At 63.2% G+C, this 56,158-nt stretch carries 50 protein-coding genes, 3 tRNA genes and 1 pseudogene (2 of these 54 only partly in view); 19 read left to right on the top strand and 35 right to left on the bottom strand.

Going from position 1 to position 56,158, the window contains the following annotated elements; all coding sequences use genetic code 11:
* Window positions 1-2,603, top strand: the 3' portion of a protein-coding gene (acnB, locus tag RAC97_RS11095) for a bifunctional aconitate hydratase 2/2-methylisocitrate dehydratase (protein WP_375100831.1). 7 nt of this gene lie to the left of the window's left edge; 2,603 of the gene's 2,610 nt are visible here — the last part of the coding sequence; its start codon lies beyond the left edge, outside the window; the stop codon is at window positions 2,601-2,603.
* 80 nt (window positions 2,604-2,683) lie between these two features.
* On the opposite strand, the gene prpF is transcribed toward acnB, so the two are convergent.
* The 5 genes from prpF to RAC97_RS11070 form a co-directional block, all read right to left on the bottom strand.
* The gene (prpF, locus tag RAC97_RS11090; protein WP_375100808.1) at window positions 2,684-3,874 is read right to left on the bottom strand and encodes a 2-methylaconitate cis-trans isomerase PrpF; all 1,191 of its coding nucleotides are present in this window, start codon (window positions 3,872-3,874) and stop codon (window positions 2,684-2,686) included.
* A gap of 133 nt (window positions 3,875-4,007) precedes the next feature.
* Window positions 4,008-6,596 (bottom strand): Fe/S-dependent 2-methylisocitrate dehydratase AcnD, encoded by a 2,589-nt coding sequence (gene acnD, locus RAC97_RS11085; RefSeq protein WP_375100807.1) that lies wholly within the window; start codon window positions 6,594-6,596, stop codon window positions 4,008-4,010.
* A 75-nt stretch (window positions 6,597-6,671) separates the two neighbouring features.
* A complete protein-coding gene (prpC, locus tag RAC97_RS11080; protein WP_375100806.1) occupies window positions 6,672-7,799 on the bottom strand; it encodes a 2-methylcitrate synthase in 1,128 nt (375 codons plus the stop codon).
* A gap of 72 nt (window positions 7,800-7,871) precedes the next feature.
* Window positions 7,872-8,762 (bottom strand): methylisocitrate lyase, encoded by an 891-nt coding sequence (prpB, locus tag RAC97_RS11075; protein ID WP_375100805.1) that lies wholly within the window; start codon window positions 8,760-8,762, stop codon window positions 7,872-7,874.
* Window positions 8,759-9,475: a GntR family transcriptional regulator gene (locus RAC97_RS11070; protein ID WP_375100804.1), complete on the bottom strand. Its 717-nt coding sequence runs from the start codon at window positions 9,473-9,475 to the stop codon at window positions 8,759-8,761. Before RAC97_RS11070 ends, prpB begins: the two co-directional genes overlap by 4 nt.
* Before the next feature lie 275 nt (window positions 9,476-9,750).
* Between RAC97_RS11070 and RAC97_RS11065 the strand changes: the two genes are divergently transcribed.
* The 5 genes from RAC97_RS11065 to RAC97_RS11045 all read left to right on the top strand — a co-directional run bounded on the left by RAC97_RS11065 (window position 9,751) and on the right by RAC97_RS11045 (window position 15,102).
* On the top strand, window positions 9,751-10,287 hold the full coding sequence (locus tag RAC97_RS11065) for an ATP-dependent zinc protease (protein ID WP_375100803.1): 537 nt from the start codon (window positions 9,751-9,753) through the stop codon (window positions 10,285-10,287).
* A gap of 5 nt (window positions 10,288-10,292) precedes the next feature.
* Window positions 10,293-11,828, top strand: a complete 1,536-nt coding sequence (locus RAC97_RS11060) for an inactive transglutaminase family protein (RefSeq protein WP_375100802.1) — start codon at window positions 10,293-10,295, stop codon at window positions 11,826-11,828.
* Window positions 11,828-12,808 (top strand): alpha-L-glutamate ligase-like protein, encoded by a 981-nt coding sequence (locus RAC97_RS11055; RefSeq protein WP_375100801.1) that lies wholly within the window; start codon window positions 11,828-11,830, stop codon window positions 12,806-12,808. Before RAC97_RS11060 ends, RAC97_RS11055 begins: the two co-directional genes overlap by 1 nt.
* 123 nt (window positions 12,809-12,931) lie before the next feature.
* A complete protein-coding gene (pabB, locus tag RAC97_RS11050; protein WP_375100800.1) occupies window positions 12,932-14,275 on the top strand; it encodes an aminodeoxychorismate synthase component I in 1,344 nt (447 codons plus the stop codon).
* Between the two features lie 92 nt (window positions 14,276-14,367).
* On the top strand, window positions 14,368-15,102 hold the full coding sequence (locus RAC97_RS11045; RefSeq protein ID WP_375100799.1) for a phosphoadenylyl-sulfate reductase: 735 nt from the start codon (window positions 14,368-14,370) through the stop codon (window positions 15,100-15,102).
* A 53-nt stretch (window positions 15,103-15,155) separates the two neighbouring features.
* On the opposite strand, the gene cysB is transcribed toward RAC97_RS11045, so the two are convergent.
* The 3 genes from cysB to RAC97_RS11030 form a co-directional block, all read right to left on the bottom strand.
* A complete protein-coding gene (cysB, locus tag RAC97_RS11040; protein ID WP_375100798.1) occupies window positions 15,156-16,130 on the bottom strand; it encodes an HTH-type transcriptional regulator CysB in 975 nt (324 codons plus the stop codon).
* A 127-nt stretch (window positions 16,131-16,257) separates the two neighbouring features.
* The gene (locus tag RAC97_RS11035) at window positions 16,258-16,755 is read right to left on the bottom strand and encodes a universal stress protein (protein ID WP_375100797.1); all 498 of its coding nucleotides are present in this window, start codon (window positions 16,753-16,755) and stop codon (window positions 16,258-16,260) included.
* A 110-nt stretch (window positions 16,756-16,865) separates the two neighbouring features.
* Window positions 16,866-17,810, bottom strand: a complete 945-nt coding sequence (locus RAC97_RS11030) for a putative 2-dehydropantoate 2-reductase (RefSeq protein WP_375100796.1) — start codon at window positions 17,808-17,810, stop codon at window positions 16,866-16,868.
* A gap of 239 nt (window positions 17,811-18,049) precedes the next feature.
* Here RAC97_RS11030 and RAC97_RS11025 point away from each other — a divergent pair, with 239 nt between their 5' ends.
* Entirely contained in the window at window positions 18,050-19,126 is a 1,077-nt protein-coding gene (locus tag RAC97_RS11025) for a 3-deoxy-7-phosphoheptulonate synthase (RefSeq protein ID WP_375100795.1), read from the top strand.
* Between the two features lie 56 nt (window positions 19,127-19,182).
* Here the strand turns inward: RAC97_RS11025 and RAC97_RS11020 are convergent, their stop codons facing one another.
* On the bottom strand, window positions 19,183-19,464 hold the full coding sequence (locus RAC97_RS11020; RefSeq protein ID WP_375100794.1) for a GNAT family N-acetyltransferase: 282 nt from the start codon (window positions 19,462-19,464) through the stop codon (window positions 19,183-19,185).
* A gap of 508 nt (window positions 19,465-19,972) precedes the next feature.
* Here RAC97_RS11020 and oprI point away from each other — a divergent pair.
* Window positions 19,973-20,224, top strand: coding sequence for an outer membrane lipoprotei OprI (gene oprI / locus RAC97_RS11015; RefSeq protein WP_003259780.1), 252 nt, complete (start codon window positions 19,973-19,975; stop codon window positions 20,222-20,224).
* A gap of 123 nt (window positions 20,225-20,347) precedes the next feature.
* Here oprI and RAC97_RS11010 read toward each other — a convergent pair whose 3' ends face one another.
* From RAC97_RS11010 to RAC97_RS11000, 3 genes are all read right to left on the bottom strand, one after another.
* Window positions 20,348-21,325, bottom strand: coding sequence for a L,D-transpeptidase family protein (locus tag RAC97_RS11010; protein WP_375100793.1), 978 nt, complete (start codon window positions 21,323-21,325; stop codon window positions 20,348-20,350).
* Between the two features lie 108 nt (window positions 21,326-21,433).
* Window positions 21,434-21,715, bottom strand: a complete 282-nt coding sequence (locus RAC97_RS11005) for a hypothetical protein (RefSeq protein ID WP_375100792.1) — start codon at window positions 21,713-21,715, stop codon at window positions 21,434-21,436.
* Between the two features lie 57 nt (window positions 21,716-21,772).
* Window positions 21,773-22,378, bottom strand: a complete 606-nt coding sequence (locus RAC97_RS11000) for an arylesterase (RefSeq protein ID WP_375100791.1) — start codon at window positions 22,376-22,378, stop codon at window positions 21,773-21,775.
* Between the two features lie 10 nt (window positions 22,379-22,388).
* Here RAC97_RS11000 and RAC97_RS10995 point away from each other — a divergent pair, with 10 nt between their 5' ends.
* On the top strand, window positions 22,389-23,072 hold the full coding sequence (locus tag RAC97_RS10995; protein ID WP_375100790.1) for an ABC transporter ATP-binding protein: 684 nt from the start codon (window positions 22,389-22,391) through the stop codon (window positions 23,070-23,072).
* On the top strand, window positions 23,072-25,579 hold the full coding sequence (locus RAC97_RS10990) for an ABC transporter permease (protein WP_375100789.1): 2,508 nt from the start codon (window positions 23,072-23,074) through the stop codon (window positions 25,577-25,579). Before RAC97_RS10995 ends, RAC97_RS10990 begins: the two co-directional genes overlap by 1 nt.
* Here the strand turns inward: RAC97_RS10990 and greB are convergent.
* The 4 genes from greB to RAC97_RS10970 all read right to left on the bottom strand — a co-directional run bounded on the left by greB (window position 25,576) and on the right by RAC97_RS10970 (window position 28,603).
* Complete coding sequence (gene greB / locus RAC97_RS10985; protein ID WP_375100788.1) at window positions 25,576-26,049, bottom strand: transcription elongation factor GreB; 474 nt, start codon at window positions 26,047-26,049, stop codon at window positions 25,576-25,578. The genes RAC97_RS10990 and greB overlap by 4 nt on opposite strands.
* A gap of 90 nt (window positions 26,050-26,139) precedes the next feature.
* Complete coding sequence (locus tag RAC97_RS10980) at window positions 26,140-26,448, bottom strand: hypothetical protein (RefSeq protein ID WP_375100787.1); 309 nt, start codon at window positions 26,446-26,448, stop codon at window positions 26,140-26,142.
* A gap of 211 nt (window positions 26,449-26,659) precedes the next feature.
* On the bottom strand, window positions 26,660-27,094 hold the full coding sequence (locus tag RAC97_RS10975; protein ID WP_375100786.1) for a DoxX family protein: 435 nt from the start codon (window positions 27,092-27,094) through the stop codon (window positions 26,660-26,662).
* A 108-nt stretch (window positions 27,095-27,202) separates the two neighbouring features.
* The gene (locus RAC97_RS10970) at window positions 27,203-28,603 is read right to left on the bottom strand and encodes a transglycosylase SLT domain-containing protein (protein WP_375100785.1); all 1,401 of its coding nucleotides are present in this window, start codon (window positions 28,601-28,603) and stop codon (window positions 27,203-27,205) included.
* 171 nt (window positions 28,604-28,774) lie between these two features.
* Between RAC97_RS10970 and RAC97_RS10965 the strand changes: the two genes are divergently transcribed.
* The 3 genes and pseudogenes from RAC97_RS10965 to RAC97_RS10955 all read left to right on the top strand — a co-directional run.
* Window positions 28,775-29,572, top strand: coding sequence for a TatD family hydrolase (locus tag RAC97_RS10965; protein WP_375100784.1), 798 nt, complete (start codon window positions 28,775-28,777; stop codon window positions 29,570-29,572).
* A 94-nt stretch (window positions 29,573-29,666) separates the two neighbouring features.
* The gene (locus tag RAC97_RS10960; protein WP_375100783.1) at window positions 29,667-31,145 is read left to right on the top strand and encodes a methyl-accepting chemotaxis protein; all 1,479 of its coding nucleotides are present in this window, start codon (window positions 29,667-29,669) and stop codon (window positions 31,143-31,145) included.
* Window positions 31,146-31,220: 75 nt separating this feature from the next.
* Window positions 31,221-31,433: pseudogene (locus RAC97_RS10955) on the top strand (terminase); the annotation flags it as partial.
* Between the two features lie 6 nt (window positions 31,434-31,439).
* Here the strand turns inward: RAC97_RS10955 and RAC97_RS10950 are convergent.
* From RAC97_RS10950 to RAC97_RS10940, 3 genes are all read right to left on the bottom strand, one after another.
* Window positions 31,440-32,237 carry an acyl-CoA thioesterase gene (locus tag RAC97_RS10950; protein WP_375100782.1) on the bottom strand — a complete coding sequence of 266 codons (798 nt, stop codon included), beginning with the start codon at window positions 32,235-32,237 and terminating at the stop codon, window positions 31,440-31,442.
* 87 nt (window positions 32,238-32,324) lie between these two features.
* Entirely contained in the window at window positions 32,325-33,092 is a 768-nt protein-coding gene (locus tag RAC97_RS10945; RefSeq protein WP_375100781.1) for a CHAD domain-containing protein, read from the bottom strand.
* A gap of 14 nt (window positions 33,093-33,106) precedes the next feature.
* Window positions 33,107-33,385, bottom strand: coding sequence for a hypothetical protein (locus tag RAC97_RS10940; protein ID WP_375100780.1), 279 nt, complete (start codon window positions 33,383-33,385; stop codon window positions 33,107-33,109).
* Between the two features lie 155 nt (window positions 33,386-33,540).
* Between RAC97_RS10940 and RAC97_RS10935 the strand changes: the two genes are divergently transcribed.
* Window positions 33,541-34,569, top strand: coding sequence for a patatin-like phospholipase family protein (locus RAC97_RS10935; RefSeq protein WP_375100779.1), 1,029 nt, complete (start codon window positions 33,541-33,543; stop codon window positions 34,567-34,569).
* Between the two features lie 60 nt (window positions 34,570-34,629).
* Here the strand turns inward: RAC97_RS10935 and RAC97_RS10930 are convergent, their stop codons facing one another.
* The 10 genes from RAC97_RS10930 to RAC97_RS10885 form a co-directional block, all read right to left on the bottom strand.
* Window positions 34,630-36,501: a SurA N-terminal domain-containing protein gene (locus RAC97_RS10930; protein WP_375100778.1), complete on the bottom strand. Its 1,872-nt coding sequence runs from the start codon at window positions 36,499-36,501 to the stop codon at window positions 34,630-34,632.
* A 183-nt stretch (window positions 36,502-36,684) separates the two neighbouring features.
* Complete coding sequence (gene hupB / locus RAC97_RS10925; protein ID WP_054883552.1) at window positions 36,685-36,957, bottom strand: nucleoid-associated protein HU-beta; 273 nt, start codon at window positions 36,955-36,957, stop codon at window positions 36,685-36,687.
* A 155-nt stretch (window positions 36,958-37,112) separates the two neighbouring features.
* Window positions 37,113-39,509 (bottom strand): endopeptidase La, encoded by a 2,397-nt coding sequence (lon, locus tag RAC97_RS10920; protein ID WP_375100777.1) that lies wholly within the window; start codon window positions 39,507-39,509, stop codon window positions 37,113-37,115.
* Window positions 39,510-39,662: 153 nt separating this feature from the next.
* Window positions 39,663-40,946 carry an ATP-dependent Clp protease ATP-binding subunit ClpX gene (gene clpX, locus RAC97_RS10915; RefSeq protein WP_375100776.1) on the bottom strand — a complete coding sequence of 428 codons (1,284 nt, stop codon included), beginning with the start codon at window positions 40,944-40,946 and terminating at the stop codon, window positions 39,663-39,665.
* Window positions 40,947-41,054: 108 nt separating this feature from the next.
* Window positions 41,055-41,696: an ATP-dependent Clp endopeptidase proteolytic subunit ClpP gene (clpP, locus tag RAC97_RS10910; RefSeq protein WP_375100775.1), complete on the bottom strand. Its 642-nt coding sequence runs from the start codon at window positions 41,694-41,696 to the stop codon at window positions 41,055-41,057.
* 91 nt (window positions 41,697-41,787) lie between these two features.
* Window positions 41,788-43,101, bottom strand: coding sequence for a trigger factor (tig, locus tag RAC97_RS10905; RefSeq protein WP_375100774.1), 1,314 nt, complete (start codon window positions 43,099-43,101; stop codon window positions 41,788-41,790).
* A 245-nt stretch (window positions 43,102-43,346) separates the two neighbouring features.
* A complete protein-coding gene (locus RAC97_RS10900) occupies window positions 43,347-43,646 on the bottom strand; it encodes a DUF6388 family protein (RefSeq protein ID WP_375100773.1) in 300 nt (99 codons plus the stop codon).
* Between the two features lie 210 nt (window positions 43,647-43,856).
* Window positions 43,857-43,941, bottom strand: a tRNA-Leu gene (locus RAC97_RS10895).
* A gap of 56 nt (window positions 43,942-43,997) precedes the next feature.
* A tRNA-His gene (locus RAC97_RS10890) sits at window positions 43,998-44,073 on the bottom strand.
* A gap of 50 nt (window positions 44,074-44,123) precedes the next feature.
* A tRNA-Arg gene (locus tag RAC97_RS10885) sits at window positions 44,124-44,200 on the bottom strand.
* Window positions 44,201-44,488: 288 nt separating this feature from the next.
* Between RAC97_RS10885 and folD the strand changes: the two genes are divergently transcribed.
* A complete protein-coding gene (gene folD / locus RAC97_RS10880) occupies window positions 44,489-45,343 on the top strand; it encodes a bifunctional methylenetetrahydrofolate dehydrogenase/methenyltetrahydrofolate cyclohydrolase FolD (RefSeq protein WP_375100772.1) in 855 nt (284 codons plus the stop codon).
* Window positions 45,344-45,433: 90 nt separating this feature from the next.
* Here folD and RAC97_RS10875 read toward each other — a convergent pair whose 3' ends face one another.
* The 6 genes from RAC97_RS10875 to RAC97_RS10850 are packed head-to-tail and all read right to left on the bottom strand — an operon-like array spanning window position 45,434 to window position 51,350.
* Complete coding sequence (locus tag RAC97_RS10875; protein ID WP_375100771.1) at window positions 45,434-47,173, bottom strand: ABC transporter substrate-binding protein; 1,740 nt, start codon at window positions 47,171-47,173, stop codon at window positions 45,434-45,436.
* Between the two features lie 36 nt (window positions 47,174-47,209).
* Complete coding sequence (locus RAC97_RS10870) at window positions 47,210-47,482, bottom strand: DUF2160 domain-containing protein (protein ID WP_375100770.1); 273 nt, start codon at window positions 47,480-47,482, stop codon at window positions 47,210-47,212.
* A gap of 12 nt (window positions 47,483-47,494) precedes the next feature.
* Window positions 47,495-48,295: a carbohydrate ABC transporter permease gene (locus RAC97_RS10865; protein WP_375100769.1), complete on the bottom strand. Its 801-nt coding sequence runs from the start codon at window positions 48,293-48,295 to the stop codon at window positions 47,495-47,497.
* A 3-nt stretch (window positions 48,296-48,298) separates the two neighbouring features.
* Window positions 48,299-49,162 carry a carbohydrate ABC transporter permease gene (locus tag RAC97_RS10860; protein WP_375100768.1) on the bottom strand — a complete coding sequence of 288 codons (864 nt, stop codon included), beginning with the start codon at window positions 49,160-49,162 and terminating at the stop codon, window positions 48,299-48,301.
* Complete coding sequence (locus RAC97_RS10855; RefSeq protein ID WP_375100767.1) at window positions 49,159-50,256, bottom strand: ABC transporter ATP-binding protein; 1,098 nt, start codon at window positions 50,254-50,256, stop codon at window positions 49,159-49,161. Before RAC97_RS10855 ends, RAC97_RS10860 begins: the two co-directional genes overlap by 4 nt.
* The gene (locus RAC97_RS10850) at window positions 50,256-51,350 is read right to left on the bottom strand and encodes an ABC transporter ATP-binding protein (protein ID WP_375100766.1); all 1,095 of its coding nucleotides are present in this window, start codon (window positions 51,348-51,350) and stop codon (window positions 50,256-50,258) included. Before RAC97_RS10850 ends, RAC97_RS10855 begins: the two co-directional genes overlap by 1 nt.
* 233 nt (window positions 51,351-51,583) lie before the next feature.
* On the opposite strand from RAC97_RS10850, the gene RAC97_RS10845 reads away from it, so the two are divergent.
* The 4 genes from RAC97_RS10845 to RAC97_RS10830 all read left to right on the top strand — a co-directional run.
* Window positions 51,584-53,347: a sigma-54-dependent Fis family transcriptional regulator gene (locus RAC97_RS10845; protein ID WP_375100765.1), complete on the top strand. Its 1,764-nt coding sequence runs from the start codon at window positions 51,584-51,586 to the stop codon at window positions 53,345-53,347.
* 398 nt (window positions 53,348-53,745) lie between these two features.
* Window positions 53,746-55,056: a C4-dicarboxylate transporter DctA gene (locus RAC97_RS10840; protein WP_375100764.1), complete on the top strand. Its 1,311-nt coding sequence runs from the start codon at window positions 53,746-53,748 to the stop codon at window positions 55,054-55,056.
* Window positions 55,057-55,108: 52 nt separating this feature from the next.
* Window positions 55,109-55,813 carry a FadR/GntR family transcriptional regulator gene (locus RAC97_RS10835; RefSeq protein ID WP_375100763.1) on the top strand — a complete coding sequence of 235 codons (705 nt, stop codon included), beginning with the start codon at window positions 55,109-55,111 and terminating at the stop codon, window positions 55,811-55,813.
* 16 nt (window positions 55,814-55,829) lie between these two features.
* Window positions 55,830-56,158, top strand: the 5' end (the start) of a protein-coding gene (locus tag RAC97_RS10830) for a GntR family transcriptional regulator (RefSeq protein WP_375100762.1). The gene runs 361 nt beyond the window's last position; the window shows 329 of its 690 coding nt (coding positions 1-329); its start codon is at window positions 55,830-55,832; its stop codon lies beyond the right edge, outside the window.

The raw sequence follows: 56,158 nt of genomic DNA, 5'->3' as shown, positions 1-56,158 counted from the left end.
AAGCCTACCGCAAACACATCGAAGAGCGTGCCGCTCTGGGTATCGTGCCCCAGCCGCTGAACGCCGAACAAACCGCAGGCCTGGTCGAGCTGCTGAAAAACCCGCCGGCCGGCGAAGAAGCCTTCCTCGTAGACCTGATCACCAACCGCGTTCCGCCGGGAGTCGACGAAGCCGCCTACGTCAAGGCTGCCTTCCTCTCTGCCGTCGCCAAGGGCGAAGCCAAGTCCCCACTGATCGACCGCAAGCGCGCCACCGAGCTGCTGGGCACCATGCAGGGCGGCTACAACATCGAGACCCTGGTCGCGCTGCTGGACGACGCCGAGCTCGGCGCCGTCGCGGCCGACCAGCTCAAGCACACCCTGCTGATGTTCGATGCCTTCCATGACGTGGCCGAGAAAGCCAAGGCCGGCAACGTCCACGCCAAGGCCGTGCTGGAGTCCTGGGCGGCCGGCGAGTGGTTCACCGCCCGCCCTGCCATCGCCGAGAAATACACCCTGACCGTGTTCAAGGTGCCTGGCGAAACCAACACCGACGACCTGTCCCCTGCCCCGGATGCCTGGTCGCGCCCTGACATCCCGCTGCACGCACTGGCCATGCTGAAGATGGCCCGCGACGGCATCGAGCCTTCGCAGCCTGGTTCGGTCGGCCCGCTGGCACAGATCGAAGCGGTCAAGGCCAAGGGCCACCCAGTCGCCTACGTCGGTGACGTGGTCGGTACCGGTTCCTCGCGTAAATCCGCCACCAACTCGGTGCTGTGGTTCTTTGGCGACGACATTCCGTATGTGCCGAACAAGCGCGCCGGTGGCTTCTGCTTCGGCACCAAGATCGCCCCGATCTTCTACAACACCATGGAAGACGCCGGCGCCCTGCCGATCGAATTCGACTGCACCAACCTGGCCATGGGCGACGTCATCGACGTCTACCCGTTCAAAGGCGAAGTGCGCCGCAACGGCAGCGACGAGCTGGTCACCAACTTCGAGCTGAAGACCGAAGTATTGCTGGACGAAGTCCGCGCTGGCGGACGTATCCCGCTGATCGTCGGCCGTGGCCTGACCGAAAAAGCCCGCGCCGAACTGGGCCTGGGTGCTTCGGACCTGTTCAAGAAGCCAGAGCAGCCTGCCGACACCGGCAAGGGCTTCACCCTGGCGCAGAAGATGGTTGGCCGTGCTTGCGGCCTGCCAGAAGGCCAAGGCGTTCGCCCAGGTGCCTACTGCGAGCCGAAGATGACCACCGTCGGCTCCCAGGACACCACCGGCCCGATGACCCGTGACGAGCTGAAAGACCTGGCCTGCCTGGGCTTCTCCGCCGACCTGGTCATGCAGTCGTTCTGCCACACCGCGGCTTATCCGAAGCCGATCGACGTCAACACCCACCACACCCTGCCGGATTTCATCCGCACCCGTGGCGGCGTGTCCCTGCGCCCAGGCGACGGCATCATCCACAGCTGGCTGAACCGCATGCTGCTGCCTGACACCGTCGGCACCGGCGGCGACTCGCACACCCGCTTCCCGATCGGCATCTCGTTCCCGGCCGGCTCCGGTCTGGTCGCCTTCGCCGCTGCCACCGGCGTCATGCCGCTGGACATGCCGGAGTCGGTACTGGTGCGTTTCAAGGGCAAGCTGCAACCGGGCATCACCCTGCGTGACCTGGTCCATGCCATCCCTTACTACGCCATCCAGCAAGGCCTGCTGACCGTCGAGAAGAAGGGCAAGAAGAACGCCTTCTCCGGCCGCATCCTGGAAATCGAAGGCCTGAACGACCTGACCGTCGAGCAAGCCTTCGAGCTGTCCGACGCCTCGGCCGAGCGCTCTGCCGCTGGCTGCACCATCAAGCTGCCGGAAAAGGCCATTGCCGAATACCTGCAGTCGAACATCACCCTGCTGCGCTGGATGATCAGCGAAGGCTACGGCGATGCGCGCACCATGGAGCGCCGCGCCCAGGCGATGGAAGCCTGGCTGGCCAACCCTCAGCTGCTGTCGGCCGACGCCGATGCCGAATACGCCGAAATCATCGAAATCGACCTGGCCGACGTCAAGGAGCCTGTGCTCTGCGCGCCGAACGACCCGGACGATGCCCGCCTGCTGTCCTCGGTACAGGGCGAGAAGATCGATGAAGTGTTCATCGGCTCGTGCATGACCAACATCGGTCACTTCCGCGCCGCCGGCAAGCTGCTGGACAAGGTCAAGGGCGGTATCCCGACCCGTCTGTGGCTGGCCCCGCCAACCAAGATGGACGCCCACCAGCTGACCGAAGAAGGCTACTACGGCATCTACGGCAAGGCCGGTGCGCGCATGGAGATGCCAGGCTGCTCGCTGTGCATGGGTAACCAGGCACGTGTGCAGACCGGTTCGACCGTGGTTTCCACCTCCACCCGCAACTTCCCGAACCGCCTGGGCGATGCCACCAACGTGTACCTGGCCTCGGCCGAGCTCGCTGCTGTGGCTTCGATCATCGGCAAGCTGCCGACCGTCGAGGAGTACATGGAGTACGCGAAGAACATCGACAGCATGGCTGCCGACGTCTACCGCTACCTGAGCTTCGACCAGATCGCCGAGTTCCGCGAAGCGGCAGCCAACGCCAAGATCCCGGTGGTCCAGGCGTAAGCTGAGTCGTAGGCAGTAAATGAAAAGCCCCGGTAGCGATACCGGGGCTTTTTTGTCGCCTTCGCGAACAGGCCGGGTGACTAGAAACAATCCCCTGGCACCCTCACCCACCCTTCCATCAGTACCCTGGCGCTACGGCTCATGATCGCCTTGGTGACGGTCCATTCGCCATTCACCTGACGCGCCTCGGCCCCGACCCGCAAGGTGCCGGACGGGTGCCCGAACCGCACCGCGCTACGCTCGCCACCACCGGCCGCCAGGTTTACCAACGTGCCGGGAATAGCCGCCGCCGTACCGATCGCCACCGCTGCCGTGCCCATCATCGCGTGATGCAGCTTGCCCATGGACAGCGCTCGCACCAACAGATCGATATCCGCCGCCGCCACCGCCTTGCCACTGGACGCAACATAGGCCGAAGGCGGCGCGACGAAAGCGACCTTCGGCGTGTGCTGACGCCTGGCAGCATCGTCGACCTGTTCGATCAGCCCCATGCGCACCGCGCCATAGGCGCGAATGGTCTCGAAACGTGCCAGCGCTTCGACGTCGCCATTGATCGCGTCCTGCAGTTCGGTACCGGTGTAGCCGATGTCGGCAGCGTTGATGAAGATGGTCGGGATGCCGGCGTTGATCATCGTGGCCTTGAAAGTGCCCACACCCGGTACCTCCAGGTCGTCGACCAGGTTGCCGGTGGGGAACATCGCCCCGCCACCGTCGCCCTCGTCGGCAGCCGGATCGACAAACTCCAACTGCACCTCTGCCGCCGGGAAGGTCACCCCGTCCAGTTCGAAATCGCCCGTTTCCTGCACCTCGCCACCGGTGATCGGCACATGGGCGACGATGGTCTTGCCGATGTTGGCCTGCCAGATACGCACGGTGGCGATGCCGTCCTGCGGGATACGCGCCGGATCGACCAGGCCGCTGGCGATGGCGAACGAGCCGACCGCAGCCGACAGGTTGCCACAGTTGCCGCTCCAGTCGACGAAGGCCTTGTCGATCGACACCTGGCCGAACAGGTAGTCGACGTCATGCCCTGGCCGCGTGCTGGCCGCAAGAATCACGGTCTTGCTGGTGCTGGAGGTAGCACCGCCCATGCCGTCGATCTGCTTGGCGTAGGGGTCGGGGCTACCGATTACGCGCAACAGCAAGGCATCGCGTGCCGGGCCGGGTTGCCGAGCGCGCTCGGGGAGGTCCTGCAGGCGGAAGAACACGCCCTTGCTGGTGCCACCACGGATGTAGGTGGCGGGGATTCTTATCTGGGGAACATGGCTCATGGCTCGGTCCTGTGTGACACCGATCTGTGTAGGAGCGGGCTTGCCCGCGGATGTGTCAGCACGGACACCTGAGCAATCTTGTCGATCGCTTTCGCGGGCAAGCCCGCTCCTACAGGGTCCGCGCCGTTTCCAGCTAGGCAGTCGCCTCGAGGAAGTCCTGGGCGAAGCGCTGCAGCACCCCGCCCGCCTCGTAGATCGAAACCTCTTCGGCAGTGTCCAGGCGGCAGGTCACCGGCACCTCGACACGCTCGCCATTGCGCCGCGTCACCACCAGCGTCAAGGTCGCCCGTGGCGTGCGCGCGCCCACCACGTCGTAGGTTTCGCTGCCATCCAGGCCCAGGGTCAGGCGCGTGGTGCCCGGCTTGAACTCCAGCGGCAGCACGCCCATGCCGATCAGGTTGGTACGGTGGATTCGCTCGAAGCCTTCGGCGACGATCGCCTCGACCCCTGCCAGGCGCACTCCCTTGGCTGCCCAGTCGCGGGACGACCCCTGCCCATAGTCGGCGCCGGCCACGATGATCAGCGGCTGCTTACGCTGCATGTAGGTCTCGATCGCCTCCCACATGCGCGTCACCTTGCCTTCCGGCTCGATGCGCGCGAGCGACCCCTGCTTCACGCTGCCATCGTCCTTGCGCACCATCTCGTTGAACAGCTTGGGGTTGGCGAAGGTGGCGCGCTGCGCGGTCAGGTGATCGCCGCGGTGGGTGGCGTATGAATTGAAGTCTTCTTCCGGCAGGCCCATCTTCGCCAGGTACTCGCCAGCGGCGCTGTCGAGCATGATGGCGTTGGACGGCGACAGGTGGTCGGTGGTGATGTTGTCCGGCAGCACTGCCAGCGGACGCATGCCGCGCAGGGTGCGCTCGCCGGCCAGGGCGCCTTCCCAGTAGGGTGGACGCCGGATGTAGGTACTCATGGGACGCCATTCGTACAGCGGCGCTACCTTCGGCCCGGTGTGCTCCTCGATGGCGAACATCGGAATGTACACCTGGCGGAATTGCTCGGGCTTGACCGAGGCACGCACCACCGCATCGATCTCTTCGTCGCTCGGCCAGATGTCCTTGAGGCGGATTTCCCTGCCCTCGACCACACCCAGCACATCCTTCTCGATATCGAAGCGAATGGTGCCTGCGATGGCATAGGCCACGACCAGCGGCGGCGAGGCCAGAAAGGCCTGCTTGGCATAGGGGTGGATGCGTCCGTCGAAGTTGCGGTTGCCCGAAAGCACGGCGGTGGCGTACAGGTCGCGGTCGATGATTTCCTGCTGGATCACCGGGTCCAGCGCGCCAGACATGCCATTGCAGGTGGTGCAGGCAAAGGCGACGATCCCAAAGCCCAGCTGTTCCAGCTCCTGCTCCAGCCCCGCTTCCTTGAGGTACAACTGCACGGCCTTGGAGCCAGGCGCCAGGGACGACTTGACCCATGGCTTGCGCACCAGCCCCAGGCGGTTGGCGTTTCGTGCGATCAAGCCAGCAGCGATCACGTTGCGCGGGTTGCTGGTGTTGGTGCAACTGGTAATGGCGGCGATGATGACCGCGCCGTCGGGCATTTGTCCCGGCACCTCTTCCCAGGCTCCGGCGATGCCCTTGGCCGCCAGGTCGCTGGTGGCCACACGGGCGTGGGGGTTGGAGGGGCCGGCCATGTTGCGCACCACGCTCGACAGGTCGAAGCTCAGGGTGCGTTCGTATTCGGCCTGGGCCAGGCTGTCAGCCCAAAGGCCGGCTGTCTTGGCGTAGGTTTCCACCAGCCTGACCTGTTGCTCGTCACGGCCGGTCAGGCGCAAGTAGTCGAGGGTTTGCTGGTCGATGGCGAACATCGCCGCCGTGGCGCCGTATTCCGGGGCCATGTTGGAAATGGTCGCACGGTCGCCCAGGGTCAGGGCGCGGGCGCCTTCGCCATGAAACTCGAGGTACGCACCCACCACTTTCTGCTTGCGCAGGAATTCAGTCAGGGCCAGCACCAGGTCGGTGGCGGTGATGCCCGCAGCCAGCTTGCCGGTCAGCTCGACACCGACGATCTCCGGCAGGCGCATCCACGAAGCCCGGCCGAGCATGACGTTCTCGGCTTCCAGGCCACCGACGCCGATGGCGATCACCCCCAGGGCATCGACGTGCGGGGTGTGGCTGTCGGTGCCGACACAGGTGTCCGGGTAGGCCAGGCCACGTTCGGCGTGGATCACCGGCGACATTTTCTCCAGGTTGATCTGGTGCATGATGCCGTTGCCGGGCTGGATCACATCGACGTTCTTGAACGCCTGCTTGGTCCAGTTGATGAAGTGGAAACGGTCTTCGTTGCGACGGTCCTCGATAGCGCGGTTCTTTTCGAACGCCTGCGGGTCGAAGCCACCACATTCCACGGCCAGCGAGTGGTCGACGATCAATTGCACCGGCACCACGGGGTTGACCTGGGCCGGGTCGCCGCCTTTGTCGGCAATGGCATCACGCAGGCCGGCGAGGTCGACCAGGGCGGTCTGGCCAAGGATGTCATGGCACACCACACGGGCCGGGAACCAGGGGAAGTCCAGGTCGCGCTTGCGCTCGATCAGTTGCCCCAGCGAGGCGTCGAGGGTGGCCGGGTCGCAGCGACGCACCAGGTTCTCGGCCAGGACGCGGGAGGTATAGGGCAGGCCATCATAGGCGCCAGGCGCGATCGCCTCGACCGCCTCGCGGGCATCGAAGAAGTCCAGGCCGGTGCCTGGCAGGGGTTTGCGGTATGCAGTGTTCATCATTCAGGCTCGGTCACAGGGTTCGGAAAGCTCCCCCGCATCCACAGGGGAAACGGGGGGCCTCTCTACTTCGATTCAGCGCCGCTCGATCGGCACGAACTGACGCTGCTCCACCCCGGTGTACTCGGCACTCGGGCGGATGATGCGGTTGTTGGCGCGCTGCTCGAACACGTGCGCGGCCCAGCCGGTCAGGCGCGAGCAGACGAAGATCGGGGTGAACAGCTTGGTCGGGATGCCCATGAAGTGGTAAGCCGAGGCATGGTAGAAGTCGGCGTTGGGGAACAGGCGCTTCTGCTCCCACATGGTCTTGTCGATGGCCTCGGACACCGGGTACAGCACCTTGTCGCCCGCCTCATCGGCCAACTGCTTGGCCCAGCCCTTGATCACCTCGTTGCGCGGGTCGGACTCCTTATAGATGGCATGGCCGAAGCCCATGATCTTGTCCTTGCGCTCGAGCATCGCCAGCAGTTCGGTCACTGCCTCCTGCGGGCTCTGGAAGCGCTCGATCAGTTCCATCGCCGCCTCGTTGGCGCCGCCATGCAGCGGGCCGCGCAGCGAGCCGATGGCCGCGGTGACGCAGGAGTACAGGTCCGACAGGGTCGAGGCGCAGACCCGCGCGGTGAAGGTCGAGGCGTTGAACTCGTGCTCGGCGTAGAGAATCAGCGAGACGTTCATCACCTTCACGTGCAGCGCGCTCGGCTTCTTGCCATGCAACAGGTGCAGGAAGTGCCCGCCCAGGGTGTCCTCGTCGCTGTTGCCATCGATACGCACGCCGTGGTGGGTGAAGCGGTACCAGTAGCACATGATCGCCGGGAACAAGGCCAGCAGGCGGTCGGTCTTGTCGCGCTGGGCCTCGAAGGTCAGTTCCGGCTCCAGGGTGCCGAGTACCGAGCAGCCGGTGCGCATCACATCCATCGGGTGGGCATCGCGGGGAATACGCTCGAGCACTTCCTTGAGCGCCTGCGGCAGGTTACGCAAGCCCTTGAGCTTGTGCTTGTAGTCGGCAAGCTCGGCCTGACTCGGCAGCTCACCGTACAGCAGCAGGTAGGCCACTTCCTCGAACTCGGCGCTGGCGGCCAGGTCGCGCACGTCGTAGCCCCGGTAGGTCAGGCCGGCACCGGCCTGACCTACGGTGGACAGAGCGGTCTGCCCGGCCACCTGGCCACGCAGGCCAGCGCCACTGAGTACTTTTGCTTCGGCCATGAGGGTTTCTCCTTTCTTGAACTTGTTATGAAGTCTTTCTGGCTAATTCGGGGTAGCTGTGCGGCAGGGGGTTCAGCCTTTCTTCTGCGCGAACAGTGCATCGAGCTTCTGCTCGAAGGCGTGGTAGCCAATGGCGTCGTACAACTCCATGCGGGTCTGCATGGTGTCGATCACGTTCTTCTGCGTGCCATCGCGGCGCAGGGTGGTATAGACGTTCTCGGCGGCCTTGTTCATGGCGCGGAATGCCGACAGCGGGTACAGCACCAGGGACACGTCGACCGAGGCAAGCTCCTCGGTGGTGTACAGCGGCGTGGCACCGAACTCGGTGATATTCGCCAGGATCGGCGCCTTCACCCGGTCGGCGAAGGTCTTGTACATGGCCAGCTCGGTGATCGCTTCCGGGAACAGCATGTCGGCCCCGGCCTCGATGAAGGCGGCAGCGCGGTCCAGCGCAGCGTTCAGACCCTCGACGGCCAGCGCATCGGTGCGCGCCATGATGACGAAACTGCCGTCGGTACGGGCGTCCACCGCAGCCTTGATGCGGTCGACCATCTCCTGCTGCGAGACGATTTCCTTGTTGGGGCGGTGGCCGCAGCGCTTGGCGCCGACCTGGTCCTCGATGTGGATCGCCGCCGCGCCGAACTTGCTCATGGAGCGTACGGTACGGGCGACGTTGAAGGCCGAGGCGCCGAACCCGGTGTCGACATCCACCAGCAGCGGCAGGTCGCACACATCGGTGATGCGCCGCACATCGGTGAGCACGTCGTCGAGGTTGCTGATGCCCAGGTCCGGCAGGCCCAGGGAACCTGCGGCAACGCCGCCGCCGGAGAGGTAGATGGCCTTGAAGCCGGCGCGCTGGGCCAGCAAGGCATGGTTGGCATTGATCGCGCCAACCACTTGCAACGGATGTTCGGCAGCGACCGCGTCACGGAAACGCTGGCCGGGCGTGCTCTTCAACGTCATGAATCACCTCGTGGGCTATTGTTGTCGGCGCTTTGGTAATGGCGCTCGATATTGCGCTTGGACGCGCCGATGTGTCGGCGCATCAGGAGTTCGGCAAGCTCGCCGTCGCGCTCGGCGATGGCGTCGAGAATTCGGTGGTGCTCGGCGAAAGCCTGGCGTGGCCGGTTGGGCGTGGCGGAGAACTGCAGACGGTACATGCGCACCAGCTGGTACAGCTCGCCGCACAGCATCTTCACCAGGGTCTGGTTGCCACTGCCCTGGATGATCCGGTAGTGGAAATCGTAGTCCCCCTCCTGCTGGTAGTAGCCAACGCCCGCCTGGAAGGCCGCATCGCGCTCGTGGGTGTCCAGCACCCGGCGCAGTTCGTCGATCTCGGCTACGCTCATACGCTCGGCGGCCAGGCGACAGGCCATGCCCTCCAGCGACTCGCGGATCTCGTAAAGCTCCACCAGCTCGGCATGGTTCAGCGACACCACCCGCGCCCCGACATGCGGCACCCGCACCAGCAGGCGCTGGCCCTCGAGGCGATGGATGGCCTCGCGCAGCGGGCCACGGCTGATGCCATAGGTGCGTGCCAGTTCCGGCTCGGAGATCTTGCTGCCGGGGGCGATTTCCCCTTTGACGATGGCCGCCTGGATGCGCCGGAAGACATTTTCCGAAAGGGTTTCGGTTTCGTCTGCAACAGGAGGCAGGGAGGGCGAAATGTCCAACATGATTGTCGACACCTTCAGAATCGATAGCGCAGAAACTAGCTAAACAGAGGTATCAAGTCAAAGACAAAAACAACATTGTCGACAATTGTCTAATAACGAACTCGCCCATACTGCCGTTGTCTGAACCCGGCGCGCTGGCGTAGGCCTGTTGGCGTGATAGAATGCCGCGCTTCCCACGGAATACGGATAGCGTGGCTGTCATCAACTTATGCTGTCGACAGATGAACGAGGCGCTTGCGCCCTGCCTTGAACCCCACAAGCACCGCGCCAGGACTATGAGACCCACGCTTTATTCATTGCTGTTTTGCCTTCCCCTGCTGCCGGCCCTGGGCCATGCGGCGGAAAAGACCGTGTACGGCCTCAACGAGTACGCACGCCTGGCCGACCTCGACCTGGAACTCGCGGCCAAGCTCGACACCGGCGCCAAGACCGCCTCCCTGAGTGCCCGCGACATCAAGCGCTTCAAGCGCAATGGCGAAAGCTGGGTACGCTTCTACCTGGCCGTCGACGCCGCGCACTCGCACCCCATCGAGCGCCCCCTGGCGCGGGTCAGCAAGATCAAGCGCCGCGCCGGCGACTACGACCCCGAGCAAGGCAAGGCGTACACCGCCCGACCGGTCATCGAACTGAACATCTGCATGGGCCGAGCCCTGCGCACCATCGAAGTCAACCTCACCGACCGCAGCTCGTTCCAGTTCCCGCTGCTGATCGGCTCCGAGGCGCTCAAGCACTTCGACGCGCTGGTCGACCCAAGCCTCAAATACGCGGCCGGCAAACCCGCCTGTGCCACCGAAGCTACCAAAGTAGAGTAATCCCGATGCGCTCTCTTACCCTCCACCTGAAAGTCCTGATCACCATCCTGGTGCTGCTGGGCGTGACGGTCACCTGCTACCAGATCTTCATCCTCGGCATCCCGGTGACCGAAGACGAGACCGACGACCTGTGGAACATCGACGCCAAGGTCGAGTTCGTCGCCAACGCCAAGGACCCGGTCAAGATCCAGATGTTCGTTCCGCCGCTGAGCCGGGACTACGTCAGCCTCAACGAGAGCTTCATCTCCAACAACTACGGTGTCAGCGTCAACCGCGCCGACGGCAACCGCAAGGTGACCTGGTCGGCACGCCGCGCCACCGGCAACCAGACCCTGTACTACCGCCTGGTGCTGACCAAGCGCTATAGCACCGAGAAGGTCAAGATCAAGGGTCCGACCTTCCGTGACAGCCTCGCGGTCGAGGGCCCCGAGAAGATCGCCGCCGAAGCGCTGATGGCGCCCATCCGCCAGCACTCGGCCGACGTCGAGACCTTTGTCAGCGAAACCATCAAGCGCGTCAACAACCTCAATGACGACAACGTCAAGTTGCTGCTGGCAGGCGACGCTTCGCCGATGAACAAGGCCAAGGTCATCGACCTGTTGCTGTCGATCGCCCACGTGCCGATGGAGAAGGTCCACACCATTCGCCTGGTCGCCGACACCCCGCAGAACCCGGAGCTGTGGCTGCGCAGCTTCAATGGCAACGACTGGCTGTACTTCAACCCGGAGACCGGCGAGCAGGGCTTGCCCAACGACCGCCTGCTGTGGTGGTCGGGCGATGAAAGCCTGATCACTGTCGATGGCGGCCGGAAGGCCACGGTCACCTTCAGCATGAACAACAGCGAGATGAACGCCATCCGCCTGGCCAAGCTGACCGACGAGAACACCGACGCGGACTTCCTCGAATACTCGCTGTACGGCCTGCCGCTGCAAACCCAGCAGACCTTCATGATCATGGTGATGATCCCGATCGGCGTACTGGTGATTCTGGTGCTGCGCAACCTGATCGGCATTCAGACCCTCGGCACCTTCACCCCGGTACTGATCGCCCTGGCGTTCCGTGAAACCCAACTGGGCTTCGGCATCATCCTGTTCACGGTGATCACGGCCCTGGGCCTGTCGCTGCGCTCCTACCTCGAGCACCTGAAGCTGCAGATGCTGCCGCGCCTGTCGGTGGTCCTGACCTTCGTCGTGGTGCTGATCGCCACCATCAGCCTGTTCAGCCACAAGCTGGGCCTCGAGCGCGGGCTGTCGGTAGCGCTGTTCCCGATGGTGATCCTGACCATGACCATCGAGCGCCTGTCGATCACCTGGGAAGAGCGCGGCGGTGGCCATGCCATGAAAGTGGCGGTCGGTACCCTGTTCGCCGCCTCTATCGCGCACCTGCTGATGACCGTGCCGGAAGCGGTGTACTTCGTCTTCACCTTCCCGGCGGTACTGCTGATCCTGGTGGGCTTCATGCTGGCGATGGGTCGCTACCGCGGCTACCGCCTGACCGAGCTCGTGCGCTTCAAGGCATTCCTGAAGAAGGCTGACGCCTGATGTTCGGACTGATCAAGACGTGGAAAGCCCTGGAGGCCCGGGGCATCATGGGTATCAACCGGCGCAACGCGGACTACGTACTGAAGTACAACAAGCGCCACCTGTACCCGATCGTCGACGACAAGATCATCACCAAGGAGCGTGCGCTGGCCGCCGGCATCCATGTGCCGGAGATGTACGGCATCATCGAGACCGAGAAGCAGATCGAGAAGCTCGACGAAATCATCGGCGGGCGCAGCGACTTCGTCATCAAGCCGGCCCAGGGTGCTGGCGGTGACGGCATCCTGGTGATCGCCGACCGCTTCGAGGATCGCTACCGTACGGTGTCCGGCAAGATCATCAGCCACGAGGAAATCGAGCACCAGGTCTCCAGCATCCTCACCGGCCTGTATTCGCTGGGCGGCCACCGCGACCGCGCACTGATCGAATACCGCGTGACCCCGGACCAGATCTTCAAGAGCATCAGTTACGAAGGCGTGCCGGATATCCGCATCATCGTGCTGATGGGCTACCCGGTCATGGCCATGCTGCGCCTGCCGACCCGTCAGTCCGGCGGCAAGGCCAACCTGCACCAGGGCGCCATCGGCGTGGGCGTGGACCTGGCCACCGGCCTGACCCTGCGCGGCACCTGGCTGAACAGGATCATCAGCAAGCACCCCGATACCACCAACGCGGTGGATGGCGTGCAGTTGCCGAACTGGGATGGCTTCATGAAGCTTGCCGCCAGCTGCTACGAGCTGTGCGGCCTGGGTTACATCGGCGTGGACATGGTGCTGGACCAGGACAAGGGCCCGTTGATTCTCGAACTCAACGCCCGCCCTGGCCTGAACATCCAGATCGCCAACGACTGCGGCCTGACCCAACGCACCCACGCCATCGAGGCGCACCTCGAGGCGCTGGCCAAGGACGGCGCCAGCGAAAGCGTCGAGCAGCGGGTGAAAGTCGCCCAGGGCCTGTTCGGCCACGTCCACACAGTCTGACGGACAGGGCCGCGCAGCGGCCCAAGTCCCGCACCGGCATCCGAATGTCGCCCCCAGTGCTAGGCGCATTTACCGCACAGGTCTACAATCGCCCTCCTCGCTTTGTCATCACCGTCCACGCGCATGCCGACCTGTACGCTGCACCCCCTGCCCTACCAAGCCGACCCCGCGCTGTATTTCAGCCGCCTGCGCCGAGCCCCAGGCGCAATCCTGCTGGACAGCGCCCGCCCGGTTGCCGAGCGCGGACGCTTCGATCTGCTCAGCGCCTGGCCGCTGCAGCAGTTCCAGGCAAGCGACGGGGAAAGCGGCACGGCGTACCTGCACCGTTTGCGCGTGGCTCTCGATAGCCTTGGCCATGCCGACCTGCCCGAAGGCCTGGAGCTGCCCTTTGCCGGTGGGCTGATAGGTTACCTCAGCTACGATTTCGGCCGGCGCCTGGAGCAACTGCCAGAACACGCCAGCGACGATCTTCTCCTGCCGGACGCCTTGCTTGGGCTCTACGCCTGGGCATTGGTCAGCGACCATCACCTGCGCACCACCCAATTGGTCTTTCACCCCAGCCTTCCCAACACCGAACGCGAACGCCTGGTACAGCTGTTCAAGACAACACACGCCGAGCCACACAGCCACTTCGCCTTGCTCGCGCCGATGCGCGGCGACCTTCAGCCCGCGCAATACCAGGCAGCCTTCGACCAGGTGCAGCGCTACATCCACGCTGGCGACTGCTACCAGATCAACCTCACCCAGCGCTTCCGTGCCCCCTGCCAGGGCGACCCCTGGCACGCCTACCAGGCCCTGCGCCAGGCATGCCCAACCCCGTTCTCGGGCTTCCAGCAACTGGCCGACGGCAGCGCGCTGCTGAGTTTTTCCCCGGAGCGCTTCATCCAGGTCAGCCAGGGACGCGTGGAAACCCGCCCGATCAAGGGCACCCGCCCGCGCGCCGCAGACCCAGCCGAGGATGCTCGCAACGCCACCGAACTGCTCGCCAGCCCCAAGGACCGTTCGGAAAACCTGATGATCGTCGACCTGCTGCGCAACGACCTGGGGCGCAGTTGCGAAGTCGGCTCGGTGAAGGTGCCAGAGCTGTTCAGCCTGGAGAGCTACCCGAATGTGCACCACCTGGTCAGCAGCGTGACCGGCCAACTGGCGGCGAACAAGGACGCCCTGGACCTGATCGCCGGCAGCTTCCCCGGCGGCTCGATCACCGGCGCGCCGAAGATCCGCGCGATGCAGATCATCGACGAGCTGGAGCCCACGCGCAGGGCCCTGTATTGCGGGTCGCTGCTATATGTGGACGTGCGTGGCGAGATGGACAGCTCCATCGCCATCCGCAGCCTGCTGGTCAAGGATGGCCAGGTGTGCTGCTGGGGAGGCGGCGCGGTGGTGGCAGATTCCCAGTGGGAAGCGGAATACGAAGAGTCGATCGCCAAGGTGCGGGTGCTGATGCAGACGCTGCAAAGCCTCTGAGCCCGGCACGGGCACAGCGTCTACCTTGGCATTTTTTGTTACCATCGCAGCATTACGAGCGCACAGCGCCATACACAGATGGAAGCCGCCTGATGAGCCAACCCTTCGACGTCGCCGCCTTGGCAGCGACCTATGCCAACAAGTCCCCCCAGGACATCCTCAAGCTCGCCTTCGAACACTTCGGCGACGACCTGTGGATTTCCTTCAGCGGCGCCGAAGACGTGGTGCTGGTAGACATGGCCTGGAAGCTGAACAAGCAGGTGAAGGTGTTCAGCCTCGACACCGGCCGCCTGCACCCGGAAACCTACCGTTTCATCGACCAGGTGCGCGAGCAGTACCAGCTGCCGATCGAGATCCTCAGCCCTGACCGCGACAAGCTCGACCCGTTCGTCAAGGAAAAGGGGCTGTTCAGCTTCTACAAGGACGGCCACGGCGAGTGCTGCGGTATCCGCAAGATCGAGCCACTACGCCGCAAGCTCTCGACCGTCCGCGCCTGGGCCACCGGCCAGCGGCGCGACCAGAGCCCAGGCACTCGCAGCCAGGTAGCCGCACTGGAAATCGACAGCGCGTTTTCCACGCCCGAGCGCACCCTTTACAAATTCAACCCACTGGCCCAGATGACCAGCGAGGAAGTCTGGGGCTACATTCGCATGCTCGAACTGCCCTACAACAGCCTGCACGAGCGCGGCTTCATCAGCATCGGCTGCGAACCCTGCACGCGCCCGGTATTGCCCAACCAGCACGAGCGCGAGGGTCGCTGGTGGTGGGAGGAAGCCACCCAGAAGGAGTGCGGGCTGCATGCCGGCAACCTGATCAGCAAGGCCTGATTGCACAGGCACAAAAAAACCGGCCGAGCGGCCGGTTTTTTGTGCCTATGCAATCAGTGCACGGGCAGTTCGACGCCTTCGAACAGCTCCTCGAGCTCCTGCTTGTTGTGACACTGGATGGCCTTGGCCATCACTTCACGGGTCAGGTGCGGCGCGAACTTCTCGATGAAATCGCACATGAAGCCGCGCAGGAAGGTACCGCGGCGGAAGCCTATCTTGGTGATGCTGGCCTCGAACAGCTCGCTGGCATCCAGGCACACCAGGTCGCTGTCGAGCTTGGTATCGACGGCCATCTTGGCCACGATCCCCACACCCAGGCCCAGACGTACGTAGGTCTTGATCACGTCGGCATCGGCTGCCGTGAATACCACCTTGGGCGTCAGACCGCGGTGGTTGAACGCCTCGTCGAGCTTGGAGCGGCCGGTGAAACCGAACACGTAGGTCACGATCGGGTATTCCGCCACGGCTTCCAGAGTCAGCTTCGGCAGCTTGGTCAGCGGGTGCCCCTGAGGCACGACCACGCAGCGGTTCCACTTGTAGCACGGCATCATGATCAGGTCGCCGAACAGCTCCAGCGCTTCGGTGGCGATGGCAAAATCGACCGTGCCATCGGCCGCCATCTCGGCAATCTGCATCGGCGAGCCCTGGTGCATATGAAGGGCGACTTCCGGGTATTGCTTGATGAAGCTGCTGATCACCGGTGGCAGCGCGTAACGTGCCTGGGTGTGGGTGGTGGCGATGGACAGCGTGCCCTTCTTCTCGTTGGAGAATTCCTGGGCGATCTGCTTGATGCTTTCGACCTTGCGCAGGATCTCGCCAGCCGTATTGATGATGCGCTCGCCAGCCGGGGTGACGCGGGTCAGGTGCTTGCCACTGCGGGCGAAGACTTCGACCCCCAGTTCGTCCTCGAGCAGGCGGATCTGCTTGCTGATGCCGGGTTGCGAGGTGTAGAGGCTCTGCGCAGTCGCGGAGACGTTGAGGTCATGGTGCGCCACTTCCCAGATGTAGCGCAGTTGTTGGAGCTTCATAGATATCCCTCAAATCAGCGGTAGGTCACCGGCTGCTGGCAGCGACGATTTATAACTATATTAGTGGTAAGAGAAATAAATCTAGAACTATTTTGTTACGATCAGCGGAAATGGCTTACTGCCAGCTTCACCCTTTCCTACGCCCCAAATGCTGAGCCAGAGGCACCATGTAGACCGGCACCGATGACAGTTGCAACAGCCGCACTGCCGTACGGCCGATCGGCACATCGACCCCCGCGCCGTGGCTATGGCTGCCGAATACAAGCAGGTCGACCGCCAGACGCTGGGCCTGTTCGAGAATCACCTGGGCCGGGTCGCCCTGGCGTACCCGCACCGCGCGTATCAGGGCGAGGTCGGCCGCTTCGCCCAACTCATCGCGGAAGTTCTCCAGTACCCGCTGCTCGATATTGGCCATCACCGTGTTGACGCCTTCGCTGTGCAGCTCATCAAGGGTCTGCTCGTCGAGGTAGCTTTGCAGGAGGGACTCGGCAAACTGGCCCATCGGCTCGACCGCATGGATCACATACAACTCCGCACCGAACGAGCGCGCCAGGGCCAGGGCGTGCTGCATCACGAAGGGCGCATAGACGCCGAGGTCAGAGGCATACAGCATGGAACGGATCATTCGACCTCCTCGACTGCCGCAGCGGCAGGGCAAGCTTCAGCTTAGCAGCGCCATGCCGCAGCGCCCGGCCATCCAGCGCTAGAGGGCACGGGCGGCAAGGCATGCAGGGGTCAGGACGACTGGTTGCGTCGGTCGATGAAGGCCAGCGCCTGGTACAACGCTTCGATGCGCGGCAGGCTGCAACCGGCCTCGCGGGCACGGGCCAGCGGTTCGCCATAGATCGCCTGCAATTCCAGTGGGCGCCGCTGGGCATGATCGTGGTACATGCTGGGCCAGTAGTCGGGCATCTGCTCGGTAAGGCGGAAAAGGTGCTCGGCATAGCCATCGGGCAGCACGTGGCCACAGGCACTGGCGCCCTGCACCACCTCGGCCATCAGTGCGCGGACCAACGCGCGGCTGCCAGGGTCGTTCATCAGCGGTGTGGTGCCGGCCTGCAACAGCACCGACAGGCCGTTATAGGGCACATTCCACACCAGTTTCTGCCAGCGCGCCTGGCCCAGGTTGTCCATGGGCTGGGAATCTATGCCCGCAGCGCGGAACAACGCCGCGCCCTGCTCCAGCACTGCGGCAGCGGCTTCGCCCGGACCGCTGTGATACCCCAGGTTGACCGCGCCCAGCGCCTGGTGGCGAATCACCCCGGGAGCCTCGCGGTTGACGCAGATGAAGCACAGGCCGCCGAGCAGGTGCAGGTCCGCGCGCAATGCCGGGCGCAGTTGCTCTTCCACGCCCAGGCCGTTCTGCAGCAGCACAACCTTGGCCCCCGGTGCACAAGCCTGGACGATCAGCGGCGCCACCTCGACATTGCTGGTGGCCTTGGTCCCCACCAGCAGCCAGTCGCACGGCGGCATATCGGAGGCACTGGCGTAGGCCTGCACATTCATATGCAGTTGGCCATGGACGTCACTGTTCACGGTCAGGCCATTGGCCTGCACGGTGCTGAACTCGCTGCGCAGCAGAAAATGCACATCGAAGCCGGCGCGGGCCAGCATCAGGCCATAGAAGCCACCGATGGCGCCGCTGCCGATGATGCCGATACGGGGGTTGTGAGAGCCCATGCCTTGCTCCTGTCTGGATGTAGGGTGTCGACCGCTTATCAGCCGACGCTGCACATGCTAGCGCCAAGCAAGCGACCCGCCCAGTACGGAAAACGGCAAAAACCCCCTGTAGACAAGGGCTAGCCCATTGTCGCGCCCCCTGTAACGCGCTAAGGTTCGGCTCCCCGCTGCGAACAATCTGCTGCTGGGCCGCACGGGGATTGCTGGCGGCCGGCACCCGTGACCTGACGAGTAACACGATGGCTGATTTACCGATCGATGACCTCAACGTTGCCTCCAACGAGACCCTGATCACCCCTGATCAGCTCAAGACGGAACTTCCCCTCAGCGCCAAGGCCCTGCAGACCGTGACTGCCGGCCGCGAAGTGGTGCGCAACATCCTCGACGGCAAGGACCATCGCCTGTTCGTCGTGGTAGGCCCCTGCTCGATCCACGACATCAAGGCCGCCCACGAATACGCCGAGCGCCTCAAGGTGCTGGCCGAGGAAGTCTCAGACACCCTGTACCTGGTAATGCGCGTGTATTTCGAAAAACCGCGCACCACGGTCGGCTGGAAAGGTCTGATCAACGACCCGTACCTGGACGACTCGTTCAAGATTCAGGACGGCCTGCACATCGGTCGCAAGCTGCTGCTGGACTTGGCCGAAATGGGCCTGCCTACCGCCACCGAAGCCCTCGACCCGATTTCCCCGCAGTACCTGCAGGATCTGATCAGCTGGTCGGCGATCGGTGCACGCACCACCGAATCCCAGACCCACCGGGAAATGGCCTCGGGCCTGTCCTCGGCAGTCGGCTTCAAGAACGGCACCGACGGCGGCCTGACCGTGGCGATCAACGCCCTGCAATCGGTCTCCAAGCCGCACCGCTTCCTTGGCATCAACCAGGAAGGCGGCGTGTCCATCGTCACCACCAAGGGCAACGCCTACGGCCACGTGGTGCTGCGCGGTGGCAACGGCAAGCCCAACTATGATTCGGTCAGCGTCGCCTTGTGCGAGCAGGACCTGGCAAAGGCGAAGATCAAGGCCAACATCATGGTCGACTGCAGCCACGCCAACTCCAACAAGGACCCTGCCCTGCAACCGCTGGTCATGGAGAACGTGGCCAACCAGATCCTCGAAGGCAACCAGTCGATCATCGGCTTGATGGTCGAAAGCCACCTGAACTGGGGCTGCCAGGCCATTCCGAAGAACCTCGACGAGTTGCAGTACGGCGTCTCCGTCACCGACGCCTGCATCGACTGGGCCGCCACCGAGAAAACCTTGCGCAGCATGCATGCCAAGCTCAAGGACGTGCTGCCCAAGCGCCAGCGCAGCTGAGCAGGGCTGGAATGAAAAACGCCGGGCAATGCCCGGCGTTTTCGTGTGCGTAGGGTTCAGGCCTTGGTGGAGTGGCGCTGGTGCCGCTCCATGTAGCGCTCGACGTAGGAGCACGAAGGAATCACCGTGTAGCCCATCTGCTCGGCATACTCCAGGGCCTTTTCGGTGAGCGCGGCGGCGATGCCGCGACCGCGCAAGGCATTCGGCACGAAGGTGCGGTAGATATCCAGCGTCTGCTTGCCCAGGTCCATGTAGGTCAGGTAGGCACGGTGACCGTCCACGTTGGTCTCGAACTGATGACCGGCCTGGTCATGGTGGATGGTCAGCGCTTCGCTCATCACTACTCCTCGCAGGCCTGACTTGGCAGGCCTTTACCTTAACCGATGGTTTATCCGGCGGAGGTACCTCTACGCCACTTCATGCCCCTTCGACAGCGGCACGACACGAAACGTTCTGCGCCTGGTGCCATCCCAAATAGTAGGCGGCCCAAGCGGGATTGCTCAAGGTGCAGGCAGGTAAAAATCCATGGCTGCGCCCTTCGGTGCTGTGAAAGGCCGCGGCAAAACAGTACGCCGGATGTTCTTGCTTTAAGACGCTGAAAGACCACCAGAGTCACTGTTAGTTCAACAAAAAGTTTCTGTTAGTACAGTCGCTTGCGACCGCTGCGCGAACGCTTTCACAATTTTGCTACACACCTTGTCACGCGCGGCCCTTGGCAGCATTTTTTTTGCAGTTCTTGCGCTCTGTCAGTTTACTTACTACAAGTAATGGGTACTATGTACACCGGCCAGTTTCTCTTTTCCGAGAGATGGCTATTTAAATAGAAAGTCCTTGAAGGGGAACACGATGAACAACGTTCTGAAATTCTCTGCTCTGGCTCTGGCCGCAGTTCTGGCTACCGGTTGCAGCAGCGTATCGAAAGAAACCGAAGCCCGTCTGACTGCTACCGAAGACGCAGCAGCTCGCGCTCAAGCCCGTGCAGACGAAGCCTACCGTAAGGCTGACGACGCTCTGGCGGCCGCTCAGAAGGCTCAGCAGACCGCTGACGAAGCCAATGAGCGCGCTCTGCGCATGCTGGACAAAGCCAGCCGCAAGTAATAATCCTCACGGATTGTTAAGAAGCCGACCCACTTGTGGGTCGGCTTTTTTATTACCAGCGCAAAAAATCGGCAAACAAAAAAGCCTGCACTAAGGCAGGCCTTTCAGGTAGCGCAGCACGCGCTATTGCAGTTCCGGCGGAATGCTCGAGACCATCGGCGCAGCACCTTCAGCGTTGACCGGTACGGCAATCTCTACTGGCATGCCATCTTCAGCGGCAACCACGTCACGTACCATGTCCCAGTTCATGCGCAGGTTATTGGCCAGGTCTTCACGCTTGAGCAGCGCATTGATGACTGCGGTGTGCTTGTCGACAACCGAGGGATCGCCATGGTCATCCAACGGCGTGTGCGCCTCGAGGTAGACCTTGCCAGTACTCACACCGAACTTGTAGGGCTCGTTGATGATACGCACCGGGGTGCCGACCGGCACCATCTTGGCCAACTCCAGCACATTGTTGTTGAGCATGCGGAAGCAGCCATGGCTGGTGCGCATGCCGATACCGAACTTCTTGTTAGAGCCGTGGATCAGGTAACTGGGCAAGCCGAGGGTGAACTTGAACGGGCCCAGTGGGTTGTCCGGGCCGGCAGGCACCACGGCGGGCAAGATATCGCCATCGGCGGCGTGCTCGGCGCGGATCGAAGCCGGGGGCGTCCAGGTCGGGTTTGGTGTCTTGGCGGTGATCTTGGTGTTGGCGACCGGTGAACCCCAGCCTTCGCGACCAATACCCAGCGGGAAGGTATGCACCACGTTCTGCCCTTTCGGGTAGTAGTACAAGCGATACTCGGCCAGGTTGATGACGATGCCTTCACGGGGGCCTGGCGGCAGGACGTAGCGGGTCGGCAGGATGATCTCGGTGCCTGCGCCCGGCAACCACGGGTCGACCCCTGGGTTGGCGGCGATCATTTCCAGGTAGCCGAGGTCGTTGGCCGTGCCGATGTCGGCGAAGGTGTCCTCGTACTTGGCCTTTATCACCCGGACCTGCCCCACAACGTCCTCACCCGGGGGCGGCAGCGGCAGCTCCAGCGCGACAACAGGGCCGGTCATCAGCAGAGCGGCCAGGGACAGGCAACGGGTGACGGCGGAGAAGCGCGGCAACATCCGGTAAATCCTTCGAAAGGTGGTCAAGATGGGAGATTGTACACCCGGCCCGAGGGCAGCGGGAGGCGTCACCGCGGCCTGTAGACGTTTCAGATGATGAAAGGTGGCTCAGAGTTCCGGCCAGACCGGACGCGTACCGCATCGCTGGGCCTCGAGTATCGCCTTGCACAGCGGGCACAGCCGGCCGTCGCGATACACCGTGCGCTCCACCCCTGACCAGCGCGGCTGGGCAGGCAACAGGCCACCGCACAACGTTCGATCGACGGGCGCGCCAAGCTCGAGCTGCCGGGCAACCAGATGCACCCGCACTTCCTGGCACGCAAACAGATCGAGCTGCTCATCGGGCTCGATCAGTTGGTAGGCATAGAGGGACCAGGCGGGACGCGGCATCGGGGGCTCCAATCGGGGGCGCGCAACATTAGCCGAAAGCCGCGCCCGATAAAAGCGTCAGAGCAAGGGTTTTATCGCCGGCCAGGCATTTTCCAGCAAGCGCTGCTGGGCCCCTTGCGCAGGGTGGATGCCATCGGCCTGCATCAGCTCCGGCACGCCGCCCACGCCTTCAAGGAAGAACGGCACCAAAGGCACCTGTTTCTGCGTTGCCAACTGCTCGTACACCTGGGCGAACGCCGTTGTATAACGCACGCCATAGTTCGGCGGCAGGCGCATGCCCAGCAACACCACCTTGGCCCCGGCCGCACGGGAGCGATCGATCATCGAAGCAAGATTTTGTTGCAATTGCTGGGGAGGCTGGCCGCGCAGGCCGTCGTTGCCACCCAACTCCAGTACCACCAGGTGTGGCTTGTGCTCTGCAAGCAGCGCAGGCAGCCGCGCCTGGCCGCCTGCGCTGGTATCGCCGGAGATGGACGCATTGACCACCTTGTCGTCGAAACCCTGCTCCTGCAGGCGCTTTTGCAACAGGGAAACCCACCCCTGCCGGGTATCCAGGCCAAAACCGGCGCTGATACTATCGCCAACGACCAGCAATGTTCCCGCCGCCGCACTCTGGGCCAGGCAATACAGGGCCAGGCCGGCACTCAACCACCACACTCGCATCGGATTCTCCATGAGCCCCAGCATTCTCGTTGCGCAGAACCTTAGCAAAGTGGTTCCCAGCGCGGAAGGCGACCTGACCATCCTTCACGCGCTTTCGCTCGCCCTCGACCAAGGCGACAGCCTGGCCATCGTCGGTGCCTCGGGCTCCGGCAAGTCGACCCTGCTGGGTCTGCTTGCAGGTCTCGACCAGCCCAGCGCCGGCAACGTCATCCTCGCCGGCCACGACCTCGGCCCGCTGGACGAGGACCAACGCGCCCGGGTGCGCGCCGAGCACGTAGGCTTCGTGTTCCAGTCATTCCAGCTGCTCGACAGCCTCAACGCCCTCGAGAACGTCATGCTGCCCCTGGAACTGGACGGCCGCCGCGACGCCCGCGAACACGCCCGCGAGTTGCTCGAGCGAGTCGGCCTGGGCCAGCGCCTGACCCACACCCCGCGCCAGCTCTCGGGCGGTGAGCAACAACGGGTGGCGATCGCCCGGGCCTTTGCCGCCCAGCCTGCGGTGCTGTTCGCCGACGAACCCACGGGTAACCTCGACAGCCACACCGGTGAGCGAATCAGCGACCTGTTGTTCGAGCTGAACAAGGAGCGCGGTACCACACTGGTACTGGTGACCCACGACGAGCGCCTGGCCAAGCGCTGCCGCCGCCTCATCCGCCTGGACGCTGGCCGCCTGGTGGCGCCCCTGGAGCCCTGATGACCCGCCTGCCCTTCCTTCACCTGTGCGCCCTGGCCCTGCGCCAACTGCTGCGCGATGCCCGCGCCAGCGAGGTACGGGTCCTGTTCTTTGCCTTGCTGGTGGCCGTGGCCGCCAGCACCGCCATCGGCTACTTCGGCGCACGCCTGAACGGCGCCATGCAGTTGCGGGCCAGCGAATTCCTGGCTGCCGACCTGGTGCTGCAAGGCTCCTCGCCCTCCCAGCAGGCGCAGGTTGCCGCTGGCAAGGCGCTGGGCCTGCAACATGCGCAGGTCGTGGAGTTCACCAGCGTGGTCGGCACCGACGCAGGCATCCAGCTGTCGAGCATCAAGGCCGCTGACAATGCCTACCCCCTGCGTGGCCAATTGCGCAGTGCCGAGGCGCCCTACGGCGCAGAAACACCGGACGGCGGCCCTGCGCCTGGCGAGGCATGGGTCGAACCTCGGCTGCTGGCCGCGCTGGGCCTGGCAATGGGTGACAGCATCGACGTCGGCATGAAGACGCTACGCATGACGCGGGTACTGACCTATGAGCCAGACCGCGCCGGCAACTTCTATAGCCTCACGCCCAGGGTGCTGATGAACCTTGCCGACCTGGACGCCACCGGGGTGGTGCAGCCCGGTAGCCGGGTGACCTACCGCGACCTCTGGCGCGGCGAGCCGGACAGCTTGGCCAGCTATCGACAAGACGCAGAAAAGACGCTGGCCGCCAACCAGCGCCTGCTCGACACTCGCGATGGCAACCGACAGATCGGCGGCGCCTTGGGGCGTGCCGAACGCTACCTGAACATGGCCAGCCTGGTCGCGGTGTTGCTGGCCGGGGTCGCCGTAGCCCTGTCGGCCAGCCGCTATGCTGCGCGACGCCTGGACGCCAGCGCGCTGTTGCGTTGCCTGGGGCTGTCCCGGCACCAGGCGCTGGGGCTGTATTGCCTGCAACTGGCCATGCTCGGCCTCGCCGCAGCCGTCGCCGGTGCAATATTGGGTTGGCTGGCACAGCTTGGGCTGTTCAAGCTGCTCGAGGGGCTGCTGCCCAGCACGGTACCGCCTGGCGGCATCATCCCGGCACTGGCCGGCGTCGGCACCGGGCTGGTTGCACTGGCCGGGTTCGCCTTGCCCCCGCTGGCAGCGCTGGGCCGGGTTCCGCCGCTGCGGGTACTGCGTCGCGACCTGCTGCCCGTGCCACCGAGCAGTTGGCTGGTGTATGGCGCTGCCCTGTTCGCCCTGGGCCTGATCATGTGGCGCCTGAGCCTCGACCTGCTGCTGACCTTCGCCCTGCTCGGCGGTGGGCTGCTCGCCGCCATCGTGCTGGGTGGCCTGCTGCTGCTCGGCTTGCGTAGCCTGCGGCGCCTGCTGGGCGGGGCGCCGCTAGCCTGGCGCCTGGGCCTGGGCCAGCTGCTGCGCCACCCGCTGGCCGCTGCCGGCCAGGCCCTGGCATTTGGCCTGATTCTGCTGGCGATGGCCCTGGTGGCGCTGCTGCGCGCCGAACTGCTGGACAACTGGCAGGCGCAGTTGCCCAAGGATGCACCCAACCACTTCGCCCTCAACATCCTGCCGGACGAGCGCGAACCCTTCATCCAGCGCCTGCGCGAGGTCAACGCCCGGTCGGCACCGCTCTACCCGGTCATTCCCGGGCGCCTGACCCATATCAACGAGCAGCCAGTCCAGCAGATCGTCAGCAAGGAATCCACGGGGGATCGCGCGGTGCAACGCGACCTCAGCCTGACCTGGGCAGCCGAGTTACCGCCGGGCAATGCCTTGACCGCTGGCAACTGGTGGCAGGATGCCCCAGCAGAGAATGGCCCACCCGGCGTCTCAGTGGAGTCGGAGCTTGCGGCAAGCCTCAAGTTGCAACTGGGCGACCTGCTGACCTTCGACATCGGCGGCCAGCAGCGCCAGGCCAAGGTCAGCAGCCTGCGCAGCGTGCATTGGGACAGCTTCCAGCCGAACTTCTACATGATCTTCCAACCCGGCACCCTGCAAGGCCTGCCCGCCACCTACCTGACCAGCTTCTATCTGGCGCCTGGGCACGATGTGGATGTGGTGGCGCTGTCGCGAGCCTTCCCGGCCGTGACCATTCTTCAGGTAGACGCCCTGCTCGGCCAATTGCGCAGCATCCTGGCCCAGGTCACTCTGGCCGTGGAGTACGTGCTGTTGTTCGTGCTGGCTGCTGGACTGGCGGTGCTGTTCGCCGGGCTCCAGGCGACCCTTGATGAACGTATTCGTCAGGGCGCCCTGCTACGCGCCCTCGGCGCGGGGCGTCCATTGCTGGTAAAGGCGCGACGTATCGAGTTCGGGCTGCTCGGCGCCGCCAGCGGCTTGCTGGCGGCACTGGGTTGCGAACTCATCACCCTGGTGCTGTATCGCTACGCCTTCGACCTGCACTGGGCACCTCATCCTTGGCTGCTGGTGTTGCCGCTGGCAGGTGCGTTGCTGGTAGGTGGTGCGGGCGTGTTCGGCACGCGACGGGCGCTGAATGCGACGCCGCTGAGCGTACTGCGTGAAGCCTAGGCGCCGTAGCGGATCCGGTTGATGTACCAACTCGCCTCGCCGGTCGGCGTGTGCACCACCACCTCATCGCCCTCCTCTTTCTTGAGGAGGGCGCGTGCCATGGGCGAGTCGATGGAGATGTAGTCGTTGCGTCCGTATATCTCGTCATAGCCGACGATGCGGAAATTCAGGGTCTCGCCTTCATCGTTCTCTATCTCGACCCAGGCACCGAAGAACACCTTGCCTTCCTGCTGCGGCGAATAGGCAACCACCTTGACGTCTTCCAGGCGCTTGCGCAGGTAGCGCACGCGCCTATCGATCTCGCGCAGCAGCTTCTTGTTGTACTGGTAGTCGGCATTCTCGCTGCGATCGCCCAGGGAGGCGGCCCAGGCCACCTTCTGGGTGATTTCAGGACGATAGACACGCCACAGGTGGTCGAGCTCCTTCTTCAGAGCTTCGTGACCTTCGGTGGTGATGATGTTGGTGCTCAAGCCGGCTTCTCCTCAGCGCATCCACGGCAAGCGACTTCGGCCTGCCGGGGCACCGAGCTTAACCAAAAACGTGGCGGCCTACACGCCCGCTCAGGCGCGGGTGATGAGGCCCTGGCGAGCGATGCGGGTGAGCTGGGCGATAACTTCGCCGGCCTCGTCGGCGCTGGGTGCCTGGATCACCGCAAGGTCGAAGCGGTCACTGCCATACTGGGCGAGGTTGCACGGGGTCTCGGCGAACTGGATCAGGAAGGCTCGGGCCTGGCCCTTGCGTCGCGACAAGCCATCGAGATTACGCAGGAGGGTCGGTTGATGCTGGCCACCGAGCAGAATGCGCGGTGTCCGGGCAGCCTGGTGGGCAGGCAGGGGGGTGAGGAAAACACTGGTACGTGGACAGCTCATGGAGATATCTCCGCCTCGCAAAACCCGCTGGGCAGCGGTGGGAGGCGTCACCGAACCAGCGCTTTAGCGGTATTTCGGATAACCCGTCAGGTTGCCCTGCGCCCCGCAAGTAGCTGTTTAAATCGGCGCAAGCGGTATCGTAGAGGGTCGAACGGCAAGCTGCAAGTGGGCTTTCACTTGCAGCTTGCCGTTCGGGTATTGCAGGGGTGTGTCAGCGAGCGATCAGGCGGTCCAGCGACAACCGCCCTGCCCCTTCGAACAGTACCGCCAGGGTGCCGCCCAGCAGCGCCAGGCCGAACTCGTAGCCGTTGTTGGACATGAACAGGCCATTGTCGAAGTGCACCGAGACGATCGCCACGACCAGCAGAACTCCCAGGCCCAGCGCCGCAGGACGGGCCAGCAGGCCGATCACCAGGGCCAGGCCGCCAAAGAATTCGACTCCACCGGACAGCAACGCCATCAGGTAGCCCGGCGCCAGGCCGATGCTTTCCATCCACTGCCCGGTGCCTTCGAGACCGTAGCCACCGAACATGCCGAACAGTTTCTGCGCGCCATGGGCCATGAAGATGACGCCAATCAGGATACGGACGATGCTCAGGCCGAAACCAGCGCGAGTGGCGAACAGTGCGGTGATCGAAGAGTTCATGTTGCAAGCTTCCTTGGTGTGTTTGGTGGGAATGGACGCCATATTAACCAAGCTAACGAATAAGAAAACCGCAAAATGCGCTGAATAATAATCGAATATATAGATACATCATCGCTTTACGGTTCGCTCCAGCGATGTCCGCTCGCGATTGAACGCCAGGAAGTACTTGTTCACGCTGTTGACGAAATTCACCGGCCCCATGCCCACCTGCTCCATGGCTACCCTTTCGGTCTGAAAGAACCACTGGTTACCGTTTAGCCCCCGGCGCCGCGCCTCGGCGCGCATGGCCTGGACCCGCTCCGGCCCGAGATTGTACGCAGCCAATATGAAAGCCATGCGTTCACGCTCGTTGAGCTGCGGGCTGGCGAAGAACTTGCGGCGAAGCAACGCCAGGTAGCGGGCACTGGCCTGCACATTGCCATCGACGCTGGCGGTATTGCTCACACCCACTCGCTGTGCTGCCGAAGGTGTGATCTGCATCAAGCCGTGAGCCCCACCCATGCCACGCGCCTTGGGGTCGAGGGTGGACTCCTTGAACGCCAGTGCCGCCAGGTTCAACCAGTCGAACTGCTGGTCTGCGGCGTGCTTCTGCAACACCGGGCGCACCGCCTCGAGGCGCTGGCGGTCCCTGCGCGCCAGAGGATCGTGTACCCGGTACTGACGTCGGTAGATACGCTCGAATGCGGCGTCCTGGTTGTCGGGGGCGCGATAACCTGCCAGGAAGTGGTCGACGGTGGTCTGCAAGGTGTTGGCATCGCGCCGGACGTACCAGCGGATCGCTTGTGCCTGGCCCAGGCGCAACTGGGTGTCGAGGCGCAGGCGCGGCATCACTCGCGCCCAGCGCTGGGCAATGGGGCGCTCCACCACGGTCAGGTGGTAGATACCTGCCTGGACCATCTCCAGCACATCCTCTACCGCCAGCGTCGGGTCGGCCCATTCGACCTTGATCGGTGCACGCTTGCGCAGCGCCAACTGCTGGTTGGCCTGCTGGATCACCGCCCCAGCCGCACTGGCGCTGGTCAGTACGACAGTACGCCCGGACAACTGCTCGACCCGGCTGAAACCCCGCTCGCCCTTGCGCCCCACCAGCATCAATTGCACCTGGTCGACCACCGGCGCACTGGCACTCACGCCCCCTGCCAATGCCGGGTCGATCAGCTCACCGGGCGCCGCCAGGTCGCCCTCGCCGCGTTCCAGGGCCAGAAGCAGTTGTTCCTTGGCGCGGGGGACGAGCTTGACGCTGAGCTCCTCACCATCACCTACTCGCGCATTGAGGTAGTGCTCCAAGGCGCGCAGGCGATAGTATTCGACCCCGACAGGCTCGCCCTTGACCTCGCCGGAGCTGTTGCGGCTCTGGTTGACCAGCACCCGCAACACCTTGCTCGCGCGTATCTGCGCAAGGTCACGCGCCTGGCTGGCTGGCACGATATGAGGCCCCGGTTGCTGGGCGTTAGCCAGGCCGGTGACCGCCAGCGAAAGCATCAGCGTGGTCAGAACAATTCGCAGCATGAAGGAAAGGCGTCCGAGGGCTGGTGGCAGGAGCCGTCTGCGCAGGTCGCGCACTGATCGCTCCGTGATAAATGACGGCAACTGACCATGGCAAACGTTTGAAGTTCTTGGTTTTTTCTAGGTATCCCGGTTTTTGCTATGCTGGCCGGCCCTGCGGCTCGAGGTAGCACCATGCAACTGATCGATATCGGCGTCAACCTGACCAACAGCAGTTTCCACGACCAGCAGGCGTCCATCGTGGAGCGCGCGGTGGCTGCGGGCGTGGTGCAGATGGTCCTGACCGGCACCAGCCTTGCGGTCAGCGAACAGGCCCTGGCGTTGTGCGAGCAGCTCGACGAAGACGGTAAGCACCTTTATGCCACCGCTGGCGTGCACCCCCATGATGCCAGCCGTTGGGACACCGCCAGCGAGCGCAGCCTGCGTCAGTTGCTAAGCCACCCCAGGGCGCGCGCCGTAGGCGAATGCGGGCTGGACTTCAACCGCGACTTCTCGCCTCGGCCGCAGCAGGAGAAAGCCCTGGAGGCGCAACTGGCACTGGCGGCTGAACTGCACCTGCCGGTATTTCTGCACGAGCGTGATGCCAGCGAACGCCTGCTGGACATCCTCAAGGGCTACCGCGACCACCTTCCCGCCGCCGTTGTGCATTGCTTCACCGGTGAACGCCAGGCACTGTTCGCCTACCTGGACATGGACCTGCATATCGGCATCACCGGCTGGATCTGCGACGAGCGCCGAGGCACGCACCTGCACCCGCTGGTGGGCAATATTGGCGAAGGGCGCCTGATGCTGGAAACCGATGCACCCTACCTGCTGCCCCGCAGCCTGCGGCCGAAGCCGAAAAATGGCCGCAACGAACCCGCGTTCCTGCCGGAGGTACTGCGTGAAGTGGCGTTGCATCGCGGCGAGGACATCGCCCACACGGCCGCCCATACCAGCGCGACGGCACGTGCATTCTTCAACCTCGGTTGAGTCGTTGACCCATGTCAAGACACCCTCTGCGTAGCTGAGCACAATGATGGCACCTTGCCAATAATGTTTCCGCTCAACTCAGAGAAGACCTACCATGGGTGCCTGGCTTAGCAATATCTCCTTGAAGTACAAGTTCTGGGCCGTCAATGCGGTGGCGTTCGTCACCACCCTGCTGCTGGTGCTTTATGCCGTGCACCTGGAGCAGCAGGCTCGCGCCGAAGCCGCCCGCTCCCAGGCCATCGCCCAGGCTGAGCTGCTGTCGGCCTGGCCTGCTGGCCAACCGCTGCCTAGCAATGCTCAACTCATCACCTGGCAGAATGGGCAGACGCCTGCCCACGCCGGAGAGCCCCTGGAAATACTGCGTGACGGGCAGGGCTGGGTGGAACTGCCGAGCGACACGCTGCTTGGCGAGACACCGCTGCTCGGCGCACAAGTGGTTCATCAAGGCGACCGGCACCTGGCAGTCCTGGCCCAGTCGCCCAGCCTGCGCCAGGTGTTTCTCGACCGCTTCAGCAAATATGCGCTGTGCGTGCTGGTGCTGATGCTGGCCATGCTAGGCGCCTCGCAGTTGTTGATCCGCTTCCTGCTCAGCCAGCTCAACACTCTCAAGGACGTGATGCTGCACGTGGAGAAGACCGGCGACCTTTCGGCCCGCGTGCCGTTGGCCTGCGGCGACGAGGTCGGGCAGATGGCTGGCGCCTTCAACGCCATGCAAGCCACCTACCACCGCGTGGTCAGCACCGTCGCGCACACGGCCGCGCAACTCGATAACGGCGCAGCGCGCCTGGCCTCGAGCATGGCGGATGTACGCCACGGCATGCTCGGCCAGCAGAGCGAGACCGATCAGGCCGCCACGGCCATCAACGAAATGTCTGCCACCGTGCACCACATCGCACAGCACGCTGGCGCCACCCGCGACCTCTCGCAAAGCGCTGACACCCTTGCCGGTAGCGGCCAGGAGGTGGTGGGCCGGGTGCAGGACTCCATCGCCGGGCTGTCCAGCGGCGTGCAGCAGACCGCAGAGATGATTCGCCAACTGGCCGACGACAGCCAGAAGATCAACAGTGTGGTCGGGGTGATCCACAGCATCGCCGAGCAGACCAACCTGCTGGCGCTCAATGCGGCCATCGAGGCCGCTCGCGCGGGTGACCTGGGGCGTGGCTTCGCGGTCGTCGCCGACGAGGTACGTAACCTTGCCAGGCGCGTGCAAAGCTCCACCGATGAAATAACCGCCATGGTATCTGCGTTGCAGGCGGGCACTCGCGACGCGGTGGAGTTCATGCAGGAAAGCTCGTACAAGGCCGACGATTGTGTGCGCCAGGCCCAGGAGGCCGGGGCTGCGCTGGCGGAAATTACCGGTGCGGTAGCGCAGATGCGCGAGAGCAACACACAGATCGCTGTGGCCGCCGAACAGCAGAGCCAGGTGGCCGAGGAAATGAATCGGGCGGTGGTGAGCATCCGCGATGTCACCGAGCAGACCGTGCAGCAGACCGTGGGCTCGGCCAGCACAAGCAGCGAATTGGCGACCCTGGCCGGCGAGCTGAACAAGGCGATTGGCCAGCTCAAGCTATAGCCGCCATAAACAGCGTCGATTGGCCGCCCCCCAAACCCGGCACTAAGCTTTGGGCATGACTGCGAGGAAATGCCCATGAACAAGCGATTGCTTCATTTATCTGCCTGGCACTGGCGCGGTGGCCCTGACAACCAGCGTCAGGCACTGCACCTGATTGCCGTGCCACTGTTCATGCTGGGTGCCCTGCTGCTGTTGAGCGGGCTGTTCAACGCGGATTTCACCCAGCTTGCCGTAGGTGCCATCGCCCTGGTCGCAGGGTTCGGCCTGCAGCGCCAAGAGCAGCGCTTGTAGGCCTCAGGCAAATACCGTCACCGTCTGCCGGCTCAACGCCAGTAACTCCCCTTGCGCCGTCCACAAGGCTGCCGCTGCATGGCCGTAGCCATCACGGGCGTATTCGGTCTCGACACAGTAGCGGCACCAGTCCAACGTGGTGAGGTTGGCCACGGGTTGGATGAATTCGATGGTCCAGGTCAGGGTGCTGCCGGCTGCCGGCTGCTTGAGGTGAGGCATCAGGCTAGGTGGCCAGGCATCAACAAGTGCCAGCAGATGCGCCTCGGTCAGCGGTGCCTGCGGCACATCGCGCAGACGCACCCAGCCCCCCATCTGCCTCGACGAATTGCCACTGAACGGCAACCCGCCAACGGCCCAGCGCAACGCCACGTGGCGCATGAAGTCGGGCGTCACGCCCTTGATGTAGGGCAGCTCCGGCGCTGATTGTTCCAAGGGCTGCATGTCGATGGCCGGCGCGGCAGCCACCTCGACGGACGAAGGCCGCCCTGCCCCAAAGCTACCCTGCACCAACGTCACCACCAGCCCCTCCTGAACGGCGCGGCCCAGCAAGGTGCTGACCGCCTTGCCTTCACGCAGCACCTCTGCCTCGAAGCGAATGGGCACATCGGGCGCTGCGGGCCCCACGAAGGTGATCGCCAGCGAGCGCACCGGGCGGGCGTCATTCAACTTCCCACGCATGGCCTCGAATACCATCGCAGCCATCAGGCCGCCGAACGAGGCGCGCCCTTGGGCCCAGTCGGCCGGAATGCTTACCGAGTCGGGAGTGTTGCGCACGGCATCAAGCAATTGAGGGAAATTCATGAGGAAGTCCTTGGCGTCGATCGGGCAAGGACGATAGTAACCAGCAGGTGGCGCAACGCCAGCCCGCAAATCGGTCATTTGCAGTGACTATCGACGCGCAATGGCCTTGGCCAGGGCATCCAGGGTAAGGTCCGAGCGCTTTTCCGCCTCGTACAAGCCGGCCTCCCAGGCCGCTTGGCGCGGCGCGAGGTCAGGATGCCCGGGCACTTGCAGCAGCCATTGCACATGGTCATGCCAGTCACCCAGGTCGCCCTGGGCGCGCTTGAGCAAACGTCGCAGCTTCTTGTCGGTGCGATCGAGCTGCGGGTAGGCCTCGGCCCCATAGCGCACACGCTTGATCAGCAGGCGCAGGCGATGACGGTCATGGGCTGGGTCGACGATGGCCTTGCCCAGCTTGCGCCATTGTTTGTCCAGGCGTTTTTCGATGCGGGTCGACAATGACCGGGCGAGGCCCTCACGCTTGGCGGCCCGCAGGAACAACGGCAAAGGGTCGAGAATCGCCAGCACACGCGTCAGTTGCGCACTGCCGGCGACGGCGGAGAACCTTCGCGCCCTGCCCTCCAGGCGTCGCTGCCCCTCCTGCACGTAGCCACCGTTCAGAAGCTGCCCACCCAGCACCTCGAGGTCGCGCAAAGGCGTGGTCAGGCTACCCAGGGACCTGGCGGCATCTTCCAACTGCTCGATACCTGGCAGGCCGCGCAAGGGCCGTAGCACGCTACGCAAGCGGCGCATGCTGGTACGCAGGTCATGCAATGCCTCGCTGTCGGTATCGGCAGCCAAACGCTCCCGGCACGCCAGCAGGCGTACCTGCGAAGCCAGTACCTGCGCTACGACGTGGTCGAGCATGGCAGACATCGGCCCCCCCTTATTCAACGCCCGGCGCGGGACTCACGAATGTAGAAACGCGCTCGCTCGGCCTTGCGGGTGCAACCCTCGAAGCCTTCGAACTGCTGCTGGGTCTTGGCACCGGTCAACAATGACAAGGCCTTGGAGTAGCTGACAGTACCGGCGAAGCCTTCGGCCTTGGCCAGGTCGAGCTCCTTCCAGGCTGCATCGAGCTGGTTCGCACAGCTGTCGCGATAGGCCGTCTTGCCTGCGCAGCCAGCCAGGGCCAGGGCAATCAGGGGAAGGCAGATCCAGGCTTTCATCGGGGGGTTACCTCAAAGGTGGAGAACAGTGGCAATTCGACGGCGCAACATGAGAAAAGTGCCCTGAACAGCGTAGTCCAGCGCGGTGCGCATTGAAGGACAGGCACCGATGGGTGCATTGTTGCCATAGAGTGGCACAGTGACGGGGGAAGGTCATGAGTAAACGTGTGGCGCTGGTGCTGGGGTCGGGGGGTGCGCGAGGCTATGCGCACATCGGCGTGATCGAGGAAGTGGAACGGCGCGGCTACGAGATCGCCTGCATCGCCGGTTGTTCCATGGGCGCAGTGATCGGTGGCATCTACGCCGCCGGCAAGCTTGATGAATACAAGCATTGGATAGAAAGCCTCGACTACCTCGACGTGCTGCGCCTGGTGGACGTTAGTTTTCGCCTGGGTGCAATCCGCGGAGACAAGGTGTTCGGGCAGATTCGCAAGATCGTCGGCGAGATGAATATCGAGCAACTGCGCATCCCCTACACAGCCGTTGCCGCCGACCTTACCAACCAGCAGGAAATCTGGTTCCAGGAAGGCTGCCTGCACCAGGCCATGCGCGCCTCGGCGGCGATCCCCAGCCTGTTCACGCCCGTCATGCAGGGCAACCGCATGCTGGTCGATGGCGGCATTCTCAACCCGCTGCCGATCGTCCCCGTGGTGTCCAGCCACTGCGACCTGATCATCGCGGTGAACCTCAATGCCACCAACCAGAACCACTACCAACTTCCGGTGATCGAGCGCCCGGCAGCATTCAAGATGCGCTTCGACGCGGTCATCAGTTCGCTGGGCTCGCGTCTGCCATTTCGCCGCAAACCCGCCGAGCAACTGATTCGCATCGAGCAGGAAATCGTCACCGAGGCCAACCCATGGCTGAGCGAGCCTGCCGACCCGGAGAGCCAGCAGTCGGCAGCTGCCCCGCAAAGTGAAGGCGCACCCAAATCGGCGACCGGCTCGTTCATCATCGACAACGTCGGGCCGGCATCTTTGCTGGACCTGATCAACCAGAGCTTCGAGGTGATGCAGACCTCGCTGGCGCAGTACAAGATCGCCGGTTATCCGCCGGATGTGCTGATCAACGTGCCCAAGCGCGTGTGCCGCTTCTTCGAGTTCTACAAGGCCCCTGAACTGATCGCCCTGGGGCGGGAGATCGCGCGGGATACGTTGGACAACTACGAGACGCAGAAACGCTGACGTCCACGCACATAAAAAAACAGGCCGCAAATGCGGCCTGTTTTCTTGCAGGGGCAACACTCAGTAACGGGTGATGTCTGCCTTGGCTTCCAGCTGCTTGCGATAGGCCGAGAAGTCCTGCTGGCCGGCGCGCGAAGCGAGGTAGCGGCGAATCTGCTGCTTTTCCTCGTCACTGGCGGCAGCGCCTTCGTTAACACCCTTGAGCTGCAGTACGGCCAGGCTGCCGTCCGCCAGGACCACGCTGCCGAATACCGGCTTGTCCTTGGCTTCTGGCTTGGCCAGGCGGAACACTGCCTGCAGCTCGGCCGGGTCAATGCCGTCCTGGGCGCGGGTAACGGCCTCCTGAACTTTCCAGGACTGGCCTTCATAGGCTGCGCTCGGTGCGATCGAGCCGTCACGCAGGCCAGCGATCAGCTTGTCGGCCTTGGCCTTGAGCTCTGCGGTCGCCTTCTCGCGTGCCAGCTGCTCGCTGATGTTCTTGGCGACGGCATCCACCGGCAGTTGCTCAGGCTTGCGGTGCTCCTTGCCGCGCAGTACCACGACGGTTTCCGGGTCCAGCTCCAGGGCGTTACTGTTGGAGCCTTCGCTGATCACTTCATCGCTGAAGGCGGCCTGCACCACGGCGCGGTTGGCGGTGATACCGTCGCCACCCTCGCGCCCGAACGGCGCCGAAGTCTGTACCTTCAGGCCCAGGTCCTGGGCCGGCTGGCTCAGGTCGGAGGCTTCGAAAGCGGAATCTTCGAGCTGCTTGGTCACTTCGACGAAACGCTGTTCGACCTGCTGGGTCTTCAGCTCACGCGTCAGTTTGTCCTTCAGGCTGGCGAAGGTCGGCACTTCCGGGGCCTCGACGCCCAGCAGCTTGATCAGATGGTAGCCGTACTCGGTACGTACCGGGGCCGATACCTGGTCCTTGCTGAGCTTGTACAGCGCGTCTTCGAACGCCTGGTCGTAGACCCCAGGGCCTGCGAAGCCAAGGTCGCCGCCAGCGGCAGCGGAGCCTGGATCCTGGGAGAACTCCTTGGCCAGGGTGGCGAAGTCCTCGCCTTTTTCCAGGCGCTGCTGGATTTCGGCGATGCGTGCCTTGGCCTGGTCATCGGTGGTCTTGTCGTTGACTTCGATCAGGATGTGCGCAGCACGACGCTGCTCGGCCAGGTTGGCGATTTCCTTCTCGTACAAGGCCTGCAACTCGTCGTCGCTGACGTCGACCTGGTCGAAGAACGCCGACTTTTTCAGCTCGATGTAGTCGATGACCACCTGGTCGGGGGTCATGAACTCCTTGGCGTGCTGGTCGTAGTGAGCCTTGATTTCCTCATCGCTGACCTTGATGGCAGCCGGGTTGGCCTTGAAGGTCAGGGCGGCGAAGTCGCGGGTCTGGTTTTCCAGGCGGGCGAATGCGTCGACCTGCTGGTCGGTGACGAAACTGCTGCCGGCAAGACCGGTGCGCAGCTGGCCGATGAGCATTTCCTGGGCCAGCATCTCGCGGAACTGCATACGCCCGTAGCCCATCTGGCGAATCACCGAATCGAAACGCTCGGCGTTGAATTTGCCATCGACCTGGAACTCTGGCGTCTGCAGGATCAGTTGATCCAGTGCGGCTTCGGAGAAGGCGAACTTGGCATCATCGGCCCCCTGCAACAGCAGCTGGCGTTCGATCAGCCCTTTGAGCGCGGCTTCACGCAGCATTTTTTCATCCAGCAGTGCAGGGTCGAAATCCTTGCCCAGCTGTTGCATCAGCTGACGGCGCTGCATATCGACGGCCTGGCTCAGCTCGTTCTGGCTGATGGTCTGACCGTTCACCTTGGCGGCGTCCTGGCTGGTGCTGGTCGCCTGGAATATGGCCTCGAAACCGGTCAGTGCCATCAGCACGACGATAAGGCCAATGATGCTCTTGGCAATCCAACCCTTTGAATTGTCCCTGATATTTTGCAGCATGCGTCCCCCAGAAACGGCTGTACCACTGCATCGACAACCGCGCAGAGTGGGTAAAATCCTGATAAAAGAAAGGCGCATCCGAAGATGCGCCTTTTCTTAGCAAACGTGGCAGGCGGTAACGTTTACGGCCCCGGCCGCCACGTGCTCGGACCAGGCAAGACCCGGCCCGTCTGAAGAGACGACTTAGTTGACGGCGTCTTTCAGGCCTTTGCCAGCCTTGAAGCCTGGAACCTTGGCAGCAGCGATCTTGATCGCCTTGCCGGTTTGCGGGTTACGGCCGGTGCGCTCGGCGCGCTCTTTGACGGAGAAGGTACCGAAGCCAACCAGGACGACGTCGTCGCCTGCTTTCAGGGCACCGGTCACGGAGTCGATCACAGCATCCAGAGCTTTGCCAGCGGCAGCCTTGGAAATGTCAGCCGATACAGCGATAGCGTCAATCAGTTCCGACTTGTTCACTCTAAGTCCCCTTATATCTCTATTTTGAGTTTGTTTCTAAGTATGTAATGAAAAGCTTATGAAACGAGCATTGGGTGGCCTTGTGACATTTGGCGTGCCGCTTTATAGCAAGGCCCCGAAAAAACTGTCAAGGAAGCCCCCCAATGAAATACTGACTAGTGCGTGCTGATTCTTTCCTTAGCATCGCCGTCGCGCTTTTCATCTTTCGCGACAATCTCCGGAGCCACATCTGGCAAGGGCTCCGGGGCGTATTGCAGCGCAATTTGCAGGACTTCGTCAATCCATTTAACGGGCTTGATCTGCAGATCCTGTTTGATATTTTCAGGAATTTCCTTCAGGTCACGCACATTTTCTTCGGGAATGATGACGGTCTTGATCCCGCCCCGGTGTGCTGCCAGCAGTTTTTCCTTCAAGCCGCCAATGGCCAATACCTGGCCACGCAGGGTGATTTCACCGGTCATCGCCACGTCGGCGCGTACCGGAATCTGCGTCAAAGCCGACACCAACGCGGTGCACATGCCGATGCCGGCACTCGGGCCATCCTTGGGCGTAGCGCCCTCGGGCATGTGGATGTGCACGTCGTGCTTCTCGTGGAAATCGGCAGCAATCCCCAGGCTGCGGGCACGGCTGCGTACCACGGTCTGCGCGGCGGTGATGGACTCGACCATGACATCGCCGAGCGAGCCGGTCTTGATAAGCTGCCCCTTGCCCGGGATGACTACCGACTCGATGGTCAGCAATTCGCCTCCAACCTGGGTCCAGGCAAGGCCTGTGACCTGGCCGATCTGGTCCTGCTGCTCGGCCAGCCCGTAGCGGAACTTGCGCACGCCCAGCAGATGCTCCAGCTGGTCGCCGGTCACCTTGACCTTCACCTGCTTCTGCCCGGTGTGCTCCTTGACCACCTTGCGACAGACCTTGGCGATCTGGCGCTCCAGGCCACGTACGCCTGCCTCGCGGGTGTAGTAGCGGATGATGTCGCGGATAGCGGAGACGTCGATCTCCAGCTCGTCCTTCTTCAGGCCATTGGCCTTGACCTGCTTGGGTGTCAGGTACTTGACCGCGATGTTGACCTTCTCGTCCTCGGTGTAGCCCGGCAGGCGGATGATTTCCATGCGGTCGAGCAGCGCCGGCGGAATGTTCATCGAGTTCGAGGTGCACAGGAACATCACATCCGACAGGTCGTAGTCGACTTCAAGGTAGTGATCGTTGAAGTTGTGGTTCTGCTCGGGGTCGAGCACTTCCAGCAACGCCGAGGCCGGGTCGCCACGCATGTCGCTGCCCATCTTGTCGATCTCGTCGAGCAGGAACAGCGGGTTGCGCACACCCACCTTGGTCATTTTCTGGATCAGGCGACCTGGCATCGAACCAATGTAGGTCCGACGGTGGCCACGAATCTCGGCCTCGTCACGCACACCGCCCAGGGCCATGCGCACGAACTTGCGGTTGGTCGCTGCGGCGATCGACTCGGCCAGCGAGGTCTTGCCCACGCCAGGCGGGCCGACCAGGCACAGTACCGGGCCGCGAATTTTCTTCACACGCTTCTGCACGGCGAGGTACTCAAGGATACGCTCCTTGACCTCCTCCAGGCCGTAGTGGTCCGAGTCGAGGATTTCCTCGGCCTTGGCCAGGTCCAGGCGAACCTTGCTCTGGGCCTTCCACGGCACCTGCACGAGCCAGTCGAGGTAAGACCGTACAACGGTGGCCTCGGCGGACATTGGCGACATCTGCTTGAGCTTGTTGAGTTCGGCCTGTGCCTTGGCCAGAGCGTCCTTCGGCAGGCCCGCGGCGTCGATACGCTTTTTCAGCTCCTCGACTTCGTTGTGGCCTTCATCACCATCACCGAGTTCTTTCTGAATGGCCTTCATCTGCTCATTCAGGTAGTACTCGCGCTGGCTGCGCTCCATCTGCTTCTTGACCCGACCACGGATGCGCTTCTCGACCTGCAACAGGTCGATTTCCGCATCCAGCAGCGCCAGCACGTGCTCGACACGGGCGGGCAGGTCGATGATCTCGAGGATCTCCTGCTTCTGCTCGATCTTCAGCGCCATGTGCGCTGCCATGGTGTCGACCAGGCGGCCAGGCTCATCGATGCTGTTCAGCGAAGACAGCACTTCGGCCGGGACCTTCTTGCCCAGCTGCACGTATTGCTCGAACTGCGACAGCAGGCTGCGCACGAACACTTCGGACTCGCGCTCGGCCGCCTCGACTTCGTCGATCAGGCCGACCTCGGCACGCACGTGCCCGTCGACCTCGGTGAAGCGCTCGACCGCACCGCGTTGCTCACCTTCGACCAGCACCTTGACGGTGCCATCGGGCAGCTTGAGCAATTGCAGTACGGTGGCGATGGTGCCCACCCGGTAAAGGGCGTCTTCGCCCGGATCATCGTCGGCAGGGTTCTTCTGGGCCAGCAGGAGGATCTGCTTTTCGCCCGTCATCGCTGCCTCGAGGGCTTCGATGGACTTCTCGCGTCCCACGAACAGCGGGATGACCATGTGCGGGTAGACTACGACATCGCGCAATGGCAAAAGAGGCAAGTCGAGGGTGGTCTTCATGATTTCGCCTCTACAGCGGCCTTATGGCCGGAAACCGGTGGAAATGGTGCTTGGGCCTAATGTGGGGGCAGGTCCGGAAAATTACAAGCGTTGACGCCAGAAAAGCAGAAAGGGGCCCGTAGGCCCCTTTCCTTGACGCAGCGCCGCCCCAAATCAGGCGTCGGGTGCAGCCTTCGCTTGCGGTTCGCTGTTCTCGTAGATCAGCAGCGGTTGCGAGGCGCCATCGATGACGCTCTCGTCGATCACCACCTTGCTGACATCCTTCTGCGAAGGAATTTCATACATGGTGTCGAGCAACACACCCTCGAGGATCGAACGCAGGCCACGGGCGCCGGTCTTGCGCTCCAATGCCTTGCGAGCAACAGCCTTCAACGCGTCGCTGCGGAACTCGAGGTCGACGCTTTCCATCTCGAACAGCTTGGCATACTGCTTGGTGAGAGCATTCTTCGGCTCGGTGAGAATCTGCATGAGTGCAGCCTCGTCGAGCTCGTCAAGTGTCGCCAGCACCGGCAGGCGGCCGACGAATTCCGGAATCAGGCCAAACTTGACCAGGTCATCCGGCTCGACCTCACGCAGGGACTCGCCAACCTTCTTGCCCTCTTCCTTGCTGCGCACCTCGGCACCAAACCCGATACCGCCCTTGGTGGAACGGTTCTGGATGACCTTTTCCAGGCCGGAGAATGCGCCACCGCAGATGAACAGGATGTTGCGCGTGTCGACCTGCAGGAACTCCTGCTGCGGGTGCTTGCGGCCACCCTGCGGCGGCACCGAGGCGACGGTGCCTTCGATCAATTTCAACAGCGCCTGCTGCACGCCTTCGCCCGAGACGTCGCGGGTGATGGACGGGTTATCCGACTTGCGCGAGATCTTGTCGATCTCATCGATGTAGACAATACCCATCTGGGCCTTCTCCACGTCGTAGTCGCACTTCTGCAGCAATTTCTGAATGATGTTCTCGACGTCCTCACCCACATAACCGGCTTCGGTCAGGGTGGTGGCGTCGGCAATGGTGAAAGGCACGTTCAACAGGCGTGCCAAGGTTTCGGCGAGCAGGGTCTTGCCCGAGCCGGTAGGCCCGATCAGCAGGATGTTGCTCTTGCCGAGCTCGACTTCGTCGCCCTTCTTGTCACGCTGGTTCAGGCGCTTGTAGTGGTTGTACACCGCTACCGCAAGCACCTTCTTGGCGCGTTCCTGACCAATGACGTACTGGTCCAGGATTCCGCTGATTTCTTTCGGCGAAGGCAGTTTGTGCGCGTTGCTCTCGGCCTGGGCTTCCTGCACCTCCTCACGGATGATGTCATTGCACAGGTCGACGCACTCGTCGCAGATAAATACCGAGGGCCCGGCAATCAATTTGCGCACTTCGTGCTGGCTTTTGCCGCAGAAGGAGCAATAGAGCAATTTGCCGCTGTCCTCGCCGTTACGGGTGTCAGTCATTCGATCGATCCAATCCGGTAGGCTTGCAACACAAGATGAAGGCAATTGCGGGCTTTTTCAAGTCCGCAGGTAGGCGCTTTCGGCGCCCGCCCGCTCTGGCGCCTGGCCTCAGGACACCAGTTGCCGCTTGTCGTAGACCGAGTCGATCAAACCGTACTCGGCCGCACGCTGAGCGCTCATGAAGTTGTCGCGCTCGGTATCACGCTTGATGGTTTCCAGATCCTGGCCAGTGTGGTGGGCCAGCAGTTCGTTAAGGCGCGCCTTGATGTTGAGGATTTCCTGGGCATGGATCTCGATATCGGTGGCCTGGCCCTGGAAGCCGCCCAGCGGCTGGTGGATCATCACCCGGGAGTTGGGCAGGCAATGGCGCTTGCCCTTGGCACCGGCAGCCAACAGGAACGCCCCCATGCTGCAGGCCTGGCCGATGCAGATGGTGGAGACGTCTGGCTTGATGAACTGCATGGTGTCGTAGATCGACATGCCTGCGGTGACGGACCCGCCCGGCGAGTTGATGTACAGATGGATATCCTTTTCCGGGTTTTCCGCTTCCAGGAACAGCAGTTGCGCCACTACCAGGTTGGCCATGTAGTCCTCTACGGGACCCACCAGGAAGATCACTCGCTCCTTCAACAGGCGCGAATAGATGTCGTAGGCTCGCTCGCCACGGGCGGACTGCTCGATAACCATCGGGACCAGGCCGCCTGCGGCCTGGATGTCAGAGCTCTGCTGAATATAAGAATTGCGGGACATGTCCTGCACTCACTCCCAAATAGTCATGGCTTCAATAACGCACAAGCCAGCGCGAAGGCTGGCTTGTGGGGGTTCTTACGAGAGTAGCAAATCACTCAGCTTCGGCAGGAGCCTGTGCTGGCTTGACAGCTTCTTCGTACGAGACCGATTTGTCGGTCACAGTCGCTTTCTGCAGAACAGTATCTACAACTTGTTCTTCCAGCACAACCGAACGAACCTCGTTCAATTGCTGGTCGTTCTTGTAGTACCAAGCGATGACCTGCTCAGGCTCCTGATAGGCCGAAGCCATTTCCTCGATCATCTCGCGAACCTTGGCGTCATCCGGCTTCAGCTCGAATTGCTTGACCACCTCGGCGACGATCAGACCCAGAACCACACGGCGCTTGGCTTGCTCTTCGAACAGCTCGGCTGGCAGTTGCTCAGGCTTGATGTTGCCACCGAACTGCTGAACAGCTTGCACGCGCAGACGGTTGACTTCGTTCTCCAGCAGCGCCTTCGGCACCTCGATCGGGTTGGCGGCCAGCAGACCGTCCATGACCTGGTTCTTGACCTTGGTCTTGATCGCCTGACGCAGCTCACGCTCCATGTTCTTGCGAACTTCGGTGCGGAAGCCTTCCAGGGTCGATTCCTTGATACCGAACTGGGTGAAGAACGCTTCGTTCAGCTCAGGCAGCACAGGTGCGGAAACGCTGTTGACGGTGATGGTGAACTCGGCGGCCTTGTTGGCCAGGTCCAGGTTCTGGTAGTCCTCGGGGAAGGTCACGTTGACAACGCGCTCTTCGCCCGCCTTGGCACCGACCAGGCCTGCTTCGAAGCCTGGGATCATGCGGCCGGAGCCCAGTACCAGCTGAGTACCCTTGGCCGAACCGCCTGCGAAGGCTTCGCCGTCGATCTTGCCAACGAAGTCGATGTTGACCTGGTCGTCGTTCTGCGCGGCGCGCTCAACGGCCTCGAAGCGCACGTTCTGCTTGCGCAGCACTTCCAGCATGTTGTCCAGGTCGGCGTCCGCCACTTCGGCGCTCAGGCGCTCGACAGCGATCGACTCGAAGCCGGCAACGGTGAACTCCGGGAAGACTTCGAAGATGGCGACGAACTCGAGGTCCTTGCCTTTTTCGAAGGATTTGGGCTCGACAGCCGGGGCGCCTGCAGGGTTGAGCTTCTGCTCCACCACAGCTTCGTAGAAGGAAGCCTGCACCAGGTCGCCGAAGACTTCCTGACGGGCATCGCCTTCGAAGCGCTGGCGGATCACGCTCATTGGCACCTTGCCTGGACGGAAGCCGGCAACCTTGGCGCGCTTGGCAGTCTGCTGCAGACGCTTGTTGACTTCGTTCTCGACGCGCTCGGCCGGAACGGCGATGGTCATGCGGCGCTCGAGAGCGGAAGTGTTTTCAACAGAAACTTGCATGGATATTCCTCGTTGCACAGACGTTAGCCGGCGATAACCCGACTCCAGAATCAAGGGCGAATATTCTAGTGACTCGCACACCAGAAGTCACCCCACCCTGGACGACGGGAAACCTCACCGGTCGATTTCATTCAAAGGCCCGTGGCAAAGCGCACGGGCCTGGCGAGTAAAGGGCTGCAAGCGGTATCGCCGCTACGCACCGGTAAAAAATTGTCAAACAACCAGCCCCTGGAAACCACCCCCTTCTATTGAGGGTCGATCTCGTTGAACTGGCAGTACTCTTCCCACTCCATGCCCAGCGCCTCGGCAACCTCGCGATGCGTCTCCAGGCGCATCGCCTGCAACTGCTCGGGGCTTTCGGCGATCAATTGCAACGCGAGCTCCCAGGGCTGGACACCCTGTTCCTGCGCTGCATCATCGAACGCCCACTCGATCTGCTGGGCCTGCTCACGCGCATCCAGCTCGCGGATCTCCTCGAGCAATTGCGGGTTGGCCTCGGCGAAACGCTGCAATGCCAGGGCCTGGCGTGCTTCTTTGGCAATCATCTGGGTCTTCCTGTCACGACCTTTGGGTCGACGATTCAACCGGCTGAAATCTAACAGCTTTTGACCTTTGAGCAACAGGGGCCGGAGGCGATGGACAGGTCGATTGCGGCCGATACCTATATAAAGGAAGGCGCAGAAACGAAAAATGCCGCACAAGGCGGCATTTCCGGAGGCTTTCACGCTGCAATGACAGCCAATGAAAGCAAGAGATGGTGCGGACGAAGAGACTCGAACTCTTACAGCTTGCGCCGCTGGAACCTAAATCCAGTGTGTCTACCAATTTCACCACGTCCGCGTGGATCACCTAAAGCAAAGGCGCCTGATTATACAATCAAGGCGCCTTCGAAAATATGGGGTGGACGATGGGAATCGAACCCACGACAACTGGAATCACAATCCAGCGCTCTACCAACTGAGCTACGCCCACCATATTGCGGCATTGCGTTAAACCTTCACTTGCGTGCCAAAGCTGCCTAATGGCGCACCCGGCAGGACTCGAACCTGCGACCATCCGCTTAGAAGGCGGATGCTCTATCCAGCTGAGCTACGGGCGCATATTCAATCTGCTTTCTGCTACGATTGCAAATCAACTTTTAGCCGTACCGAACGAGCCAACAAATCCGCTCATTCTGCCTGACCTTGCTAACCAGTGCTAGGCTCTGCCCGACAAGTGCGACGAATGTTATAGACGAGCCTAAAAGTCGTCAACTCTTTTTTCAAAAAAATTTAAATTATTTAAGGGGTTAGGGGATTTGCCCGACCACCCGCCTTTGCCCTCGGGCCGTGTCGTGCGAGAATGCGCCCTCTTTTATGTTCCCTTCTCGATGGTTAATCACGCGTCTATGACTGCACACCTTATCGATGGCAAGGCGATCGCCGCCAACCTGCGCAAGCAGATCGCCCAACGTGTCCTGGAGCGCCGCCAGCAAGGCCTGCGCACACCAGGCCTGGCGGTGATCCTGGTCGGCACCGACCCCGCCTCCCAAGTCTATGTCTCGCACAAGCGCAAGGACTGCGAGGAAGTCGGCTTCATCTCGCAGGCCTTCGACCTGCCCAGCGATACCACGCAGCAAGCCCTGACCGACCTGATCGACCGCCTCAACGACGACCCGGTCGTCGATGGCATTCTTCTTCAGTTGCCGCTGCCCGCACACCTGGACGCCTCGCTGCTGCTCGAGCGCATCCGCCCGGACAAAGACGTCGACGGCTTCCACCCCTACAACATCGGCCGCCTGGCCCAGCGTATCCCGCTGCTGCGCCCGTGCACGCCGAAAGGCATCATGACCCTGCTGCAAAGCACCGGTCAGGACCTGTACGGCATGAATGCGGTGATCGTCGGCGCCTCGAACATCGTCGGCCGCCCCATGGCCATGGAACTGCTGCTGGCCGGTTGCACCGTGACCGTCTGCCACCGCTTCACCCAGGACCTGGCCGGCCATGTCGGTCGTGCCGACCTGGTAGTGGTCGCCGCCGGCAAGCCGGGGCTGGTCAAGGGTGAATGGATCAAGGAAGGCGCCATCGTCGTCGACGTTGGCATCAACCGCCAGGAAGACGGCAAGCTGGTAGGCGATGTGGTGTACGAAACCGCCCTGCCACGTGCCGGCTGGATTACCCCGGTGCCGGGCGGCGTCGGGCCGATGACCCGGGCGTGCTTGCTGGAGAACACCCTGTATGCGGCTGAAGAGCTGCATAAATAAGCACTGGGTTGAGCTTCCCGCGGCACAATGGAAAAACGGCACCTCAGAGGTGCCGTCTTTCTTTGTTGCCAAAGCGCCCGCACGATCAACTCACTTGCGCGCCTCCTCCCACGACTTGAGCAGGTCGGCGTAGTTCACCGTCTCACCCTTGGGCTTCTCGTTGGCCAACTTCGGCTTCGGCGCGCCTGGCTGGTCGAACCAGTACTGCGCGTCCTTTTCCGGGTTCAGCTTTGGTGCACAGGTGGCCTGGGCGTTGGAGCGCTGCAGGCGTTCGAGCATGCGGTCCTGGTCACGGGCGAGGGCATCGAGTGCCTCCTGCGGAGTCTTCTCGCCGCTGGATACCGCAGCGATATGGCTCCACCACAACTGCGCAAGCCGTGGATAGTCAGGCACGTTGGTGCCGGTCGGGGTCCACTGCACTCGCGCCGGGCTTCTGTAGAACTCCACCAGACCACCGAGCTTGGGCGCCATCTCGGTCATCGCCTGGGAGTTGATGTCCGATTCACGAATCGGCGTGAGGCCGACGATGGTCTTCTTCAGCGACACGGTCTTCGACGTCACGAACTGCGCGTACAGCCAGGCCGCCAGGCGTTGCTTTTCGGGGGTGGACTTGAAGAAGGTCCAGGAGCCGGTGTCCTGATAGCCGAGCTTCATCCCCTCCTCCCAGTACGGCCCCTTTGGCGACGGCGCCATGCGCCATTTCGGCGTGCCATCGGCGTTGACCACCGGCAGCCCTGGCTTGGTCATGTCGGCGGTGAAAGCGGTGTACCAGAAGATCTGCTGGGCGATATTGCCCTGGGCTGGCACCGGGCCTGCCTCGGAGAATGTCATGCCCTGGGCTTCCTTCGGCGCGTAGGCGCGCATCCAGTCCACGTACTTCTGGGTGGCGAACACCGCCGCCGGGCCGTTGGTGTCGCCACCGCGGGTGACGCTGGAGCCCACCGGGTGGCAGTCCTCCACGCGAATGCCCCACTCGTCCACCGGCAGACCGTTGGGCAGGCCCTTGTCGCCGCCACCGGCCATCGAGAACCAGGCATCGGTGAAGCGCCAACCCAGCGACGGGTCTTTCTTGCCGTAGTCCATGTGCCCATACACGCGCTTGCCGTCGAGTTCCTTGACGTCTTCGGTAAAGAATTTGGCGATGTCCTCGTAGGCGGACCAGTTCACCGGCACGCCCAGCTCATAGCCGTATTTTTCCTTGAATTTGGCTTTCAGGTCGGGCCGCTCGAACCAGTCGGCGCGGAACCAGTAGAGGTTGGCAAACTGTTGGTCGGGCAGCTGGTAGACCTTGCCATCGGGCGCTGTGGTGAAGGAAATGCCGATGAAGTCCTTCAGGTCGAGTGTTGGCGAGGTGTAGTCCTTGCCTTCATTGGCCATCAGGTCGGTGATCGACTGCACCTTGCCATAGCGGAAATGGGTACCGATCAGGTCGGAATCGTTTACCCACCCGTCATAGATGTTCTTGTCCGACTGCATCTGCGTTTGCAGCTTCTCCACCACATCGCCTTCCTGCAGCAGGTCGTGGGTCAGCTGGATACCGGTGATTTCACTGAAGGCCTTGGCCAGCACCTTGGACTCGTACTCGTGAATGGTGATGGTTTCCGACACCACGTTGATTTTCATCCCACGAAACGGCTCGGCGGCCTTGATGAACCACTTGAGCTCGGCCAACTGCTGCTCGGCACTGAGGGTGGAGGGCTTGAACTCGCTGCCGATCCATTTCTTGGCCGCATCCTCGTACTGGTCGGCCCAGGCCGTACTGTGCAGGCCGGCGAGCACCAGCAGCGCGGCCAGGGTCAAATGTCGCGGTTTCTTGTCGTTATCGAACATTGTGAACTCCCTATTTGATTATTCCGCCGCACAGGCCTAACCCCAGCGCAGCACCACCACGAGCCAGGCCAGCGACAGCAGCGAGGCCACCCACAAGGACCAGTCGCTGAGCCCGACTACCGCAAGGTGCAGGTAGGCGCTGGCCAGCAGGCCGATGAACAGCCGGTCGCCACGGGTGGTGACGATCGGCAGGAAACCACGACGCTCCAGGCACGGGCGCCGCAGCTCCAACACTGTCATGCAGGTCAACAACAGCCCCACGGCGGCGAAGAACAGCGCCGTGGGCAGGGTCCAGGCCATCCACTCCATTGCCTTGCCTCCTTACACCCGGCCCAGGGCAAAGCCCTTGGCCACATGGTTACGCACGAACCAGATCACCAGCATGCCTGGCAGGATGGTCAGCACCCCTGCGGCAGCCAGCACACCCCAGTCGATGCCCGACGCAGACACGGTGCGGGTCATCACCGCCGCGATGGGCTTGGCGTCCACCGAGGTCAAGGTGCGCGCCAGCAGCAGTTCGACCCAGGAGAACATGAAGCAGAAGAATGCCGTCACGCCGATGCCGGGGCCGATCAGCGGCACGAAGATCTTCACGAAGAAGCGCGGGAAGCTGTACCCGTCGATGTAGGCGGTTTCGTCGATTTCCTTCGGCACCCCGGACATGAAGCCTTCAAGAATCCACACCGCCAGCGGCACGTTGAACAGGCAGTGGGCCAGGGCCACGGCGATGTGGGTGTCGAACAGGCCGATGGACGAATAAAGCTGAAAGAACGGCAGCAGGAACACCGCCGGCGGTGCCATGCGGTTGGTCAGCAGCCAGAAGAACAGGTGCCGGTCGCCAAGGAAGCGATAGCGCGAGAAAGCGTAGGCTGCAGGCAGGGCTACAGCCAGCGAAATAACGGTGTTCAGGCACACGTAGTAAAGCGAGTTGAGGTAGCCGTTGTACCAACTGGGGTCGGTGAAGATCACCCGATAGTTGTCCAGGGTGAAGGCATGCGGCCACAAGGTCAGCCCGCCGAGGATCTCGGTGTTGCTCTTGAACGACATGTTCAGCAGCCAGTAGATCGGCACCAGCAGGAAAAAGAAGTACAGCAGCAGCGGTACCGTCTTGCGCAGGGTCATGGCCTAGTCCTTGTCGGAGTGGGTCATGGCGGTATAGAACAGCCACGACACCAGCAGGATGATCAGGAAGTACACCAGCGAGAACGCTGCCGCCGGCCCCAGGTCGAACTGCCCCACCGCCATGCGCGTCAGGGTCTGGCTAAGGAAGGTCGTGGCGTTGCCCGGCCCACCCCCCGTCAGCACGAACGGCTCGGTGTAGATCATGAAGCTGTCCATGAAGCGCAGCATCACGGCAATCAGCAGCACGTTCTTCAGCTTGGGCAGTTGGATGTGGCGGAACACCGCCCAGTTCGAGGCGCGGTCGATACGTGCCGCCTGGTAGTAGACGTCGGGGATCGCACGCAGGCCGGAGTAGCACAGCAACGCCACCAGCGAGGTCCAGTGCCACACATCCATCACCAACACCGTGATCCAGGCATCGAACGGGTCGCCGGCATAGTTGTAGTTGACCCCGACCTTTGCCAGGGTGGCGCCGAGCAAGCCGATGTCGGCGCGGCCGAAGATCTGCCAGATGGTGCCCACCACGTTCCACGGGATCAGCAACGGAATGGCCATGACGATCAGGCACACCGAGGCCATGCGCCCGCGGGTGGGCATGGTCAAGGCGATGGCGATGCCCAGCGGGATTTCAATCAGCAATACGCAGCCGGAATAGATGAACTGGCGCAACAAGGCATCGTGCAGGGCTGGATCGCGCAGCACCTGGCGGTACCAGTCGGCGCCGACGAAATAGCGGTTGGAGGCGTCGAAGATGTCCTGCACCGAGTAGTTGACCACGGTCATCATCGGTATCACGGCGCTGAAGGCCACCAGCAGGAACACCGGCAGCACCAGCCACCAGGCCTTGTTGTTCGGCACCTTGTTCATGGCTGCGCCTCCAGCAGAACGTCGTCGACATAGAGCATCAGCCACTGCGCCGGCAAACCGACCCAGGCGCGTCCTTCAGGCAGCGGGCGGTCCTCGCCCAGACGCGCCTTCAGGGTGATGCCGGCAAGCGCCAGGGTGACGATGCGATAGGTGCCCAAATCCTCCACGTCCACCACCTGCGCCTCGAACGTGTCGTCGAGGGGGCGGTCCCACAGCTGCACGAACTCCGGGCGGATACCCACTTGCAACCGCCCGCCCGAGGTCTGGGCCAGGCGCTCGCGCAGTCCTTCCGGCAGCGTCAGGTGCAGGCCGCCGAAGCCCAGCCCACCGGCTTCGGCGCGCACGTCGATCAGGTTCATCCCCGGGCTGCCGATGAAGTAGCCGACAAAGGTGTGCCGGGGCCGTTCGAACAGCTCGCGCGGGGTGCCGAACTGGACGATGCGCCCGCCATGCATCACCGCGATCTTATCGGCGAAGGTCGAGGCCTCCAGCTGGTCGTGGGTGACGTAGATCATGGTGATGTTGAACTGCTCGTGGATCTGCTTGAGCTTGCGCCGCAGCTTCCACTTCAGGTGCGGGTCGATCACCGTCAGCGGCTCGTCGAAGAGGATCGCCGACACATCGTCGCGCACCAGGCCGCGGCCCATGGAGACCTTCTGCTTTTCATCGGCGCTGAGGTTGCGCGCCTTCTTCTTCAGCACGCCGCCAAGGTCGAGCACCTCGGCCACTTCCTCGACCCGCGCCCGCACCCGCGCCTCGTCCAGCCCTTGGTTGCGCAGGGGGAAAGCCAGGTTGTCGAACACGCTCATGGTGTCGTACACCACCGGGAACTGGAACACCTGGGCGATGTTGCGCGCCTGGGGCGACAGGCCGTTGACCGGCTTGCCGTCGAACAGTACCTGGCCGTGGGAGGGGGTGAGCAGGCCGGAAATGATATTGAGCAAGGTCGACTTGCCGCAGCCCGACGGCCCGAGCAACGCGTAGGCGCCGCCCTGCTCCCAGACGTGTTCGAGTTCATGTAGAGCGTAGTCGGCCGCATCGGTGGGCTGACGGCTGTAGCTGTGGGCCAGTTGCTGCAAGCGGATCTCGGCCATCAGGCACTCCTCGCCTGGCGCAGGCCCGGTGCCTGCACCAGTTGCCCGGCGCTGTCGAAGACGAACAGCTTGTGAGTGGGGATGAACACCGGTACCTGGGTGTCCACTTGGTATTCGTGCACGCCCGGCAGGTGCAGGATCATCCGCCAGTGCTCGTTGCGCACGTGCAGGAAGGTTTCCGAGCCGCTGATCTCAGCCAGCTCCACCTGCACCGAAAGCTCCAGGTCATCGTCATGGGAAGGCACCAGGGTGATATGGCTGGGGCGCACGCCGAAGCGATAGTCGCCGTCGGCCAGGTTGCCCAGGTCGACGGTGCGGGCGAAGTGCACGGTGCCGGCCAGGCTCACTTCGTTACCGGCGATGCGCCCAGGCACCAGGTTGATCGGCGGCTCGGAGAACAGCTCGGCGGCCAGCACGCTGCGCGGCTTGTGGTAGACCTCGGCGGTGGGACCGCTCTGCACGATACGGCCTTCATGCAGCAAGGTCGTGGTGCCGCCCAGGGCCAGGGCTTCGTTGGGTTCGGTGGTGGCATACACGGCGATGCAGTTGCGCGCGGCAAACAGCTCGCGCAGCTCCTGGCGCAGGCCTTCGCGCAGCTTGTAGTCGAGGTTCACCAGCGGCTCGTCGAACAGGATCAACGACGCGTCCTTGACCAGCGCGCGGGCCATCGCGGTGCGTTGCTGCTGGCCCCCCGAAAGCTCCAGGGGCAAGCGCCCGAGGTAGGGTTCGATGCGCAGCATGCTCGCGGTTTCCTCTACCCGGCGACGAATCTCGTCCTCGGCCATGCGCGCCTGGCGCAGGGGCGAGGCGATGTTCTCGAACACGGTCAGGGTCGGATAGTTGATGAACTGTTGGTAGACCATCGAGACATTGCGCTGGCGCACCGGCACGCCGGTGACGTCCTCGCCATTCATCAGCACCCGTCCGCTGTCAGGGCGGTCGAGGCCGGCCATCAGGCGCATCAGGCTGGTCTTGCCGGCCAGGGTACGACCGAGCAGCACATTGAACGAACCAGGCTCGAAACGCAGGCTGGCTTCGGCGATCCAGGCCTGGTTGTCGACGTGGCGGCTGACTTGCTCCAGCACCAGGGTCATTGGTGGGGCCTTTTTGTGATTGTTTGCGCCGAACGGAGCCAGAACCATGCCAGCTTGGCGTAACCGCTCTGGCACGCCGCCTGGCTGGCAAGCCGACGCGCCAAGCTGTTCACCTGCGAACGAAAATGAACAGTTTCGCTGAACAACTGAACACTCGGGGCATTGACAATGAACAGTCCTGGACGACACTTGAAGGCGGTCCCTGACAACAACAATTCACACAGGACAGGCCCATGGCCGCCACTACGCCCCACGCACACCTGATCCAGGCTTCCTGGGCCCGCTGCCGCGAGCATGGCCTGCAACCGCACAACGCACCGGACTTCGACTGCCTGACCGGCGCCGAGCTCGGCGCCTTGCTCGAACGCCGCCAGGCCTTGCTGCAACTGACCCGCGACGACGTGCTACCGCAGTATGCCCACCTGCTCACCAACTCCAGCTACCTGGTGATGCTGGCCGACGCCAGTGGTTGCCTGCTCGATGCCTGGGGCACGCGTCGCTTCGTCGAACCGCACCAGCAGCATGGCTTCGTCGCGGGCGCGCACTGGCATGAGCGTGGGGTCGGCACCAATGCCCTGGGCACCGCGCTGGTCTGCGGCGAGGCGATTCATGTCGGCCAGGACGAGCATTTCCTGCGCCAGAACCGCTACATGGCCAGCGCCGCCGCGCCACTGTTCGATGCCGAGCGACGCCTGGTTGGCGTGCTCGATGTGTCCAGCGATGGCTACCTGCCCGCCGCACAGACCCTGGGCCTAGTGCGCATGATGAGCCAGAGCCTGGAGAACCGGCTGATCCTCGCCCAGCAAGGCGAGCAGCATGGCCAGCTACTGTTCAACACCGCCCCGGACAACCTCGACAGCCCCTGGGCGGGGCTGTTGCTGTTCGACGAACGCGGGCGGGTGGTGGCCGCCAACCACCGTGCCGACAGCCTGCTCGGCCAGGACACCCTGCGCCATACCCTCGAGCAGCTGTTCCAGACGCCCTTGCGGTACATCCTCGAACAGCCCGAGGGCTGTCCGTTTGCCTTGCACGCCACCGGCCGTCATCGCTTCCACTGCCAGTGGCGGGCCCCGCGCCAGGCCACACCCCGGCAAGCGCCCAGCAACACCCTCGACCCGCGCGTGGCCAAGGCCTTGCACCAGGCCGGTCTGCTGCTGGAGAAAGACATCCCGGTACTGATCCAGGGCGAAACCGGGGTGGGCAAGGAGGTGTTCGTCAACGCCCTGCACAACGCCAGCAGCCGCGCCGAGCGGCCATTGGTGGCAGTGAACTGCGCGGCGATCCCGGCAGAGCTGGTGGAGTCGGAGCTGTTCGGCTACGAGAAAGGTGCTTTCACCGGTGCCCACCACAAAGGCAACCCCGGGCTGATTCGCAAGGCCGACGGCGGCATACTGTTCCTCGACGAGATCGGCGAGATGCCCCTGGCGACCCAGGCTCGCCTGCTGCGTGTGCTGCAATCGCGCAGCATCCAGCCGCTGGGCAGCGGCGACCCGGTGGCGGTCGATATCCGCGTGGTCTCGGCAAGCAACCTGGACCTGGCCGCCGAAGTGCGCGCCGGGCGCTTTCGCCAAGACCTCTACTACCGCATCGCAGGCCTGGCCCTGGTGTTGCCGCCGTTGCGCGAGCGCAGCGACCGTCGCGGCTTGATCGAACAGGTGCATGAGCGCTATCGCGAAGCGGGGCAACCTGCGCAGTTGCCTGCGACGATCCTCGCGCTGTTCGAGCGCCATCCCTGGCCAGGCAACCTGCGCGAGCTCGTGAGCGTGATGCAGGTGGCGCTGGCGCTGGCCGGCAAGCAACCCGTCGACCTGCAACACCTGCCGCCCGGGTTTCTCGCCGAAAGCGACGCGCCATGGTCGGCCCCGCCGGAACCGGTTGCCGACCTGCAAGCATTGGTCAGCAAAAGCAATGGCAACCTCTCGGCGGTAGCACGGGAGCTGGGTATAAGCCGCACCACACTCTACAAGCGCCTGGGAGAACAAAAGACGCCCTCTTGAACGGGCTGCACATCGCTTACCGTGCACAGCACCAGGCGCCGGCGGGTTTCGGCCGATCGACGATGGCGGCCCTTCGACCCTTTGACATCGCGCCAATTACCGCATGCGCCCCCCCTCAGGCCCTCTGTCGCTCTAGAAAGCGCGAGGGCCTGCGATCTTCTACACGCCCGGAATGCCTCTGCTGACCGACCGGTAGGCAAGGCCCAGGCCAGACGCCTCCGACATCGAATCGCGACAACTGGTCAGACCGGTAAGGCCAAAAAACCTTGCAATGTAGGAAATTTCGGAGTTTTATGGGGCGGCAGTGAACAAACCGGTAAGACCACAATAATTAAGTCCTGCGCTCTTTGCCCCCGTGCCGGGCGCCGAAGCAAGGACACCGATCAGAGACTCCTCCCATGCTCAAATGGTGCTCGCGTTCGATCTTCCTGCAAGTCGTGCTCGGCCTTGCCCTCGGCATTGCCTGCGGCCTCAGCTTCCCCGACCTTTCCCTTGAACTCAAACCCCTGGGCGACGGCTTCATCAAGCTGATCAAGATGCTCATCGGGGTAATCGTGTTCTGTGTGGTGGTCAGTGGTATCTCCGGTGCCGGCGACCTGAAGAAGGTTGGGCGCATCGGCCTCAAATCGGTGATCTACTTCGAGGTACTGACCACCATCGCCCTGGTCATCGGCCTGGTACTGGCCTTCTCTACCGGCATCGGCAGCGGTGCCAATATCCACCTCGACCAGCTTTCCAGCGCCGACGCCAGCAGCCTGGCCGAGCGTGGCCAGCACATCAACGGCACCGCAGCGTTCCTGATGGGCCTTATTCCCTCCTCGGTAGTTGGCGCCTTTGCCGACAACAACATCCTGCAAGTACTGCTGTTCGCCGTGCTGTTCGGCAGCGCGCTGAACCTGGTGGGCGAGTCGGCGTCGGGCATCTCGCGGCTGATCAACGAACTGAGCCACGTAGTGTTCCGCATCATGGGCATGATCGTGCGCCTGGCGCCGCTGGGCGTATTCGGCGCCATCGCCTTCACCACCAGCAAGTACGGTTTGGAATCACTGCAGCACCTGGGCGGCCTGGTGGCGCTGTTCTACCTCACCTGCGCAGGTTTCGTGCTGCTGATCCTGGGTACGGTGATGCGCCTGTCGGGCCTGAAGCTTGTGCCGTTCATCAAGTATCTGCGCGAAGAGCTGACCATCGTCCTCGGCACCGCCTCTTCCGACGCCGTGCTGCCGCAGGTGATGCGCAAGCTGGAGCACCTGGGCATTGGCAGCTCCACCGTCGGCCTGGTGATTCCCACCGGCTACTCGTTCAACCTCGACGGCTTCTCCATCTATCTCACCCTGGCCATCGTCTTCATCGCCAACGCCACCGGCACGCCGCTGGCCATGAGCGACCTTTTGACCATTCTGCTGGTATCGCTGGTGACCTCCAAAGGCGCCCACGGCATTCCTGGCTCTGCGCTGGTGATCCTTGCTGCCACGCTCACCGCCGTGCCGGCGATTCCGGTCGTGGGCCTGGTGCTGGTGCTGGCGGTGGACTGGTTCATGGGTATTGGCCGGGCGCTGACCAACCTGATCGGCAACTGCGTCGCTACCGTAGCCATCGCCCGTTGGGAGCGCGACATCGACATGGAGCGTGCGCACAACGTACTGTCCGGCAAGCCTGGCTTCGCGCCAGTGCCACGCAAGCAGGGCCATGCCCATCAACAGGAATTCTGAACCTGGCTCGGCCGGCGCCCCGCGTCGGCCTGCCAGTGCCAAGGAGCGAACCGTGATCAGCTCGTCGACCGTCGTCAATTCAGTGGTTGAGAAACTGCGCCAGGCCCTGGCCCGCGGCCAATGGCGCAGTGGCGAAATGCTACCTGGTCAGCGCGAGCTGGCCGAACAGCTGGGTATCAGCCGGCCCAGCCTGCGCGAAGCGGTAACCGTGCTGGAAACCCTGGGCCTGGTGCGCTCGCTGCCTGGCAAGGGTGTGCTGGTGCTCGACCCCGAGCAGGCCGACCCAGGCCAGGCCGCCGACGCGGTCCAAGCCGCCAGCCTGGCCGATGTGCTGGAGCTGCGCTACACCCTCGAACCCTTCATCGCAGGCCTGGTGGCGCAGTCGGCCGGCACCCAGGAAATCGGCCAGCTGCGCCTGACCCTGATGGACATGCGCGAGGCACTCGACGCCGACGACAGCGAAGCCGGTGCCGCCGCCTATATCGCCTTCCACGAGGCGCTGTTCGCCCTGACCACCAACCCGATCTTCCAAAGCGTGGTGCAACAGACCAGCAATGCCCTCAAGCAAAGCACCGCGATGCTTCACGACTCTCCCGAGCACCTGGCGGCACGCCTGGCCGAGAACGAAGCGGTGGTGCGTGCCATCCGCAGCCGCAACAGTGCCCAGGCCAGCGCGCAGATGCGCCAGCATATCCTCGCCGAAGGCCAGCGCATGGGCATCGAACTGAACATCCCCGACGAAGGCTCCGGGCAATGACCCCAGGAGAAAGACCATGACCGCCCACGCCGCCCCCCGCCTGCCCGAACTGGTTCGCAGCACAGAACCCCGGCTGTCCGCCGAGCAGATCTACCCTCGGCTGTTCGATGCCATCCTCGAACAGCGCCTGCCGCCGGGCAGCGCCTTGCCCGAGCAGGCGCTGGGCGATGCCTTCGGTGTCAGCCGAACGGTGATCCGCCGGGTGCTGGGGCGTCTATCCGACCAGCAGGTGGTGGTGCAGCGCCCAAGCCACACCGCGCACTTGGCCGCCCCCGATCCCCAGCAGGCACGCCAGGTACTCAGCGCCCGGCGCCTGGCCGAAACCACCCTGATCAGTCTCGCCGC

The sequence above is a fragment of the Pseudomonas sp. LS_2 genome (genome assembly GCF_042709235.1).
Lineage (GTDB): Bacteria > Pseudomonadota > Gammaproteobacteria > Pseudomonadales > Pseudomonadaceae > Aquipseudomonas.
Note: the sequence above shows the minus strand (reverse complement) of the source record. Positions and strands in the feature narration are given on the sequence as shown.

Bases quoted from the DNA above. Each gene is read 5' to 3' on its own strand.
- prpF (WP_375100808.1), bottom strand. From the start codon at position 3,874: ATGAGCCATGTTCCCCAGATAAGAATCCCCGCCACCTACATCCGTGGT.
- acnD (WP_375100807.1), bottom strand. From the start codon at position 6,596: ATGAACACTGCATACCGCAAACCCCTGCCAGGCACCGGCCTGGACTTC.
- prpC (WP_375100806.1), bottom strand. From the start codon at position 7,799: ATGGCCGAAGCAAAAGTACTCAGTGGCGCTGGCCTGCGTGGCCAGGTG.
- prpB (WP_375100805.1), bottom strand. From the start codon at position 8,762: ATGACGTTGAAGAGCACGCCCGGCCAGCGTTTCCGTGACGCGGTCGCT.
- RAC97_RS11070 (WP_375100804.1), bottom strand. From the start codon at position 9,475: ATGTTGGACATTTCGCCCTCCCTGCCTCCTGTTGCAGACGAAACCGAA.
- RAC97_RS11065 (WP_375100803.1), top strand. From the start codon at position 9,751: ATGAGACCCACGCTTTATTCATTGCTGTTTTGCCTTCCCCTGCTGCCG.
- RAC97_RS11060 (WP_375100802.1), top strand. From the start codon at position 10,293: ATGCGCTCTCTTACCCTCCACCTGAAAGTCCTGATCACCATCCTGGTG.
- RAC97_RS11055 (WP_375100801.1), top strand. From the start codon at position 11,828: ATGTTCGGACTGATCAAGACGTGGAAAGCCCTGGAGGCCCGGGGCATC.
- pabB (WP_375100800.1), top strand. From the start codon at position 12,932: ATGCCGACCTGTACGCTGCACCCCCTGCCCTACCAAGCCGACCCCGCG.
- RAC97_RS11045 (WP_375100799.1), top strand. From the start codon at position 14,368: ATGAGCCAACCCTTCGACGTCGCCGCCTTGGCAGCGACCTATGCCAAC.
- cysB (WP_375100798.1), bottom strand. From the start codon at position 16,130: ATGAAGCTCCAACAACTGCGCTACATCTGGGAAGTGGCGCACCATGAC.
- RAC97_RS11035 (WP_375100797.1), bottom strand. From the start codon at position 16,755: ATGATCCGTTCCATGCTGTATGCCTCTGACCTCGGCGTCTATGCGCCC.
- RAC97_RS11030 (WP_375100796.1), bottom strand. From the start codon at position 17,810: ATGGGCTCTCACAACCCCCGTATCGGCATCATCGGCAGCGGCGCCATC.
- RAC97_RS11025 (WP_375100795.1), top strand. From the start codon at position 18,050: ATGGCTGATTTACCGATCGATGACCTCAACGTTGCCTCCAACGAGACC.
- RAC97_RS11020 (WP_375100794.1), bottom strand. From the start codon at position 19,464: ATGAGCGAAGCGCTGACCATCCACCATGACCAGGCCGGTCATCAGTTC.
- oprI (WP_003259780.1), top strand. From the start codon at position 19,973: ATGAACAACGTTCTGAAATTCTCTGCTCTGGCTCTGGCCGCAGTTCTG.
- RAC97_RS11010 (WP_375100793.1), bottom strand. From the start codon at position 21,325: ATGTTGCCGCGCTTCTCCGCCGTCACCCGTTGCCTGTCCCTGGCCGCT.
- RAC97_RS11005 (WP_375100792.1), bottom strand. From the start codon at position 21,715: ATGCCGCGTCCCGCCTGGTCCCTCTATGCCTACCAACTGATCGAGCCC.
- RAC97_RS11000 (WP_375100791.1), bottom strand. From the start codon at position 22,378: ATGCGAGTGTGGTGGTTGAGTGCCGGCCTGGCCCTGTATTGCCTGGCC.
- RAC97_RS10995 (WP_375100790.1), top strand. From the start codon at position 22,389: ATGAGCCCCAGCATTCTCGTTGCGCAGAACCTTAGCAAAGTGGTTCCC.
- RAC97_RS10990 (WP_375100789.1), top strand. From the start codon at position 23,072: ATGACCCGCCTGCCCTTCCTTCACCTGTGCGCCCTGGCCCTGCGCCAA.
- RAC97_RS10980 (WP_375100787.1), bottom strand. From the start codon at position 26,448: ATGAGCTGTCCACGTACCAGTGTTTTCCTCACCCCCCTGCCTGCCCAC.
- RAC97_RS10975 (WP_375100786.1), bottom strand. From the start codon at position 27,094: ATGAACTCTTCGATCACCGCACTGTTCGCCACTCGCGCTGGTTTCGGC.
- RAC97_RS10970 (WP_375100785.1), bottom strand. From the start codon at position 28,603: ATGCTGCGAATTGTTCTGACCACGCTGATGCTTTCGCTGGCGGTCACC.
- RAC97_RS10965 (WP_375100784.1), top strand. From the start codon at position 28,775: ATGCAACTGATCGATATCGGCGTCAACCTGACCAACAGCAGTTTCCAC.
- RAC97_RS10960 (WP_375100783.1), top strand. From the start codon at position 29,667: ATGGGTGCCTGGCTTAGCAATATCTCCTTGAAGTACAAGTTCTGGGCC.
- RAC97_RS10950 (WP_375100782.1), bottom strand. From the start codon at position 32,237: ATGAATTTCCCTCAATTGCTTGATGCCGTGCGCAACACTCCCGACTCG.
- RAC97_RS10945 (WP_375100781.1), bottom strand. From the start codon at position 33,092: ATGTCTGCCATGCTCGACCACGTCGTAGCGCAGGTACTGGCTTCGCAG.
- RAC97_RS10940 (WP_375100780.1), bottom strand. From the start codon at position 33,385: ATGAAAGCCTGGATCTGCCTTCCCCTGATTGCCCTGGCCCTGGCTGGC.
- RAC97_RS10935 (WP_375100779.1), top strand. From the start codon at position 33,541: ATGAGTAAACGTGTGGCGCTGGTGCTGGGGTCGGGGGGTGCGCGAGGC.
- RAC97_RS10930 (WP_375100778.1), bottom strand. From the start codon at position 36,501: ATGCTGCAAAATATCAGGGACAATTCAAAGGGTTGGATTGCCAAGAGC.
- lon (WP_375100777.1), bottom strand. From the start codon at position 39,509: ATGAAGACCACCCTCGACTTGCCTCTTTTGCCATTGCGCGATGTCGTA.
- clpX (WP_375100776.1), bottom strand. From the start codon at position 40,946: ATGACTGACACCCGTAACGGCGAGGACAGCGGCAAATTGCTCTATTGC.
- clpP (WP_375100775.1), bottom strand. From the start codon at position 41,696: ATGTCCCGCAATTCTTATATTCAGCAGAGCTCTGACATCCAGGCCGCA.
- tig (WP_375100774.1), bottom strand. From the start codon at position 43,101: ATGCAAGTTTCTGTTGAAAACACTTCCGCTCTCGAGCGCCGCATGACC.
- RAC97_RS10900 (WP_375100773.1), bottom strand. From the start codon at position 43,646: ATGATTGCCAAAGAAGCACGCCAGGCCCTGGCATTGCAGCGTTTCGCC.
- folD (WP_375100772.1), top strand. From the start codon at position 44,489: ATGACTGCACACCTTATCGATGGCAAGGCGATCGCCGCCAACCTGCGC.
- RAC97_RS10875 (WP_375100771.1), bottom strand. From the start codon at position 47,173: ATGTTCGATAACGACAAGAAACCGCGACATTTGACCCTGGCCGCGCTG.
- RAC97_RS10870 (WP_375100770.1), bottom strand. From the start codon at position 47,482: ATGGAGTGGATGGCCTGGACCCTGCCCACGGCGCTGTTCTTCGCCGCC.
- RAC97_RS10865 (WP_375100769.1), bottom strand. From the start codon at position 48,295: ATGACCCTGCGCAAGACGGTACCGCTGCTGCTGTACTTCTTTTTCCTG.
- RAC97_RS10860 (WP_375100768.1), bottom strand. From the start codon at position 49,162: ATGAACAAGGTGCCGAACAACAAGGCCTGGTGGCTGGTGCTGCCGGTG.
- RAC97_RS10855 (WP_375100767.1), bottom strand. From the start codon at position 50,256: ATGGCCGAGATCCGCTTGCAGCAACTGGCCCACAGCTACAGCCGTCAG.
- RAC97_RS10850 (WP_375100766.1), bottom strand. From the start codon at position 51,350: ATGACCCTGGTGCTGGAGCAAGTCAGCCGCCACGTCGACAACCAGGCC.
- RAC97_RS10845 (WP_375100765.1), top strand. From the start codon at position 51,584: ATGGCCGCCACTACGCCCCACGCACACCTGATCCAGGCTTCCTGGGCC.
- RAC97_RS10840 (WP_375100764.1), top strand. From the start codon at position 53,746: ATGCTCAAATGGTGCTCGCGTTCGATCTTCCTGCAAGTCGTGCTCGGC.